This window comes from Paenibacillus sp. MAHUQ-63 (assembly GCF_028765165.1).
Classification (GTDB): domain Bacteria; phylum Bacillota; class Bacilli; order Paenibacillales; family NBRC-103111; genus Paenibacillus_E.
The window spans coordinates 173,014-214,432 of record NZ_JARADB010000008.1 but is presented as its reverse complement, the minus strand read 5'-3'; the positions used below and the strand labels follow the sequence as shown (position 1 = coordinate 214,432).

Genomic DNA, 41,419 nt, shown 5'->3' with positions numbered 1-41,419 from the left:
AAGCACCGAAGTGCTCCGCTCGACTTGCATGTATTAGGCACGCCGCCAGCGTTCGTCCTGAGCCAGGATCAAACTCTCCATAATAGTTGAACGATTGCTCGCTCATTTATTGAAAGCTGAATAGCTCTATTGACTTGCTAGCGAGATTATTAATCTCATGTTTGAACGATTGCTCGCTCAAGTTTACTCACTCGTTGTTCAGTTTTCAAAGATCAATGTCTTTCGCTCACTACCGCGTTTCCGAAGCAGCGAAATGTAATATACCATATCGTTTTTTACTTTGCAACTCTTTTTTTAAAATCTTTTTTCGAGCTGCTTCCAACCGACATGTCCTGCATGTCTTGCGGCCGGAATGACAATATAACATGTCCGATATCCCAAATGCAAATGTTTTATTTTCCCATTTATGCAACAAAAAACACCTGCTAATAACGCAGGCGCAATGGCACATCTAATCTTGAATTGTATAGCTGTTAACGATCGCAGCAGCGAACGTAACGCGATTGTTTCGGAAGAAGTGGAACAAGATCCGCGCTTCCGATCGTTCCTCATCATAGTTGGGAAAGTTAAAGAAATCGTCATCCGCCCACCCATCGCGCCGCAAGCTTTCGATCGACTCTGCAATAATTCCTGGAATCACCGGTTTCATTATGGTTGACATGATCCTCACTCCTCAGCTTTCTATGTATTGTATTCTCAAGTCCCAGCCCCGTTTAATACTCCATCGTTATAACGGGTGTACCTGCAGTCAACCGCCATTGACCTGTCGTCGATTCCTGATGCAGGGCAAGCTGTAGGTTGACCTTGTGGTTCCCGCTTTGGACGGAGGTCTGGAACTCATCCGTTGCCACTGACCTGCTGATCGTGGAGGAATCACTGTAACCTTCAACGATGCTGCCCTTGAAATCACGAGCGAGTTGCGAGACCAGTTCTTCCGCACCATTGTGCCTAGCCTGTTCCTGTTCTTGTTCATTCACATACCCCTGCACCATCACATTCCACTGGCCTTGAATGCCGAGCCTCTTCAACGCATCCCCGGCTTCCTCCTGCCACTTCAGCCACTCCGCTTGTTCGGCTTCCTCAGATGCATCGAGCCGCAAGACGACGTAGCAGCCGTGCTGACCTTCCGGACTTGCCACGGTTAACGATACCACAGCTCCACCGGTAACCCCGGCTTGTACTTTATAAACCGGATGCCCGTTAGACTCACCCAAAACGTTAACCTGCGCTATATCAAAGGCTCGAGAAAGTTTCAAGCCTGTTGGCAGCAACGACGAGACCTTACCGGAACATGCGCCATAGTACCCTGTGTATTTCAATGTGACTTGCTGCTCAGCTGCCATATAGGGTCTAACGGTGTTTAGAAGCTGAAGGGCTTCTTGCTCGCCGCGGGCATCCGCGTGACGAACCCAACCAAAGATAATCCCAAGAATCGATAAGGCGATAATGGCTTTAACCCAGTTCCTCTGCATATAAAAAGCACCCCGTCACTAGAATCTCCAACTCTAGTAAAAGGATGCCCAAATCTATCGAATACTAAACCCTGCGAGAGTTAAGTCTATTCCAGTTCTTTTTCCCGCCGCAAAATCTCCTCCATAGACGTATTAAGCGCGGCCTGCGGCCCTGGGAAGTGCTTTCGGTAATAAGCCAAATCCATCACGATCAGGAGAACGAGCATTCCCGCGACGGCATACCCAGCCATTTGATTCGGAGGAATGACCATGATTACACAGATGAAAATAATCCAGAGCAGCGCGATAACGGAGATCAAAGTGCTGTATTTTCCGAGATTCCAAGGCCCTAAATGCTTCTCTTGAAATCTTCCTTCGGCTTTGGCCCGCAGCTTAAGATAGATAGGAATGCCGTATGCGACATAGAGACCGACAACGCTAACCGCCGTCAGGAACGCAATCGTCGTGTAGGATGCATCCGGATTGACCGTTTTGATGATGTAATCGATGAACGCGAGGAGGAAGGAGAGGATGATGGCGAGCCAGATCGCATGGGCCGGCGTTCGATATTTCTTGGAGATCTGCGCCCATTTCGCGCTGAACGGCATCCCACGATCCCGGGAGAAAGCATACATCATGCGGGAGAAAGAGGTGATGGATGCGAGTCCGCAGAACCACATCGCCGCGGTGACCAGCCACAAGATGACGGAACCGAACGTGCCCCCAAGCGCTTCGGAGATGACGTAGATGAATGCGTTGCTCGAATTGGCGGCAGCACCGGCATCCTTGATGGACAGCGTAACGAAAGCCAGCATGATGAATCCGATGACGAACGAATAGGCGACGGATGTGAAAATGCCCCAAGGCGCGCGGACACGCGGATCGATCGTCTCTTCAATTGTATGCGCCGAAGCGTCGTAACCGGTGAATGTCCACTGGGCTTGCAATAGCCCGATCAGGAAGGCCAGCATATACGGTTTATCCGAAAACGTTTCGCCTACTTGGAACAAATAAGCGACCGGGTTCAGGCTGCCTTTGGTGAAGAAGGCAAGAGACAGGACGAGCACCGCCACCACCGCGATATGATACCAGGCGGAGAAATCGTTCAGCTTGGCAACGATCCGAATGCCGATGTGGTTCAGAATGCCATGCGTCAGCAAGATGATGGTGAAGCAGATCAGCACGGTCGTATCGCTCGACGTATAGCCGAATACGCTCGCGATCAACGGATCGGCGAACAGCGCGACGGAGTAATCGATCCCGGCGACAATGCCAATCTGGCCGATGAGGTTGATCCAGGCGGTGTACCAGCCCCAGCGTTTGTTCCGCAGGATCGCGGCCCAGTGGTACAAGGCGCCTGCCGTCGGAATCGCCGAAGCCAGCTCTGCCATCACAGCCGCGACGCACATGACGAAGAAGGCGACGATCGGCCAACCGAAGCCCATCATACCCGGTCCGCCGTACGTAAGCCCGTGGCCATATAAGGAAACGGCCCCGGTCAAGATGGAGATGATCGAGAACGAGATCGCAAAGTTGGAGAACCCGCCCATGCTGCGCAGCAGCTCTTGAGCATAGCCGAACTTGTTCAAATCGCTTTTGTCCCTGTCGTGATGATTGGAAGATACGCTCATCTTTACTCCTCCTCATCCGTAACTTAACGATGAATGCTCACAAGGTCATTTCCCTAAGAAGCTCTCATGCTTGCTTTCGTCGAATTCGCGAATGCTGCGGTTCGCGATGCGCACAATCCATCCTGCGAATAAGCATGTAATCGCGACAATCACGATTCCAATCGCCAGCCCCATATCGTCCACCTCCTTCATCAGAGTCGGAATCGCAAACGCGTGGACCAGGAACGATGTCAAATGTCCAGATGGACGCCGCTGGTTTGCTGCTCCAGCATCTTCTTCACGAGCGTGCCGATATGCGCGCCCGCTTCCAACGGCGAAGTCCCCCCGCGGTGTATGTTGGAGATAACGGAGCGGTCGCTCTCTACCGTGCCTCTGTGCGGCCTGTAACAAATGTAGGCGCTGAGCGATTTGGAGGAAACGAGCCCAGGCCGCTCGCCGATCAGCAGCACCAGCACCTCGGGCTGCAGCATGTCGCCGATATGATCCATGACCGCCACGCGGCCGCCACGAACAAAAAACGGAGTACCTGTGGATAACTCATAAGCGTGCAGCGAGTCGATCAGCGCCGGATATACATCGCTCAGATTGGCGTCCACTGCGTTCGCGCTCAATCCATCGGAGACGATGATTTGCACTTGCGGACGCATCAGACATCTCTGCCGAATGAGGGCCATACCCTCATCCGTGACGATACGCCCCATATCCGGGCGTTTCAAGTAGTTCTCCGTACTCCCGTAACGTGTTTCAACCGTGAACAAGCCGAATTGATCCAGAAGCGCCTGGCTGACTTGACCGTAGATGGAATCAACGGCAGCGGCATGGTCGCGGCGGAACTTCAGCACCTCGCGGGTGAGCGCCCTCGTCCCCGAGCGCCATACGCCAATGCGCGAAGGTGTGCTGGCGAGCAGCTCATGCATCCCCTCCTCCCATTTGGGACTCGGGATATGGGACTCAGGCTCTTCGGCGGCAGGGATCGGAACATCCTCCGCAGAAGTCGGCGGAAGGCGGGACGCGGACAGCTTCTTCTCGAGCTCCGCCATGACCTTATCCACCAGCGCATCGATGGGGAAAGCATCATTCATTGTGTGCGGCCTCCTTCACATAAAAAGGGTCGGGTCTCCAGCCAGCGGCGTTAGCCGGCCGTTCTCCATAAGGCCCATCTTCACCAGCCACTGTTCGAACGCCGGCGCCGGCCGCAGCCGCATCAGCTCGCGCAGAGTGGCGATATCGTGATAGCTGGTCGACTGGTAATTGAGCATGCAGTCATCCGCCATCGCCACGCCAATCAAATAATTCACGCCTGCAGCGGACAGCAGCACAGCCAAATTGTCCATATCGTTCTGGTCCGCCTTCATATGGTTGGTATAGCACACATCCACGCCCATGGGCAGCCCTTGCAGCTTCCCCATGAAGTGGTCCTCCAGACCGGCCCGAATGACCTGCTTGCTGTCATACAAGTACTCGGGTCCGATGAAGCCGACGACCGTGTTCACGATGAACGGCTTATAGCTGCGGGCCAAGCCGTAGCAGCGGGACTCCAGCGTGACCTGGTCGATGCCGTGATGCGCTTCGGCGGACAGTTCGGAGCCTTGGCCCGTCTCGAAATACCACAGGTTCGGCCCGGTGCCGGTGCCTTCCCGCGCGATTAGCTCATCGGCTTCGTCCAGCAAAGCGACATCGATGCCGAACGCCTTATTGCCATCTTCCGTTCCCGCCAAGCTCTGGAACACCAAATCCGCCGGAGCACCCTGGCGAATGGCGCGCATTTGCGTTTTGATATGAGCCAATACGCAGTTCTGCGTCGGGATCTGCCACTTCGCCATCACCTCTTTGGTCATCTGCAGGATGTTCTTCACGCTGTCCGCCGAATCGATGACCGGATTGACGCCAATCACGGCATCGCCGATGCCGTAGCTCAAAGCCTCGTACAAGGCCGCCCGGATGCCGGGAAGACTGTCCGTCGGATGGTTGGGCTGAGCGCGTCCGGCAAGCACGCCCCTCTGGCCGATAGCAATGTTGCAATGTGTCGTGACTTCCATCTTCGAGGCGGCCTGCACCAGATCCAGATTGGTCATCAGTTTGGCGGCTGCGGCAACCATCTCGCTCGTCAGACCTCGGGAAATCCGCCGAATCTCCGCGTCCCCCGTCTCCTGCCGCAGCAAATATTCGCGCAGCTCGGCCACTGACCAGCCCCTCACCTCGGCGTACATTTGCTCATTCAGGCTCATCTCGATCACCCGCGACACTTCATCGGTTTCCGGCGGCAGCAAGGGATGGTTACGGATGTCTGCGAGCGTCAACCCGGCGAGCACCTCCTTGGCGGCGATGCGCTCCTTCGCGTCCCGCGCGCCGATGCCGGCAAGCTGGTCGCCGGATTTCTCCTCATTCGCTTTGGCCAGCACTTCCTTCAAATCGCGGAATTGGAAGGTTGTGCCGAGCAGCGTTGTTTTCAAGTTCAAGGGCGTCCGCCCTCCCCTCCTCGCTGGAATGCCAGCGTTTTGACGACGACGGGGATCATAATGCCGGATAAAGGTTCGCCGAGATCGATGTAATCCCCGTGCTCCACACGGACTTGATCGATACAGATCACCTTCGGTCGCTGCCCGCACCGTCTCGCCAAGGATTGGCCGAACGCTTGGGCGATATCCGTTTCACAGATGACGACGATGGCATCACTCTCTGGAAAATGACGGCTGTAGCTGGCGTGAAGCAATTCCGCTGCCCGCTGGAGCGATGCGTACGTCAAATGACCCGTCCCCGACATCGCCAGAGCGAACGGGAGCGAGCGCTCCCCCGCGTACAAGCTTGCGCCGGTTACCAATAGCCGTTCCAGCGCCAGAGCAAGCCCGCCATCCGGCTCCAGCAGCCGCGCATCCAACTCCAGCTTGAGCACGGGCAGATTGCGGACCGGCAGCAGCGCTGCATCGGCATGAACGGTGGCGCCGCTGATCTCCGTGCTCTGCATCCCCGCGCCGATGACGGTCGCGCGGACAGTCTGCTCAGCCGCCGCATGGCGGATCGCATATCCGGCGGCGAGCTCCTTCCAGGCTTGCGCCAGCAGCAAGCCGATATCGCCATGCCGCGCCGCCTCCGCCATGCTCTCCGGCGGCATCGCCGCCAGCAGCTCGCCGATGCCTCCCGATACCGTCCATTCTTCTATAGAAGGAACGGACAATAACGGCTCGCCGAGCAGCAGGGCGCGCAGCGGCGCCTCCGGCTGGCTGCGCCCGCTTAAGTGATCCATCATGCACCGGCACATGGATCGCGCGAGCTCCTTCAGCCGCGGCAGGCCGGGCCTGTCGCCGGGCTGAAGCCGGATCCCGCTCGCCGCCAGCCACGGGCGGAGCGACGGCGAGACCTCGCGCACCGTGCCCTCGGCATCGATGCGGACCAGCCTGCCGCCGACGCGGAAGGTCACCGTGCCTGCGAGCTTGCCGCGCCGGAAAACCGCCGCGTTGGCCGTTCCCCCGCCGATGTCGATGTTGCAGGCAGCGCCGCGCAGCTGCATGGAGCGCCGCTCGGCGCCTGCGCCTTTCCCGGCGAGCAGCCCTTCCAGGTCGCTGCCCGCGGTCGCGACGACGAAATCGCCCGCCCGCTCGGCCAGTTGATGAAGAATATGCTCCGCATTCTTGAGGTTCGCGGTCTCGCCGGTAATGATAACGGCGCCGGACTTCACGGCATCCGGCCGAATGCCCGCCTCTTCGTACGCCGCCGTCACGATGCCCCAGATGCGCTCCGCATCGACTTCGTCACCGCTTATGAGCGGTGTGCTGTAAACGGGACTTGCGTAGAGCAGCTCCCGCTCCGCAATGTCGAAGCGCGGCAAGCTGAGCGCACCGGAGGCGCGGACGATTCGCAGCCGGGAGATGACCAGCTTCGTCGTACTCGTTCCAATGTCCAGACCGACACTCGTCATCCACTGTTCAGCCATGCGACCGTTCACCCGCTGCTCCGGACAAAAGGTTCACACCGTCCCGCAGGATGTCGGCCGCCAGCCTCGCAAGAGGAATTCGTGCCGCCATGCTTGCATCGCGCATACGGGCATAAGCCTCCTCCTCATGGACGCCAAGCTGTCGCATAACGAGGCCTTTCGCTTTCTCGATGACTTTGCGCTCCTCAATCGATTGCTGCAGCAGCTTGATATCGTGCTTCAGCGAGTCCATCTTCTCCTTCTGGCTCAAAGCGATCTCGACCGCCGGCAGCAGATCCTCCTCCGACACCGGCTTCACGAGGAAAGCGGCCACTCCCGCCTCACGGGCCTCCTTCACCAGCTCTCTCTGACTGTACGCCGTCAGAAGCAGTACCGAGGTGTCCGCTTGCAGCTTGCGGATGATGTTCGACGCCTTAATCCCGTTCATAACCGGCATTTTGATATCCATAATGGCCAGATCCGGCTTCACACGGGCAATCAATTCAATGGCTTCCTCGCCGTTCTTGGCTTCGCCTGCAACGAAATATCCGCCCTCCTCAAGCATTTCGCGAATATCCATACGGATGATCGGGTCGTCATCGACGACCACGATGGCGTTTCTCATGGCGCTTCCTCCTCCTTCTCCCGCTGGCGCGCTGCCGGAAACGTCAGCTGCACGTCGGTCCCTCGCTCATCCGTCATGATGTCAAGGACGCCGCCGAGATTTTCTGCGATGAGGGTTTCCGTGATTTTCAAACCGAGGTGGCCTTTGGCTTTGCCCGCTCCTCCCCCCATCTCCGGACGGAAGCCGACGCCGTCATCCGTCACCCGGACACGAATGAACGTATCCTGCCGCTGCAGCGAAACTTCGATATGTCCGGCGCGCCGCTCCCCGAAGGCATGCAGCACGCAGTTCTGGACCAGCTCGTTCACCACGAGCGCAAGCGTCGTCGCTACATCGGATTGCAGAACCAGTTCATCTCCGGTAATAACCGGGACGATCGTTTGCTCCGGTTTGGACGAGGAGGAAATGATGTTTTTGATAATCCGGTCGACCACCTCGCTGAACTGAATCGTTGCCAAGCCGTCGAAAGCCAGCATTTCATGAATGACGGCAATCGAATTAATCCGGTTGATGCTGTCGCGGTACACCCGCTCCACCTCTTCGTGCTTCGTTCTGCGCATCTGCAGCCGGAGCAGGCTGGAGACGGTTTGCAAATTATTTTTGACCCGATGATGAATTTCTTTGATGACCGCCGACTGGATGACGAGCTGCTTCTCCTTCTCCTTCAATTCCGAAATATCGCGGAGCAAAATAATCCCGCCGACCTCCCGCTGATCCCTATAAATGGACATGACCTTCAAATCAAAGGTCACCTGCCCGATCTGCAGCTCCTGATGAAGGAGACCCGAACGGCCGGACACCGCCAATTTGCCATAAAACAGCGGAACGACCGGAGAACCGGCAGCAGCGTCGGCGTGGCCGATATCCCTCAGCATGTCGAGCGCGCGAGGGTTCGTGTACGTGACCCGTTCCCTGTCGTCGAAGACGATAATCCCTTCATGCATCAGCGACTGCATGCTGCCTTGCGACATCGCTACGTTAAGCAGCGTTTCGCTGAGCCCCTCAGTCGTTGCCATGAGCCGGGTCACATTCTTCTCCTGCTCCAGCTTGTGAGAAATATCTTGCTCCATGATCAAAGCACCAATGACTTGACCCGTTCTGGAGCGGATCGGGACGACATTCTGCTGGATCGCAATCTGCTCCTGAGAGATGCCTCGCGAACCGATGACCGGTTGACCGGACAGCAAGCAGTACATGACGGCAGGTTCATTTTGCACAAACGCGTGCTGCCCGACGACGGAGGAGGTGTACAAGGAGGAACCTGTGCAAGGGTGCGCCTGGGCAACGACGAGCGCCGAGCCTGGGTCCGGAAGCGGACAATCAATGAAGACATCCGATTCGGAGACATCGGCAATCAGCGGCAGGTGAACCGCCATCTCCTGGATCGTTCGAGCATCCTCTTCGCTCAAACGCGTATACATTGCGCACATTTCCATAATGGAGGCCATGGGGAATCCCTCTTCATTCATTAAGTTCAGCGCCGGACGATTTGCATAAGTTTATGTTTCAACTCCGAAATGCCTTCATTCACAGCAGCGGAGGTCAGCACGATTTCGCCTTCCGGCAGCGACTGCCTCAAGAGAGCGATAGCCCGGTCGATATCGGCCAAGGGATGATCGATTTTGGTCACCGCCCCCAACGTTCGGATAGGAAAGCCCTGTTCGAATCCAGGCGGCAGAAAGCTCCTGTCCCGCGTGGCGTCCTGCACGAGCAGCACGACAGCCGCCTCATGCGAGGTGGCCATCAAGGACCGGTAATACAGCGGGTTCTCGCTGTACTCGCCGGGCGTATCGATGGTCCAATCGCGATATGTAAGGCTTTGCGTCTTGGAGGCCGGATCCCGCTCCCCGAATAAGGCTTTGATGAGGGTGGATTTGCCTGCACCGACACCGCCGATGATCATCACTTTCTTCATGGGCTAAGACCTCGTGACAGGTGCCGTAGCAAACTTCAGCTTCTCCAGCAAAAAAGCGTTCACGGCCGCAATCGCCATCTCCACGGCAGCCACTTCCCCCGTGAGCACGAGCGATCCGGTGAAGCGGTCCAAATAGCCGATGCCCACATCGGCCGCTTTGGTCGCCACATCGGCGGCGATGATTGCCGTTTCGGTCGGCGTCAGCGTGAGGATGCCGATAGCGCTGCGCCCCTCAAGACCAAGCTTCGCGTACAGAGACGGATCGGGGCTGGCGATCACATGAGCGAGCGTCAGCTGCTTGCCCGGCACATATTCTTGAATGACTCTCATCTTCTGCTCTTCCATGTTTCCTCCTCGGCTTCCTTCGCGACCTCGAAGCTGTCGACAATACCTACGATCATCGCGTCGATGGGCACCATTTTATCCGTGAACAACGTTCGGGCCGGACTGCCTCTGGATACGATCACACGTTCGCCAATCCCCGCCCCAATGCGATCTGCGGCAACAACAGGCGTACCGGCCCCGGTCCCGTTGAAATCCATCGGTTGAATGACGAGCAGCTTCAGGTTGTCCATACCGGCTTCCTTCTGCGTCGCCCATACGCTGCCGATGACTTTGCCATAGAACATGGACCTCACCCTTCCCCTATGAATTCAACTGCGATGTTCCGCTCTTTCAACATGTCTTGCGCCAGCGCAGAAATGATTGTCCGCTTGCCGACTCTTAACGTGCGAAACGGCCGTGCCGCGAGCTCCCGCGCGAGCCAATCCGCCGAGACCAATCTCCCTTCGCAGATGAGGGGGGCGGTTGCGGGGGCTGACGTTACATGGGGTTCGGATGCTTCCGGCGCATTGGGTCCAGAAGCTTCGGGTCCAGACATTTCGGATGCAGGCGCTTCGGGCGCCAGGGCCGGGGGTTTGCCGAGCTTGCTTGCCGCTCTTTCGGCGAGCAGCTTCACGGGCGCGAATTCGACGCCGTACATTTGCAGCTCCATCATGTAATAATCCAACAGATTGCGGTAAGGCTTAGGCAGCGTCAATGTTTGCAGCGTGCGCCGGTCAGCCCTCTTCAGCCCTGATATGTCCTCGCCGATGAGGACGAATTTCTGCTGGACAAGCGCGGAGAAAATAATCTCCGAAATCATCGTCCCTTTCAGTCCGAGCGCCGCTCTGGCCGCATTGTCCAGATCAATCTCCGGAATGACGATACCCTCATATTCCATCGGCACTTCGAGCGGGGATGGCGCGAACTCATCGGCGGCAATCGTTCGGCCCCGCCCGCCGCACTCGATCCGGTGCTTGCCCAGCCAGCAGGAGGCTTCGCCGTCCAGGAACAAGCGGTCATGGTCAATGCCGTGAATATTTAAGGTGATAAAATGATCCGTAAACGCCTCATGCGCCGTGCTGTCGTAAAAGAGGTAGAGCACCTTCGGCCTGGGCAGCTCCTGCTTCACAAGCTCGCGAACGATCGCTTCGACCATCTGTTTGATTTCCACCTAGCGCCGCCTCCTCTCGGCATGTGTGCCGGCATCGTTCTCGTCATCGTTTTCGTTATCGCTCCTGCGGATCAAACGAACCATATCGCCCGTGCCGAGCATGGCGGCATTCGCTTCATCCCGGTCGATGTGGAAATCCAACGAAAACTGCGGGCTCACCCGTACCGTCACATGCCCGAAAATAACCGGCCGCTCACCCGCAGCCTGCAGCATAATGGGCTCCCCATGCTGTAGTCCAAGGCGCTGTGCATCCTCCGGAGAGGCATGGACATGATTGCGGGCGACGATTAAGCCTTGGGGAACGACGACCGAGCCGCTCGGCCCTATGAGCGTAATCCCCGGCGTGCCCGCAAGATCGCCCGAAAGCCGCAACGGCGGGTGAACGCCGAGCTCGAAGCCGTCCGTGCGCGAAATTTCCACTTGCGTCGCACCGCGCGAAGGGCCCAGGATGCGTACGTTCGCGATGCAGCCCTTCGGCCCCTGAAGCGTCACCGTTTCGCTGGCGGCGAACTGCCCCTTCTGCGACAGCTCGCGCAGCGGCGTCAGTCTGCGGCCCTTGCCGAACAGCGCCTCGACGTCGCCGGGCGAGAGGTGGGCGTGCCGGTTGGAGACGCCGACCGGGATGAGCACAGGCTCCGCCGCTGAGCACGGATTGGCGGTCGGGCTTGAGGCCGCGCGCTGCAAGACGATTCCCCGCTCCTTCAAGAAATCGGCGGCTGCAGGGGTGAGCATATCCCGATCCGTGATGGGAAACGGATTCGGCAGCCCCCGGATCAACTGCGTTCGGAGGTACGTTTCCGTAATGAGCGCCATCGGCTGCTACCCTTCGAGCTTCGGAAGGATGAACTCGATGTCCGAATGCGGACGCGGAATCACGTGCACGGAAACGAGCTCGCCCACCTTCTCCGCTGCGGCAGCCCCGGCATCCGTAGCGGCTTTGACCGCACCGACGTCGCCTCTGACCATTACGGTTACTAGCCCGCCGCCGACATGAACTTTGCCGACCAGCCTCACATTCGCCGCCTTCACCATCGCGTCCGCCGCTTCGATCGAACCTACCAAGCCCTTCGTCTCCACCATACCTAAAGCGGCCAATTCACCTGCCATTGCGATCTCCTCCTTTGATAATTGCGATATTTTATTTCCGCTGCATCTCGGCAAGCACGTTCCTCACGATTTGCGCAACTTCCTCGCGTGTAATGCCAAGCGGATGGGCACTTGCCAAACTTTCCGCCATTTGCCGGGCGAATGGCTCGGCATCGGAGCCGGAACCGGATCCGGGACGGGGAATCGGAGTCTCTCGAACCGGTTCGGCGACGGGCATCTCCTTGATGCCGAAAGCCACACGTTTGATGTTCAGCAAATGCTGCGGCCCGATATTGTCCGAGGTGATGTTGTTGCCTGCGGTTCCGCAGCCCAGCGTCATCGAGGGAAAGATCCCCGTTGTCGCGCCTATGCCGCCGAACGTCGTTCCTGTGTTAACGACAATTCGAGATGCCGGCTTCTCAAGCCCGAACGCTTCGATCACGGACGCTTCTTCCGCGTGGATGCCGAGCGTATGGCCCAGACCGCCAAGGGTAAGCAGCTCGATGCACCTCTGGCACCCTTCCTGCCAGCCGCTGACTGTATATAAGGCAAGGACGGGGCTAAGTTTCTCCATGGAGAACGGATGTTCGGGACCGACGTGAGACTCCTCGGCAATCAACACCTGCGTCTCCTCCGGGATGGTGATGCCGGCCTCAGCTGCGATGACTTGCGGCGACCGGCCGACGATCCGCGGGTTCATGCCTTTCCCCACGGTGAGGATCGCCGCTACGTTGGCTTTCTCCTGTACGTTCAGGAAGTAAGCGCCTTGCCGCTGCAATTGTTCGATGAGCGCCGGTTTGACCGATTCATCGACAACCAAAGCCTGTTCGGAGGCACAGATCGTACCGTAGTCGAACGTTTTGCTCTGCAGAATGAGGCGTACCGCCCGCTCGATCTGCGCGCTCCGGTGAATATACACCGGTACATTGCCGGGGCCTACCCCATATGCGGGTTTGCCGGAGCTGTAGGCGGCCTTCACCATGGCCGTTCCGCCCGTAGCCAGGATGAGATCCGTCAGCTTGTGCCGCATCAGCTCCCCGCTCGCCTCCAGGGTCGGCTGCGAGAGGCAGTGAATGAGCCCCGGCGGAGCGCCCGCGCTCTCGGCCGCAGCCCGCATGACGGCCGCCGACTCCTGTGAGCAGCGAAGCGCCGACGGGTGCGGGGAGATGACGATCGCGTTGCGCGCCTTCAGCGCGATCATGCATTTGAATAGAACCGTCGAGGTCGGGTTCGTCGATGGGATGATCGCCGCTATGGTACCTACGGGCTGCGCGATGTCCCATACCTGTCTGGCTTCATCCTTGCGGATAATGCCGACCGTTTGCATGTCCTTCATCGCGGAGTAGACCTCCTTCGCGACGAACAAATTTTTCGCCTTCTTGTCGGCTGCCTTCCCGAAGCCCGTCTCCTGCACGGCCAGCGCGCCCAGCCGCTCCGCCTCTTGTTCAGCCGCATGGGCCATAGCCGCCACGATGGCGTCTATCTGCGGCTGGGACATGGTTTCCAGGAGCTTCTGCGCTGCTCTCGCCTCCTGCAAGCAATTGCGCACCTCCTGGATCGCCTGCAAATCGCTGTCCAGCTTCATGTCGCCGGCTCGCCTCCTTCACCCTCCAGCTCCGTGAAGAGCCGGATCAGCTCCGCTTTGCTGACCAGCTGGAGATCACGCCCCGTGAGCGGGAACTTCGGCGTGCTGTGAGCCAGCTCGCGAAGCTGGGCTACGCTCATTTTGCTCCAACGCGCTGCGGGCAGCTCCTGCTTCGCTGCGGTCGGCGCTGGTTTCGGTGCCGGCGCTTGGGAGACCGCCTCCGCTCCCTGCAGCATCGTATAGACGGAGGGGTCCGGGCGCGGGATGACCTGCGTACCGAGCAGCCTGCCTACCCTCGCCGCCTCCGCCGCTCCGGCATCGACAGCCGCCTTGACCGCAGCCACGTCGCCCCATATATAAACCGTGACAATGCCGGCGTCCGCCTTCTCGTATGCCGCCACCTTGACATCCGCCGTTTTCGCTGCGGCATCCGCCGCCGCAATCAGAGCCGGTAAGCCATGCGTTTCAATCATGCCTAAGGACATCCGCTGTTGATCCATTATGCCAAGCACCTGCCTTCTAATAGCCTATTCGCTTCGGGTCGCGCGCGATGCCCCGCACGGCATCCGCGAACGCCTCCGCCGCCGCCGTGCACGCCGACTGGCTGCCCGTCAGCAAGCCTCCCGCGAAATTCGTCTCTGTCGGCGGACCGAAGAATTTGCACATGCGCACATCCGCAGCTTTGAGTGCCGCATCGAGACCGTACACCGCCTCCAGTGGCGGCGCGATCAAGTAGGCCAGCGGCTCGCCCTCGGCAATGTCCGCTTCCTTGGAGAGGTACGCGCCTGTTCGGGAGACCACATGCGCATAGTACGCGTGCGAGCCCTCCTCATTAAGGGCGTAGAAGCAGGCGCCGGTCTCCATCACTTGGATGGCGGCGTCCAGCCCGCTGCGCACCTCGTCCGGCGATGCGCCGCCGATGATGCCGATGAACTCGCCGGACAGCGGACCGGACGCATGACCCGCTCCCGCGTAGAACGAGCGGGCATACACCACTTCGACGGCCGCCTTCTTCGTCGCTTCGTCGATTGCCGTGTAGCCGACATCGTCGATGGTTGAGGTTAGGAGACCGAGGCTGCGGATGCCCGGCCTTAACGACAGCTGCTGCGCCAGTCCGGCGTCGGCGTTCGGGATGATGCGGACGGCGAGCGGTACGGCGCGTATCGGTTTTTGATTGTGGTTCACATGGCTCACATCCCTCACCTCATCGCCTCGATGCTGATAGCAAAAAAGCGCCCCGGTACGGAGAACGGCTCGACGTTCTAAGACCTGAGGCACCTTTGCCTGTTGTATGCTTTTGTTAATGGATATGCTGTGCGAAGGGTGGATATGCCTCCTTATACGGCCGGCAGCAGCTTGTTCAAAGGGGGCGGTGCTCCTCAGACAAATCTAACGGACTCAGCGGCCGTTAATCTGGCAAAAAGCATCACGATGTGCCGCTAACGGACACCAGCGTCCTTATTTGCTGATTTCGTAGGGAAATCAGGTTCAACTAGAGCGATTAACTGCACGGGTGTCCGTTAGATAATCGATGAGCCCATTTTTCTTCGAATAGAGGCTTCTCTGTCCGTTAGCGAGGCTATAAGGCACGTCGCTGCATTCGCCAGAACGTATGCCGGCACGCAGCCCTACGGATCGATCCTTGATCGTTGCTCGGCCATGATCCGCCCCCAAAAAAATAAGGGGCAAGCCCGTTCGCTCGCCCATAACCCAGAGAGGCGCGCAGCCTCCCTCCCTTATGTAATTATTAAGCCCCTACGTCCGTCTGGCCTTTTCTTCGCACCGCACTGATGATCATCGTGCCTACGAACACTGCGATCAGCAGCGAGAAGAAGACCGCATGCGAGATGTGCACGCCAAATGCGCCAAGAATCATTTTGAGTCCAATAATAATGATCAAAACGAAAGCGGCCTTCTCCAGCTCCGGGAACTTCTCGATCAGCCGCAGGAATACTTGCGCCACTCCACGCATCATCAGTACGCCCAATATACCTCCTAGGAATAAGACCCATACCTTGTCGCTCACCCCGAACGCAGCCAGGACGCTGTCCACGCTGAAGGCAATATCCATCAACTCAACAGCCAGCACCGTTCTCCAGAACGAGAAAGCTTTGCCCTCGACCTGCTCATCTTCCTCTTCTTTCTTAAGAAAGAGGTTGCTGATAGCGATCCATAGCAAGTACAGGCCGCCGAGAACTTTGATCCACGTAATTTGGACCAGGAACGTCCCCACGCCAATCGCCAGAAAGCGGAACACATAAGCCCCAATCAGCCCATAAAAGAGAGCTTTCTTCTGCTGCTCTTTCGGCAGATGCCTCACCATCACCGCCAGCACGAGCGCGTTGTCCGCAGACAATAGTCCTTCCAGCACAACCAAGGTGCCGATGATCCCCCAGCTGACTGGGTCGGTAATGGTCGTTTTCAGAACATCCCAACTGAAGAAATTCGTAAAATTTTGAATAAAGCTAGCCAAAAAATCCAACATTGCTTTGCCGATCTCCTTTCATTCGTCCATCAATGATTTGCTGCCTGCCACCCAACGTAGTCCCCGGTTATAGGCTTATCGAGCTCCCGGTGCCCGGAATCATATTGTCACCGTTCCGAACATGGCGACCGCACACATCGGAAACCGGCTGCTATGCTCGTCCATTTTCATGATAATGGGATTGAGCGTTAGGTGGCGGCGACGGTGCTGATCCCCTCACCGCATCCACACCGGAATTGCCAAACAGTGCTCCGAGCCGCCGGAGAAACCTGCAGCTGCCACGTTAAACTTCCACTCGCCATTATATCTGTATAATTCTCTGACGACAATGGTGGTTTCGACCGAGAATTGCTTTCCGATTTTGTTGCCGGCAGCCGGTTAGTCAAGCCAGACTTGACGAGCCGACAGATTCTATTCGAAATTTCATATACATTTCCCGCTAAAATCAGTGAATCCATTATCAGGAGGGGAAGAAACCTGCCGGATACAAAAAAGGTGACCCTCCGGTCACCCTAACTCTTTTTAACGCTCTAATCCCTCCCTACAGTTCCACCCGGAACTCATCCCGCAGCCCCGCCTGTTGGTCGCAAACAAGCTCCCCTTGCACATACACCCGCAACCGTTTCCCCGTCCCCGTCCGGCTAACCTCCAGATCGAAGGCCGTTCCGAACGCCCTCACGTCCCGCAAAGCAGCCTCCTGCCAGCTCGAGGGCAGCTGCGGGTTGCACGTGAAGCTCCGGAAGCCTGTCGGCCTGATGCCGAACAGGCCCTCCGTAAAGACGCGGGCGAAGAGCCCGCTCTCCGCCGACAGCTGGCGCTGATTCCCCTCCGGGTACGCCTCTACGAAATAAGGCACATGCTCCCCGAGCAGCCGTTGGCGTGTGATAGCGGTCAAATGCTGCAAAGCCAAGTCCGGCTCTCCCGCAGCAAAAACACCGCGAAGCGCATACAGCGTCGCCCGGTCCCAGAACGTCGTATCGCCCGCTTGGGTACATAGCCCGTTCTCCGTCCACAACCTGGGCGAGAAGAGTGCCTGCAAGGTCCCCTCCTTCCGCTCGAACAAGCCCATCACCAAAGGCACGCAGATCCATGACCGCAGAATATCGTTGCCCTCATAATAGCGATAGGTTGCATAACCCTCGACATCCGCTGCAAAATACCTCTCAATCGCTCCCCGAAGCTCAGCCGCTTCCTCCAAGTAGTATTTCTCAACCGTCAACGTATGTTTCCCCATTGCCTTGGCGAGCATGGCCGTGCTGCGCAAAGCGTCATACACCAAGCAAGAGGTAAACAGGTTCGCCTCCCCGGAAGGAAAACGGTTCTCCAACTCATCCGAATCGCTGCGGATCACGCCGTGCTCGTTCTTCTGCCGTCTACAATATTCAAGCGACCAGACGATGCCCGGCCACAGCTTCTCTGCAACTTGCGGATCGCCATTCGCCATACAAAACCTGGCCGCCCCATAAGCATACATCGCCGCATCCCCGCGATCGCCTGCTCCGTTCCAATAATCGGTCCCTTCGGCGATGAGGCTGGAAACCAGCGGCTTGCTGAATAACGGGCCCATGTGGTTCATATACAAGGAGTAGCCGTTAATGCTTTGTTCGATCCCTGCCTCATACCCTAGAAAAGGAAAGAACGGATTGATATACTCGCACTGGTCATTGGTCCATAATGCCGCATAATAGTCACCACCGCCGGGTCCATGCATCAAGCCGTTACGGGTTAGGAAAATACTTTCGCTGCCGCGCAGTTTCGCGTAGTTGAATGCAGCGTTCAATGTACGATCCGGCGTTTCCAGCCGAAGGGCGCCGAACCATTGCTCCACCAAATCGAGCCGCTTCCGCTCTTCCGCATGCGCATTCACAACAAGAACCCGGTTCAGCGGGGCCGCACTAAATAGGCAGTAATACGTGTGGCTCTCTCCCGGTTCCATACTCCGATAATTATAGCAGGCGTTATTGGACACATACTCGCTGTCCGAGTTGGCCAAATTCGCTCTAAGCTCGTACGAGCCTGCCACGCCCGCCGCCGGATCTGTCACATGCAGGTACGCCGGCGCGTTCACTTCGACCTCCAAAATTTTGGCCGCACAGTTGCGTATCGTCACTTTCTCGATCACCGCCGCCTCGTCTACGGCCGGCATCAGTTTACGCACGATTTCGAGGCCCTGCTTGGTTATACTCGTAATTTCGAGAAATCCCCGAATTCTAATCAGACGCGGATACTCGCTCTCAACCGGCTGCCCGTCGACCTTTATGACGGCTGAAGCCTCCAAGCCGAAATTGTGCGATAAGCTCCCCCTCGTATCATTAGGAATGGTGCGCAAACCCGGAAAAACCGCATGCCGGTTCAGCTTCAGCTCACCACCGTCGCCCACACCATAACTGACGATGACCGAAACCTGAAACCCGCTCATCTCTATATGATCGTAATGAGGAAGACGCTTATCCTGCGAGATGTCCCACACGATGCCGCCATCCTCGTCCAACACATGCCGTAAGGCGTCCCCATCGCCCGTCTTGCCGCCCGTATCGCACCAGTCGGGGAAAACGCGCGGGCGCTGCTCTTTTGCACGCATAGTTGACCTCCTATCGCCATATCTTTTCATATGTCATGTCCTATTGTATTTAAGGTAACCTCACTTCATGATCGGAAAAATTGTCCGCGCCTCCCCGGTTAGTTAATAACCTCAACGTTAGCTAGTAACATTCGGCACACATACTAAAAGCATTTTCACTACTTACAATGGATTGGAAACTTCGATAAAATATAACTGTCATCACGAACTACTCTTCACAGCATTAGGTTCTACTAAATTTAAGAGGAATGTGGGAGGATGAACCATGAAATACTCATACTTAGGCAAATCGGGCTTGAAGGTCAGTCAGTTATGTTTGGGAACGATGAACTTCGGACCGGAAACTGAGGAGAAAGAAGCTTTTCGTATTATGGATGCCGCCCTGGATGCTGGAATTAATTTCTTCGATACGGCTAACGTGTATGGCGGTGTTGAGAGAAGAGGATGGACGGAAGAGATCATCGGACGCTGGTTCAAACAAGGCGGAGGCCGCAGAGAGAAAGTCATCCTGGCTACCAAAGCCTACGGGGACATGAACGATCCCCATGATGGACCTAATGCCGAGCGGGGATTATCCGCTTACAAAATCAGACGTCATCTGGAAGGCTCGCTCAGAAGATTGCAGACAGACCACATAGAGCTATATCAAATGCATCATATTGACCGCAATGTCACTTGGGAAGAGCTGTGGGGCGTCTTCGAATCCGCGGTCAACCAAGGGACCGTCGACTATATCGGCTCCTCCAACTTCGCCGGATGGCATATTGCGGTCGCGCAAGCAGAGGCCAAGGCCCGCCATTTCTTAGGCTTAGTATCGGAGCAGCATAAATACAGCCTGCTGGACAGACTTCCTGAGCTGGAGGTCCTCCCTGCTTCCGAGAAGCTGGGCCTCGGCGTTATCCCGTGGAGCCCTCTCGCGGGCGGATTGCTCGGCCGCAATGCCTTGACCGGTACAGGCGCACGCAGCGCACGCTCGGCCGAGCGGGTCGCGAAGCACCGCCCTCAACTCGAGCAGTTCTCGGCGCTGTGCAAAGAGATCGGCGAGCCGGAAGACGTCGTCGCCTTGGCTTGGGTCCTCTCGCATTCCGCGGTTACTGCGCCGATTATCGGACCGCGTACGTTCGAGCAGCTTCAGGATTCGCTGCGCGTACCGGAAGTAACCCTGAGCGAGGATGTGCTCAAGAAGCTGGACGAAATCTTCCCAGGCCCTGGCAAACCGGCGCCGGAAGCATACGCCTGGTAATGAAAAAGGCTGTCCCCAAGGTCCAGATAGGACCTGAGGGATGGCCTTTTCTTCTGGGAGAGTGTTCGCCCCGACAACCTAACGGACACAGCAGCCGTTATATGCGCAATGCACTCTGTGCTTCGATTCTAACGGACACAGCAGACCCTATTTAGCCCATTTCGGAGCAAAATCCACTCAAAATGAGCAAATAGATGCGCTGGTGTCCGTTATATATTTAAAAGGGCCCTTTTTCAACGAATAAGGGCTGCTGTGTCCGTTAGCGAGACCCGGCATTAGCCCCTTCCTCGGGCAGCAGTGACGAATCGCAGTAAAAAAGCGGCTCATCCCCTAAAGGATCAGCCGCCTTTTTTCATGCCTGCTCCATCAATTTATATTGAGGCTCCCAGCCCAGCAATCGTTTCGCCTTCGCATTGGAAATCAGCGACGTTCTTCCCTCCAGCGGGGAGCGAATATCTTGGACGCCGGGCAGGTATTTCTCCACGAGCTCTCGAGTCATCCGGTTCGACGAGCTGTCGTCCGCCGCAATAATGAGCGCCTCTGCGCCAAGCCCGTCCGCTTCAATCGCCTTGTGGCAAGCGGAGGCAACGTCCCTCGCATCAATGTAAGACCACAGAATGCGCAGACGAGCGTCCGTATCGTCGAAATTGGCCTTGATCTGTGCATAGCTCTCCGGCACAAGAATATTGCCCAGGCGGAAGCTCACCACCTGCATGCCGGTGCGCCGGTTGAATGCCTGTGCCGTCACTTCGTTCACAACTTTGGACAAGCCATAGCTGTCCTCCGGCAGCTGCGGATGATCCTCATCGATCGGAAGATACTGCGGCTCGAAAAACTCGCTGGCAAAACAAATCCCGTAAGACGACTCACTCGAAGCAATAACGACTTTCCCGATGCCCAAGTTCGCTGCAGCCTCCAGCACATTGTAGGTGCTCATCACATTATTGCGGAAGCACACATCGTTCGTATGCGTGTAGGCCTGAGGAATCGCGGCAAAATGCACAATCCCCGCCACCTCTTTCCGATTCCCTGTGCTATATGGCGACAGCGCGTTGATAACTTGTCCCAAATCGTTAAGATCCGTAATAATCGTCCGGCAGATCGGTTCCGCCGGTGCTTTCACGTCCAGATTAATGACATCGTAGCCATGATCCACAAAATGCTTCAGAATCCACTGACCCGCTTTCCCGCTGCCGCCAGTGATAATGATTCGCTTTTTATCCATTGATCTATAATCCTCCCTTAGCTGTCTCTGCCTCTAACCTCTATAGAAATCCCGAATCCAACGATGCGGCTTCAGCTTCTCCAGCTGTTCCTTAGTCAGCCCTTGCCCGTCGCCAACCCGCATATTCGCTTCCACATTGCGGACCGAGCGCATGCCCGGAATAACGGTCGACACAGCAGGATGGCTCAGCACATACCGCAGAGCGATTTCCGGCATTTGTTCCACGGATGCTTCCAGATCGGATGCGATCTGCTGTACGCGATCATAGACCTGCTGTTTGCGGTCACCCCGGAAATAACCGTTGCGGAAGTCACCTTCGCTGAAAGTCGTATCCGGTGTAATGCGTCCCGTTAAGCCGCCTTCATCCAGCGCAACCCTGACGATGACGCCGACATTGTGTGCCGTACAGGCAGGAAGCAGCTGATCCTCCGGACTTTGCTCGAAAATGTTATAGATCACCTGCACCGTATCGATCAGCCCCGTTTCAATCAGCTTCAGGGCATTGTTCGGTTGATGATCGTTGATCGAAATGCCGAAATGGCGGATTTTGCCTTGTTCCTTCAGCTTGCGGACACCTTCCAGCCAATCGCCCTGTCCCACCCATTCGTCGGACCAGACGTGGAACTGCTGCACATCGATCGTGTCCAGACCGAGGTTGCGCAGGCTTTGCTCCGTACTAGCTATGACATGCTCCGCTGTAAACGCCTCTTCCACCGGCACTCCGTCCCGGGCGGGCCATTGTCTGTTCTTCGGCGGGATTTTGGTCGCCACGTAGATCGGTTGACTGTGAGCTTTCACCACTTGTCCAACCAGCCTCTCGCTATGGCCGTCCCCGTAACCCAAAGCCGTATCAATGAAGTTCAGTCCCAACTCGATGGAACGGTTCAGTGCAGCGATCGACTCATCGTCGGACGCCCCGATCCAGGACGTTTTGCCAATCCCCCATGCTCCGTAACCGATTTCCGATATCTGTAACCCTGTTCTGCCAAGAGTTCTATAGTTCATTGTGAGCCCTCCATTCATGCACGGATTTGCTTTCATTGCTATTATACAAGCAAAGGAAAAACTACATAAGAACTGAAAAAGATGTCAGTTAGTTACGTTGCGGTAAGTAAGGAAATAAAAAAATCCCCCACTGTAGTGAGGGAGAAGATCCGATTCTAGTAATCCGGTTAATCTTCACTTATTGAGCTAAGCGCTTCACGAACGATTTCAAACTTATTGTCTTCAGAAAGTGTATACCCCTGGTGTGCAAATACATCCTGAATCGTCTTCTTTCCGACTGGATCATTCCCTAAAGAAACAAAAGCATCCTGAATTTTCTTCCGCCATTCTGAATCCATATCTGATCGCACAGCGATAGTGTCATTAGGGATCTTATCAGAGAACGCAAGAATACGGGTATCTTTCATTAAATCAGGAAAATCTCGCAGCATGAGTGAGCGAACGTCCTGAAATACTGCAGCAGCATCGACTTGGCCCTTGAGTAAGCCAACAATAGCTCTATCGTGACCTTGAAACATTTTCCCCTCAACATCTTTCACTGGATTTATTCCGCTATTCCTTAGCACCAAACCTGGGTAAACGTAGCCTGCAGCAGAAGTCACACCCTGCCATCCAATGGTCTTGCCCCTTAAATCCTCAATATTCCAAATTGGTGAGTCCGCTTTAACAACGATCATAGATTGGTAAAAGTCAACGAGCTTCTGAGTCGGCTTACCCGTGAACGGATCCACACCATAGCGCAATGCTTGCATAAGTACATCGGCCACCTTAAGATTATCATGCGCATAAACATATTGGGATGGCGGCAGAAAACTAATGTCTACTTTCTTGGTAGCCATTGCCTGAATAACATTGGGATAACTGTTGGAAACGGTCATTTTAACGGGAATCCCTAATCGATCACCAAGTAGTTTCTCGAGTGATTTTGCTTTGGCCTCCAAAGTTTCTGCGTTTTGGGACGGTACGAACTGAATCGTTAATCCGTCGGGCACAAATGTAGCTGATGCTGGTGTGTTATTCTGTGGCAGAGTGCCCATGGCGTGATGTCCTGTATTTACATTTGATGTCATCGTCTTAATCGTAACACTTTGGTCGGCCGAGCTCCAAGATACGCTTGCTCCGAGCGATTCACTTATGAACCTAATCGGAACCATCGTGCTGCCATTTGAAACATATGAACTGGAACTTAAGACAATTGCTCTCTCATTGATAAGTGCAAATGGTGAGCCGGGAATGAGTTGAACCACTACGCCTTCCTTCTCGGCGGTTACTTTGTGATCTTCATCACTCCAAGTCACACTCGCATGTAAGGCTTCGAAGATAGCTCGCATAGGTACCATAATAGTCCCCTGGTTATTAACGGGCGGTTCTTCAAAGCTCACATTCTGGTTATCAACGATAACGACAATATTGTCTCGGTCATTATCTGCCACTACCATCCCACCACTCAAACAAAAGAAAATTAAGATTACAATGGCGGTAATGCGTAACATCGCTTTTTTGGTTTTCATTTTTGTTCTCCTTGTTATTTGGATTAGCTAGACTTCCCTTTTCCCCTTATTTTACCATATAGATATGAAGCAAGTAGGCACAAAAATAAAATTTGAAAGCCCTTGAAATATCTGGTACTATCACACAGTTAAATACTACTAGATTTTAGGAGATGGAAGAATTGAAGTTTAGGCAAAATCCGTTTATGCGCATTCTGGCCGAACGGACGCTAACGGCGGACATAATTGTTCAGCAAGATTAATTTTGCAAACAACACTTTTTATATTTCTAAATAAAAAACAACTAACCCCATCCCTTCAGGATGGGGTTAGCTTATTAATTGACGGACAACTTACTTACGCAAACTGCTTCGGGTTCGGACCATATTTGTTCTCATTAGGCTCACTGTCCATGCAATTAAATACGATAAGAACAATGCTTCCAATAAAAGGGATTAGACCAATCAAGATCCACCAACCGCTTTTCCCCGTATCGTGGAGTCTCCGAAATGTAACGGCTAGTGACGGCAGCAAGACAGCCAAAGAATAGATACCGGTTAAAACGGATTTAATATCCAATATGCGTTCAATAATTGCAAGTCCAATAGAGATAATCAAGTTGAAAAGCACAAACATCCAATATTCCTTGCGCCGTGCTCTTCCTGAAAACCCTACGTAATTTTTCAACACCTTTAAATACCAATCCATCATTATTCCTCCTTCAACATTCATCAAAATCTTTATGTAAAACAGTTGTCAGATACATTTTACAAGAATATGCTCGAATGTCCATAAAGATTCACAAAACTCTTCCTAAAGATTTGATAAAATTCGACATTTACTCCCTCATTTACTCAATAAATGCCATCTCCTTTGTCATTAAGAATTAAGAATCTAATGATGTTCGCATGGGACACGGACATTTCCCCTTTCAACGAAAGATGTCATGCTTTTATATTTATGAAGGTGAGGGGTGTTTGATGATTGGAAAATGAATTCAGGCTGGTCATTTCTTGTTATTCACATACATTTCCACAATGGATGAGCTGATAGCGAATACGAGGGCCGCTCCTACGAAGAACGAATACAGCAGGATTGCATATTCCGATAATAAAAATTCCGGACTTGCTAAATACCCAAATCCACCGAACATATAGGGCACCATTGCCGCGATAACTAAGCTAATTCCTATTAAATATACTGTCTTAAGTAAGGTATTAATTACGAAGAAACGAGTCTTAAAAAGGCGAAAAAATAAAACGATTACAAAATATATGGGAAGTGCTGAAAATAAAAAAAAGATGTTTACCCAGGGATATAGTTGATCCATCTCGTTATTATCAGGTATGGCAAGTAGGTGGTGAGCCGTATTGTAGGACAGGACTCCCGAAAAGTAGCTTAAGACAACAATTAAGGTATAAATCAAGAATCCTTTCATTGTTTGTTGAACTCCTCCCTTCCTAATAGTAATTCCTTCTGGACAAATTCTTATTGTCAAAATACCAAACAGCCTGCTGACTCTGCTCCTTACGGAACAATGTACTACAGGCTTGACTCAAAGGTTTCAACACGTTAGTCATCTTTACTTTTCTTCGATCAGATCCACTTTATTGATCTTTAGATCCTTACCATATTCGGCAACTGCAGTAGCAACTATTTCGGGTGCTGGGCTAACCGCTCCTGGAAGATGGGCTGTGATCTTATTTTTGTCAATGATAAACTGTACGATATCTCCAAATGCCACATTCTCGTTCCACGTTCCTGCTGCCGACTTCTTGTATTCTTTCTTAAATTTCATCCCGTTAGCCTCTAGCTCAACTGTAACTGTTTTATCTCCCTTGGTTATCTTACTTTTAACATTCTTCTTAATAGCTATTATAGGGTTCTCGACTAGAATCTCAGATAAATCCTCCTTTTTTAAAACATGAAGTTCCTGTTGAAGAATGCCCGTTCCATAACCTTTGGTAAGAATTATGGCAATCTCATCTTTACCTCCCGTATAAAAATCTCCAACCGTTATTGTCGGATAATACGTCGGATTTATCGTTGTGCTCCATGAAAAAGTTTTGCTAGGTTCTTTCGTTTGGACCGTAATTCCTTTAAATACGTCACCCTCCGCCGGCTGATATGCGAAGATCATCATGCCACCTGTTTTTGCTAATTCTATCTTCTTATCCATTGAATCGGTTATAGCCATTGGCGTCGGGGATACCTCTTCTGTTTTCGTATCGACGGCTTTTACACAACCCGCGACCACCAGCGTAACCACCAGCGTAAGTCCTAACACGCATAACGTCCTTTTCAACTCCACTCCTTTAGAGACATAATCTATTGACGCCAAGATCAACATGTAATACCCCATGGTCTATATAATGTTAATATAATCTCTATAAAAATACAATTATTACTATATTTTACTTTTGTTTATCTATCTTTATTTAGTTTCTAAGCTTCTCACTGATCTAACTAGAAAAGCCTTATTAGCACGAACAAAGAAGCCAGGCAGTTACAGACTGCCTGGCTTCTACTGCTTCTAAAAAATATAATTCACCTAATATTCGGCGAATTCCATAGGTCATGACTCTTGCTCTTGGGACAGACTCTTGGGATTGCACTTCTAGAAGTACGTTGATCTTCCTTTTATAAATCACGTCTACCTAACACTTCCACAATGGATGTGCAGATTGAAAATAATAAGGCCGTTCCTATGAAAAACGAATAAAGTAAGAGTGCATATTCGGACAATAAAATTTCCGGTCTTGTTAAATACCCAAATCAACGAGTCTTAATAAGGCGAAAAAATAAGATGATTACAAAATATATGGGAAGTGCTAAAAATAAAAAAAAGACTTTTACCCAGGGATATAGTTGATCCATCTCGTTATTATCAGGGGTGAGCCGTACTGTAGGACAGGACTCCCGAAAAGTAGCTTAAGACAACAATTAAGGCGTAAATCAAGAACCTTTTCATTCATTGTTAAACTCCTTCCATTCTACGATCTAGCGTTATAACTTAACATGGAAATTCAATTCTATGAAATGCATTAATTGATCTACGGATCCAATATACACCCCCAACACGGGAGGAATCCGCCCACGTCTTCCGTCGGCAAAGTAAGTATCAACAGCTACATTTTTGTAAGGATGAAACATGCTCCTATCTAATTTAACTCTTTTCCCCTCCGAGTCGACATAGTAACATTCGATAATCCCTGTAATCTCCTCCTTATTCCTCTAGTAATAAATTAATAACATTAAAGAAGCATAAAGATTTTACAAATTTTCTCATATTCCATAGACATTTATTATTTTTTATCGTACGTATGTTGTAATAATTATATTTATTTTACTTAATAAGTAAGGGGTGAAAAATAAAGGATGCATTGATCCTGAATTAACGTATTTACTGTTGTATCAGGATCCGTGGTAGGCTATTGTTCCGGCACATGCCAAAAAGATCCAAGTTCCTATTAATTGATGAAGCGTATAGCCACTTCGTATATGTAAGGAGACTGTTATGAAAAGTAAATTAATAGTAGTTTCGGCTATGGTGTTAAACGTTATCTTCATGTTGTTTGTTTTGTATGGTCAGAGCTATGTAGAGTATGCTCCTACTATCGGATGGTTAGGTGCTTTTATTACATCTCTAGTCATTTTCGTTTCATACCTCATTCAAAATAAGTGAATTACTTGTCAAAGAACAGGGATTTAATATCAGTACATTAAGTCACTCTCTTGCGGGGTGGCTTTTTTCACTTATTGAATGTTGATTTTGAGATTGAGAGGTGTATTTCTATTCGTATAGGATTAAAGAATTATTTTGTCAGACTTTCTGTTATTATATTAATCAGCATTTCCTCTATCTTTTTTCTCCTCACTATGTTTTCAGAGAAGATGCATAATAATCAGGGCATATAACCCAAATTTCATCGTGCCTCGTATTCTCATTGGTATTACTTTTGCATCAAGTCTTTTCTAGAATTTCTTTTTTAGTTCTTGGATTTCTTCAAGTATTCTATTTAATTCTCTACTATTTTTTACGTTATAAACCATAACTATAACTACAACAACAAATAACAAAATAAAAGGTAAAATTGAAGAGAAGAGTCCCCAGTATACAGCCGATAAATTCCACTTTACATCTTCACCCACACAACCATCTCCATTCACTAAATTTGAATTGTTATATATCCCTTGATGGTTGGCTCCAGGGCTGATGCAGATTCCGAATGAGAGGGCTTGCTCGAGGGATAATTACTTTGACATGCATCGCAGAAAATTAAAATCAGTTCTAATAGAACTATTAGGGGCAAAAAGTGCGTTATGACTCGCTCCCGAATTTCAATTTTATAAGTTCCGATCCTCCTAGTTTTACTTTTACTCATTGTAGCTAGCTATAATGCTAATATAGTTTGTGGAAATATACAATTATTACTATATTTCACTCATGTTTACCTTTTGTTTCCTCTCACAAACCAGTTTGAAAACGCTGAAAACTAAAAAAGGAAACCACTCACGTGGCTTCCTCCAAAATCAAACATTATCAAGTCCCATGAAATTGAATCATCGCGTACATATCAAGAAACCCGTGAACCAGAATAATGGGAATAATGCGTCTCTTTTTCGCAAAATAAATGGAGAAAACAAAAAATAGTACCCCGTTTAATATCGCGGGAATTGCACCTTGATACAAATGATACGACGTTTGGATCAGTGTACTAGCCAGAACAGCGATCTCTTCTTTTTTGAAAAAGTGAAGAAACTCCGTTATTCCATAAGCCCGAACGATCAACTCTTCAAAGAAAGGATTCACAAGGATAAATATGAGATAAAATGGTGTCATATCGCTTTTTAAAAACCCAATGTTACGAACTTCAGCATTCATGTGTGGGACAAATAGAAACATTAGTATCTCGAGTATATAGAAGGAGAAATAGAGTAATATCGCATGACCAAGATCGGAGACTTTGAAGGTAATGCCAAGTTCCTTGAAGCTCCTTTGCTGACTCCGGAGTGAGGCGCCAAGTAAGATTAATGCAAGCAGTTCAAGGACCACGCTAAAACCGAAGTCCAAATGACTACCGCCTACCGCCCCACTACTTGGGTGAAATAGAAGATATGTTGAATTAATAATCGGCCATAAAAATGCAAAGCATAGTACGATAATTAACGAGATTAACCTTTTTCTTTCCTCAAAGTTTATCATGAATGTGCTCCTTAAGTTCATTGATCCAATCTGAAAAGATCTACAACCACACAATATTTTACATAATTAAATTCGAATGTCGATGAAGATTTACATAAGTCTGTATAAAGATTTGATAAAGTCCGAGTGGCTTAATCCATTATGCTGGCGCTTCTCCGCAACATAGTTAAGTGGTCCAAGGAAAAGACTTCATATATAAAAAAGACACCGTCCCTCCTGTTAAAGAAGATTACGATGCCTTTCTGCTGATTCATTTATGCATTATTCCCAGCTAAACAGTCTGCTCGCAGACATATGCAAATCTTTGAAAACGAAAGATTGAATTTCCTCCTGCTCCGTATACAGATTCCGTACCTGGTAAGCGCCCTCCTGCAGCGTGTATACATGAATCGTTCGATTCCCAGGATCAACAATCCAATACTCCTGTACGCCATACTTCTGATATAAATTAAACTTTTCATTAAAATCTTTCAACGCCGTGGATGGTGACAGAACCTCAATGATTAACTTGGGGGCACCATAACAACCGTTTTTGGATATTTGATCCTTCGAGCAAACAACCGAGAGATCCGGCTGTGTAACATGATCAGGTGTTTCGTACTCGCCGCTTTCACTGAAATAAACATCGAATGGAGCCACGAACACATAGTAACTCCGATCCTGAAAAAATGTCCGCAATTCAAAATGAAGCTCGCCTACAATAAATTGGTGCAATGAAGTTGGAGCCGGCGATATGTTATAAGCTTTTCCGTTTATTAACTCCCAATTTCCTTCCCAAGTCAACCAATCTTGATAGGTGTGGATTTTCTTCTCATCCGGATTTGACACGATGTTCGACCTCCTTATGTCTACTTCTTGAACCATTCATTAAGCTTACTCACGCTAGATCACTCTTTTTCGATAATGCCGGTTGAAAATAAAATCAATCCTTATACGGATCAAACTCATCCGCTCCAGCCATACAAACACCGATCGGCTTCAGTACATGCATAACCTCGATCGTTTCCGCATGCGCATCCAGCACTTCTTGCAGCTTCCGGTACACGAAAGGACTCTCGTCCGTACCCGCGCCGCGCAGCTCCACACCATAATCCCGAACAGCTTTCATCATTTGTTCCGCACTGATTTGACCGCCGTTTCGGGCGCGGGTTTTCCAGTTCATTTTCCCTGCCGCTTGAGTCCGGCTCATGACCCGCCCCGCTCCATGAACGGTGCTGTAGTAAGCATCCCGGTTCTCCAGGCTATCCTTCCCCTTCACGATAACGGAGATATCGCCCATACTGCCGCCGATGAAGCCAACCTGACCGGGTGCGGACGGAGTTGCTCCTTTGCGGACGACCACGACTTGCTTGCCGTTATGCTCCTCCTGCCAAGCGTAGTTATGATGGTTATGCACTTCCAGGTCCGCTTCCGCTCCCATAATCGACAATACCTGCTTCATCACATAATCCCGCCCGGCATAGGCATAACGCCCCGCCAGCTTCATCGCCCGGTAGTACATATCGCCAAGCTCGCTGCTCAGATCCAGCAGGACAGGCGGCTGATCCATCTTCTCACCGGGGGCGTTCGCGAGAAACTCTCTGCCGGCAGCCAAGTTGATGAAGCCGCTTGCCGTTTTGTGACCGAACCCGCGGCTCCCGAGATGATTCGCGATCCACACACGGCCGGTCCCCGCCTCTTCGAACAAATCTACGAAGTGGTTGCCGCTGCCGACGGTGCCGAGCTGACTTTGCGCCAAGGCTTTCAGCTTTTCGTGCTCCTGTTTGCCCACCGCCTTGAAGACGGCCCAATCCGGATCGTCATAAAGCTCGTGATCCACCTTCTCATTATTAACACGGCCCACGCCAAAAGAGATTTTGCGGGCGATCTCATCCATCTTCCTCGCTAATGCGGGCTTCATAGATTCGGCAAACAAATTGGTACGCACCGCTTTGTTGCCGCATGCAATGTCATACCCCACACCGGAAGGAGAGATTTGTCCGTCATAGACGACAACACCGCCGATCGGTTGGCTGTACCCTTTATGATGATCCGCCATAAGCAGCGTTTGGACGACATTACCAGTGTTCGCACATATCTTTGCTTGCGCTAACGCCCCGCTGTCGGGATTCCCCCAGACACGAACGCCTTCTATATGTTGATACGCCATATCCTATTTCAACTCCTACATCTTGTAATCATACCCGAGTTTAAAGCCCTTTGGCTTAGTAGTATTGTTTTCATTACCTTGTTCCCATACTTGTGTCAGCACGGATCGAAACAACTCGTCAAGCCTCTGATCCTGTCCCCCATCTGACGACTGCATACCCGCTGATATCCGCCCGTAAAACTCCATTCTTTCTTCCAAAAACGTGTTGATCGCGTTAATCCTCGGTTCGTAATCCATCTCATCGCCTGCTCTTTTACGTACAAGCAAACCACCGATAATCTCCTTAAGCTCGCTTTCCCTTGGCAGAATGGCATCAACCAGCCTACCAAATTCTATAGGCGGCATGGTATTGTGCTTTTCTATCCATTCGCATGCCAGAATCGGACGGAGAACATAAAAGTATTTCTTGATTTTCACCAGCTCACCCTGCAGGTACTCCCGATAGTTCCCCTTCGCCATGTGCAAATAGTGATGCATGCATGACCTTGGTGAAAACGTGAAAGGAGCAATACAACGAATTTGATCCGCTACTTCATGGTTCTCCCTATAGACGATCGGGGACTGAAGCCACTCGAGCAGCGGTGGATTGGACTTACGGAATAAGTTCAAAGCTTTGCGCAAATCCCATCCATTGATATCCAGCATGTCGCTAATCGGACGTTCGATCACATCCCGCTTCTCATAGATCGATAAGTACCACTCCACAGGCCGAACATAGAGAAATCTCACGTCGTAATCGCTATCCTTTGATGGGAATCCCCATGCACGGCTGCCCGATTCGCATGCATACAAGATCCGGACGTTCTCTTTCTTCTCGATTTGCCTTAATTCCTCTAATACATGTTCTCCGACATCATGCATGCGGCTATCCCCTCTCCGGTATTTTACGTTATTGTCTAGCCCCACCAAGAAGCGAATTCAACTGCTCCAACAGATTACCCCCGCCGGTCAGCGAAATCGTCCCGATTTTCTCACACATTTTCTCGAGAAATTCAATTTCCTTCAATCGGAAGAGAGTCTGATTCTCATCCATCAGCTTGGCTGTGTTAAGCAGGCTGCGAGTGGAAGCTGTCTCCTCACGACGGGTAATCAAGTTGGCTTGGGCCTTCTTCTCGGCTAGCAGAACCGTATTCAGTATCTCTTTAACGTCCCCAGGCAGAATGATATCTTTGACACCGGCGGAATAGAATTTAACCCCATAATCCTCGCTCATGCCGTTCAGACGGGAAAGTACAAATGCCGCAATCTCTTGCTTCATCCGCAACAGGTCATCGAGCTTCAAAGTCCCTACATATTCACGCAGAATTAACTGCAGAAGAATATAGACCTGATCTTCGAAAGCTTTGATCTCCAGTACCCGCAGCGGGTTGACAATCTTGTACTGGCAGACGAAGTTTAAACGAAGCGTTACCTTGTCTTCCGTCATCATTTCCTGACCCGTCATATCCAGCTGCTGCTGCCGCAAATCGACGGTTTTGATCGATGCCATCACCGGCCCCTTCCAAAAGTAATATTTCCCCGGGGCAAGCACCTTCTGCATGACATTGTTATAAAATAGCACCCCTGTCTCGTGGCTGGCCACTTCGGACGCATAGAGATACCCAGCAATTTTCGCAAATATCGCTTTATCTATATCTGAACCAACCTCTGGTTGGCGAATGTCGACTCGAGTAAAGTCGTGCTTTTTGAGCACAGTCCAGAAAGCATATTTACCGGCTGTCAGCAGCGACACGAACTTGCCATCCTCATAATGAAGCACGTACTCATGATCCTGAACATGGATAACGGTAAGTTCACCGAGCAGACGTTCATCTTGAAGAAACAAATTCAGATCTTTCCCCTGCACGGCAAACGGCTTCGTAACATTCAACAAGACGATCTCATCATCCGAAAATGGAGCGATCCGATAAGCGCCCGGCTGCAAGTGCTTCACATAACTGCCTTTTCTAAACAATAATCCTCTTTCGTCAGCTTTCACAATGATTTTCTTAAACATAATTTATCTCCTCATTTCACGGAACTTTGATGATTTGATGGTGGTTGGTGACCTCTCATAGGGAATCCCCCTGATTCAGGAGCGGAGCCAAGCTTGAGGTTGGGGAAATCGGTACTTGCACACGTAGCTTACGGATAGCGAATGCGATCTCCGTTTCAGTCCGCGCTCGCTCTTCTTGCCGCTACCTGGTCGTGCACCTTATTCCTATCCGGTATCCACTGGCTGCTAAGCTGCGTTCTCAGTGCCTGCTCGATGGCAAACTGAGGATTCCCGCTAATAGGTCTAATAAAATTGATCATCGCTCGAGTGGAAGTCGAGTGTTCTACCAGAATCGCTCATTATGCGATTGGGGAATCGAACCCCAAATAATGGTTTCTTACCGTCCGATCGTACAGGATACCGCAGCATACGATGCGCGGCACTGCGGGACATCTCGATATCCCTGCCTCGTTACGACCGTCCGAACAAGAAACATGTAGGATGGGAACGCCCTTTGGCTTTTATCGTCTACAGGTTCTATCTTCGCTCATTTTCGTAATAACGAACATGGCGAAAGTATTACGACGCCGCATAAACTTTTCCATTCCACCCAAATCCATCCCCTGTTACAATGGAAGAACATGTTACTTTTGAACGGAGGATCCCTCGTGGCCAAAGAGAGCTTTGATAAAGAAATTCAGTTCCTGCGGATGCTCGTGCTTACCAGCGGGGCGTTCAGCAGGCAGCAGTTCGCGGAGCGGCTCGGCATTTCCGTCCATACCTTCGATAAAACGATCCGCCGGCTCAAAGAAGTCGTGAGCTCCATGCACCAGCATTTGCCCAAGGAACAAAGCCGGGAATTAGCCCAAACGATTCGGTTCAGCTACTATGACTCCACCGATCCTCTGCTCTTGTTCCTGTTCCGCGCCAAATCCGTCAAGGAATCCGAAAGCCAGCGCATCTCGCTGCTCATGGCCGCGATGAACGATCAGCCTATGACCACGATGGAACTTTTGGATACGTGCTGCAGCAGCCTCCCCTCCGATCTTCCGATGCCCGACGAGAAAACCATACGCTCCGACCTCAAATACTTGGAGGAGGTTGGCGTCATTCGGAGAGAACCAGGCCCCCGCCCCTACCAATACCGGATTCAAAATGATCTGGTTCGAAGCTTATCGGATGAGGAGCTAATCGATCTTTACGATTTCGTGGATGTGATGGCGAACACGCAGGTCCCTTCGGTCCAGGGCTATCTGCTGCGCGACGGCCTCAAGAAGCATCTGCTGCGCAACCCAGCCCGGCAGGATACGCTCGAACCATTTCTATATAAGTATCATTATCACTCCCGAATCCTGGATGAGGCGCATCTGTTTACGCTCCTTCATGCCATCCGGCACCGGCGCAAGGTCCGTTTCCTATATTTCTCGCCGAAGTCTGAGAAAAGCTACGCTTCCAAGAACACCAATCCCCTCTTCGCACGGGACACGGAGGGCAAAGCCGAGAGGACGCTTCCGCTTAAGATTGTGTACGATCATCAATATGGCAGATGGTATCTGCTCGCTCACGGCAGAGAGGGCCTTCGCAAATACCGCATGGAAGGCATCACCCAAATCGAAGAGGATGAAACCGTGGATGAGGCTTGGCATGAGGACAAGAAGAACGAGCTTGCGGAGAAAATAAAATACAGCTGGCTCATCGATACCGGCTTACCCGTGACCGTGCGCGCCCGATTCTATCATCCGGAAGGCTCGGAGCCGAACTTCGTCAAAGAGCGCGTCCTGCTGCAGGGGCAATGGGGAGAGATTGTGGATGAAGATGAGGAATCATTCGTATATGAAATCCAAGTCAACGGCACGACCGAAATCAAGCCCTGGCTGCGCAGCTTCGGCTCTAGCTGCGAGATCTTGGAGCCCAGCCGGCTGCGGCGGGAAATGATTGCCGAATGGAAGGAGATTCAGTCTTACTATGAATCTGTTTGAGAAAATTTTTAACCACCAGATCATCTCCCGGTTGGAGGACTCCGGCACCTTCATGGTCACCTCGCACGAACGTGCTTGGCTGAAGACGATGCTCGAACAGCCGGCGGCAGCCGATGCCTTCACGGCGGGTACGCTGGATAAGCTGCGCTCCATCCTCGAGCCGGATCCCGTCATGGATACCTCCCGCCACTTGGTGGAGAAAGCCCGCATGTCGGAGAAGCAGGTCTACCACCCGCTCCTGCGAACCTTGCGCCGGCACATCATGAACAAGACAGGCATCCGCCTGACCTACGAAATTAAGGGTGGCCGCGTGAACACGGATCATTCCGGCGTTCCCTACAAGCTGGAGTACTCCATGGTCAAAAGAGAATGGTATCTGCTCTGGTATCACACGCGGCATCACGCCTTCATGAGCACCCGACTGAACAAAATCCAAGCGCTCACGGAAGAGTCCATCGAACCGTCGTCAGTAGAGCGTATACGGAACCAAATCGGGAGAACACTCGATTCCCGCAAAAGCGAAGTGCTTATCGAGATCGTCCGCCTCTATAATCCGGAGCTGTCCCGCATCCTGTACGCCTTCTCCAGCTTCGAGAAAGACGTAGAGTACGATGCGGCGAACGACACCTATCGGGTCAGAATCACGCTGCTTGGGGATGAAATGGAGTATTTGCTCTCCAAAATTCGCTTCCTGGGGAAACGCGTCCGGGTGGCGGAGGGCGATTATTTGAAAAGGCGGATGCTGGAGTCATCGGGGAAGGCTTTGGAGCGATATGGGGTTGTTGCGGGGGAGGATGAGGAAGAACTGCTGGGGTAAGGAGAAATGAACATCAAAAAACTCTACATCAACGATGTAGAGTTTTTTGGCATTAAGCTTATTTCATGTCGTTAATTTGCTTCAGCATACGTACGACAACGGTGACCACTTGAGCTCTTGTGCTATTTTGAGACGGTGCAAAATGGGTATTGTCCACACCATTCAGCAAGCCAAGTGATGTAGCCGCTGCAACGTATTGTTTAGCCCACTCACTTATGCTGCTTGCATCTGCATAATCATTCGGTAGATCTGAAACAATATCGCTCAGTTTTTTACCGGTAACGTTCAAATACGCATTGACCATCATAACCGCCAGCTGCTCTCGCGTTACATAAGCCTCTGGAGAGAAGGTGCTGTCGCTTGTCCCTCCTACGATATTCGCAGCATAAGCGGCGTTCACAGCATCCACATACCATGAATCAACAGCTACGTCTTCAAAAGCTTTTGATTCTGCTTGAGAGGACAGGTGAAGTGCCTTCTGCAGGATGGTAACAAACTGCGCTCTCGTCATGTTGCTGTCCGGTTGAAAGGATTGCTCGTCCATACCATCGATAATCTTTTTGCCGACAAGCTGATCAATGTCTTTTTGAGCCCAGTGCCCTTGGGTATCCGCAAATGTTTTCTCGGCTGCTGCCGTCTTCTCCAAAACGGCATACTTCGAAAAGTGTGATAATGACGCGGTAATTGTTCCGTCGCCATTTATCCGTCCCCCGATATAGGTCCAGGTGCTCGTTGTCTCATCCAACCAATACACACCCAAATTCTTATCGTTCGTTACTTTTGACGGATCGTAGCGGAAAGTTGCCTCAATAGGCGTCTCAAACGTTGTTAGGACCTTATCTTTTTCAGCTAATGAAAGCTCCAGGATCGGGGATGCCGTTGCGAAGTCTCCAAGGATCTGAACGTCTTCAGAAGCAATTGTAAGCTTCACAGTTTCAAATTCGTATGCCCCACTTAAGGAATTAACGGGGAATATGAACTGCACGTCGTTTGCTTTAATGATGATAGGCTTGCCCTTATTCGCCGCAATCTTAGCGATATCTCCCTCGAAGCTAACGGTAGTAATATCAAGATGCTGTTTAGCCGTAGCATCAAGGATAAGCTCCTTCTTGGCTTCTTTGGCGAGATCGATCAACATATCTATATGAGCCGGTTGGAAGGAATAAGTCATTCTGCCGTTGGCGTCACGCGTCGGCAAGCTTACGCCTCCGCCTCCTCCGCCACCACCACCGCCTCCGCCTGCTCCACCGACCCCAGGGGCGGCAGGTTCAGCTGTATAGGTTTTTGCAATCTTCATACTTGGATAGCCGCCGCCATGCTGCACGGAGAAATACAAACTCCCCTCCCCGGACCCTAGCTGAGGAACGGTAAAGCTCAAAGAAGCAGCATCCGGGGCAACTTCTTGACGTAAGTATGAGTTGGCTGACGTGGAATCGCGATACACCCTTACGATATCTCCGTAATTCAGACCCGATACAGTAATCGTATCAGAGGATCCGGTTTTATTATTAGTAATTTGAATTTGATCGGGATTCAAGGATAATCCGTACGTCCGATCAATTATGTTAGTGGTAACAGGAGTGCTCATTCCCGTCGAAGACACGGCATAAACTGCAATCTTCGTTGCTCCTAATGGAATCTGGGTATTCATAGGGATACTAGCCTGATATATGCCAAATCCGCCTCCTGGAATGCTAACCATTGCTTTAAGTTTTTGCAGTTGATCGTTGACGTAATAAATATCGTAACGAGTTGTAGAATAGAAGCTATTACCAGAATAAAAGAGTAGAGTCCCTCCTATTTCCCCTGCATCTCCATCATAATCCAGTTGGTTCACACTAATGGCAGGGGATTGGCTATCCGTCGGCAAGGTAGAAACAGATTCACTCGATATATTATCAACCAGATTATAATACCCCAATAAAACCTCCTCATTTGTCGGATTCACCGCTTTTACCATCAAGCCCCAAGCACCCGCTGGAATTTGCATATCCTGAATAGTGAGGTTATACCGCTGCTGCCCTTTGTTCACCTCAGCGATAGGCTGCCCGATAGTCATTAGATTTAAATCCACAAAGCTGACCACATATTTGCTTACCATATTTTCATTGAAGACAGGAATCCAGTGCAATACGCCATCAATTTCCGAAGCGCGAGCATCTAAGTCCTCAAAGTAATCATTACCTGGATCAGCGTCGATACTGTCCCATAATCCGAAGTAGAGTCCGTCCTTGCCCTCACCTTGACTATTTTTGCCGAAAATCCCGATCCTTTGAGTACCTGCTGGAATTGCAGTCCCGTGCGGCAGTGTAATTTCATAAGACGGATAACCCACCCATTGATTGGGGCGATTAAGGTTATTTCTAGTTATTTCGGCAATGGATTGCAGTTTAACATTGTTCCCGTCGACGAAATAAAGTACATAGCTTGTTGCCGCTCCTTCCGAGGAGGCTTCTCTCCAACTGAACGAACCGCCAATGCTTCCTTGAGATACATCTCTATCCAAGTTTGGACCCATGAAAAGATCCGGGGCGGGAATCGCTGTATTCGTTCCTTCAATAACCGGACTACTTATCGTATTATCAAAAATCTGCATCCGGTACAATTCAGTTCCAACATTCCCAACCAGATCTTTCGGCCTTAAGTCGAGATAAACGGCCCCCTGTGGCACAATATTCTCGGCAACATCAACACGATAAGTTATACCAGGCAATGTATGCTTGGAAACACTGTAATTACCACCGAGCTGTGCTCCAGAAGCATCAGCAAATGATATTTGATAACCGGTATAGTTCATTTCAATTGGCGTGTACCATGAGACCAACGGATGGATGTTTCCACGAACGGTATTCTGATCTTCAAGTGTATAGTTAAAGTAGGAGGGTGAATTCCCTCCGCCTCCGCTACCTGGCGTATTGACATAATCCGAAAGCTCAACCGTCGCAGCGGAAGAACTTTCTCCGTTAGCGTTCTTTGTATAAACGCCTATATACTTCGTTCCCGGCATAATGCTTGTTTGGGGAATTGAATAGTTATAATACCACCGAGATGATTCATACGGAGCATCTCCAATCAGAGGTCCTAGTTTATTCAAGTTTTCATCCAGAAAATAAATCGTATAGCCGGTTATGATGGAGGTGCCTGGCGGCATACTGTACCAAGAAACCGTACCTCCTATTACTCCTTTAGTCGACTCAGTATCGTAAAAGCTTACATCTGTTACTCTAAGCTCCGGAGGATTGAATTCCGGTGCATGATCGCGAAGCGCCTGCATATTAGTGAACATCTGTAGGGTTTTTCCGTCTTCAGATACCACTACAATTTCACCGTTTGGCAAAGGTAATACAATCTTCGCGACGGATGATAGATGGTATTGAATAGCATACGAATCCCGATTCCAGACCGCATCTTTGGCAAAAACGTTGACTCCGTTAGCGGCAATAATAGCTGCTCCGGAATAGCCGTTCCATGAACGGAGCAGCGTATTTTTATCCAAAAGAAAGCCTGCGTAATAGAGGTCGTTTCCACTCAGCGTGAGACTGCCTTTAGGAAAGTCAGGGTAACCGAATAATGGTGAAGCAACCTGCTGTGACATGTCGGTTAGATTAAATTTAAAAACCTGACCTGCTGCGTACTCATTCGCTTTCCCGAAATATAAGGCATTATCAGCTGCACTGAGAATCATTCGTCCTGGAGTATCAATACTCGCAGCATAGGTAGCCTTAGTTCCAGTAGCCGTATCCAGAACCCGAATCCCGGAAAAAGTTCTATCGCTTGCGGTGTAGTACAGCTTTTGATTGCCATAAACAACTTGACTGACAAAACTGCCGATGTCCCAAGAATAGACAGATCCGCTGACACTGGTTCCAGAAAGTGTATCCACTCTAGCAATTTTATTAGCCGATGCGAAGCTAATATATAGTTGGTTATGATCCATGTAGATGGAATTCGGTTGAGAGCCTATCGTTCTGGTTTCTTGAACGGTCATATCGCTTGTTCGTATTCGCATTAATTGATTGTTTTCGGCCGAAATGGCAAACAAATTCGCACCATCGCTGCTATATACGACATCCGTCACTGTTTTATCAAGCACAACCTTCTGACCATCCGATATCGGAGGTTTCGGAGTCGTTGGATCTGCGTGGATGATTTGAATAACATTCGGGATATTCGAGTTCCAAACGTCAGACCCCGTATAGGAATAAATGCGATTCTGACTATCCACTACAACATTTCTGGCTGCAACAGGAAGCTCGGCAATTTGAGAAAATCCGTCCCGCTCATACAAGTAGCTATGGGATGGCGCAGCTGCCCCAGAGTTTCCTGAGTCACTAGTAAACACTTTGTCGCCTGCAATATGCATGACATTATGCTTATAGCTCCCTTCAATGGATGCTAGGTCTGTGGTTTTGAATCGATAGCGCGCATAGAAAACTTGCCCCCCATCGACAAGCACCTTTCTGGCTGGATAACTGAAGCCGTAGCCGTTATCATAACTAGTTTTCGCAATGGGCTGCAGGGTCGTCGTGCTGTACGAAAAAAGATTGGAGCCGCTCATGCTCGACTCGCCAATAAATAGAATATGGTTCATCGCATCGACAGCAAGATCGGGGTTGTAAAAAGTTTTCGCAATTCCTGGACCCAGCATAGACTCTAATTGTGTTGCTATATCGTAGGCCGCCACTCTACACCACTGGTCATATTCTGCATAAAACAACTTGCTGCCATCCATGGCTATTTCGTATGGCTTGATAGAGGTTGTAATCGATCCCACAACTGCCTTTTGCGCAAGATCCACGATAGCAATGGTATTGGAACCAGACAGTGCAACGTAAAGCTTGTCACCAGCCTGTACTAAATCTGAAGGTCCCGAACCGACAGTTAAATACTTTTCAATCTTAAGGTCACTCATTCGGATAAATAGCAGCGTATTGGCTTTAGGGGAAACAGCGTAAATATACCCTCTCGCTTCATCCAAAACCCATTCCCTGATTGGATTTTCAAGTGTAAGGGAAGGAGGGGTTTCACTTCCTGCATATGCTTTGTTTTCATTAATTCCTGGGAAAATGAAAGATGAGAGAAACATAAATATAGCCAGCAAAACTATAGATATTCTCTTATTTAATAACTTCCTGTATGTTCTGGTGTGCATGGAAGACACAATCCTCCTAATTGATCTAAAGTCATTTTTGTCAGTAATATACTACAAATTAATTTCTGTATATGAAGCTGCTGAGAAAACATCCCCCTCTTCATTCAAATTCAGTCCCTGTGTGATCCACAGGGATATGCAAATATTAACTGCTCTTCCAATCCTAATGATTTCGTTTTAAGAAGCGAATCCCCTCTAACTTTGTCAAAACTTAATAATTTGTTCCCCATTATCAGACAAAAAAATATCCCTACATCAAGGATGTAGGGATACTTTCCTGCAAGATCTATTCCGTTGTGCCAGAAACTCTCTACTAATTGATTAAATGCCTTACAACCCGCTTCACAATATCATTCGCAGCTTCTTCAATGGACCCCTTGCTGGAATCAACATCGATAAACGCGCTGCCAATGA

The 41,419-nt window shown here is 51.2% G+C and carries 38 protein-coding genes, 1 rRNA gene and 1 pseudogene (1 of these 40 cut by a window edge); 4 read left to right on the top strand and 36 right to left on the bottom strand.

Features of this window, described 5'->3' with window-relative positions; all coding sequences use genetic code 11:
* The 22 genes from PUT07_RS31175 to PUT07_RS31070 form a co-directional block, all read right to left on the bottom strand.
* Positions 1-84, bottom strand: a 16S ribosomal RNA gene (locus PUT07_RS31175); the annotation flags it as partial.
* A 367-nt stretch (positions 85-451) separates the two neighbouring features.
* The gene (locus tag PUT07_RS31170) at positions 452-661 is read right to left on the bottom strand and encodes a hypothetical protein (RefSeq protein ID WP_274472677.1); all 210 of its coding nucleotides are present in this window, start codon (positions 659-661) and stop codon (positions 452-454) included.
* Between the two features lie 52 nt (positions 662-713).
* Complete coding sequence (locus PUT07_RS31165; protein ID WP_274472676.1) at positions 714-1,472, bottom strand: YwmB family TATA-box binding protein; 759 nt, start codon at positions 1,470-1,472, stop codon at positions 714-716.
* Between the two features lie 86 nt (positions 1,473-1,558).
* Positions 1,559-3,082, bottom strand: coding sequence for an amino acid permease (locus PUT07_RS31160; protein WP_274472675.1), 1,524 nt, complete (start codon positions 3,080-3,082; stop codon positions 1,559-1,561).
* 45 nt (positions 3,083-3,127) lie between these two features.
* The gene (locus tag PUT07_RS31155; RefSeq protein WP_274472674.1) at positions 3,128-3,256 is read right to left on the bottom strand and encodes a hypothetical protein; all 129 of its coding nucleotides are present in this window, start codon (positions 3,254-3,256) and stop codon (positions 3,128-3,130) included.
* Positions 3,257-3,312: 56 nt separating this feature from the next.
* Positions 3,313-4,164 (bottom strand): ethanolamine ammonia-lyase subunit EutC, encoded by an 852-nt coding sequence (gene eutC, locus PUT07_RS31150; protein WP_274472673.1) that lies wholly within the window; start codon positions 4,162-4,164, stop codon positions 3,313-3,315.
* 15 nt (positions 4,165-4,179) lie between these two features.
* A complete protein-coding gene (locus PUT07_RS31145; RefSeq protein ID WP_274472672.1) occupies positions 4,180-5,541 on the bottom strand; it encodes an ethanolamine ammonia-lyase subunit EutB in 1,362 nt (453 codons plus the stop codon).
* Positions 5,538-7,013: an ethanolamine ammonia-lyase reactivating factor EutA gene (locus PUT07_RS31140; RefSeq protein ID WP_274472671.1), complete on the bottom strand. Its 1,476-nt coding sequence runs from the start codon at positions 7,011-7,013 to the stop codon at positions 5,538-5,540. The genes PUT07_RS31145 and PUT07_RS31140 overlap by 4 nt, the downstream gene beginning before the upstream one ends.
* Positions 7,006-7,617 (bottom strand): ANTAR domain-containing response regulator, encoded by a 612-nt coding sequence (locus PUT07_RS31135; RefSeq protein ID WP_274472670.1) that lies wholly within the window; start codon positions 7,615-7,617, stop codon positions 7,006-7,008. The genes PUT07_RS31140 and PUT07_RS31135 overlap by 8 nt, the downstream gene beginning before the upstream one ends.
* Positions 7,614-9,065, bottom strand: a complete 1,452-nt coding sequence (locus tag PUT07_RS31130) for a sensor histidine kinase (RefSeq protein WP_274472669.1) — start codon at positions 9,063-9,065, stop codon at positions 7,614-7,616. The genes PUT07_RS31135 and PUT07_RS31130 overlap by 4 nt, the downstream gene beginning before the upstream one ends.
* A 26-nt stretch (positions 9,066-9,091) precedes the next feature.
* Positions 9,092-9,532, bottom strand: a complete 441-nt coding sequence (locus PUT07_RS31125; RefSeq protein WP_274472668.1) for a EutP/PduV family microcompartment system protein — start codon at positions 9,530-9,532, stop codon at positions 9,092-9,094.
* A 3-nt stretch (positions 9,533-9,535) separates the two neighbouring features.
* The gene (locus PUT07_RS31120) at positions 9,536-9,877 is read right to left on the bottom strand and encodes a BMC domain-containing protein (RefSeq protein ID WP_274472667.1); all 342 of its coding nucleotides are present in this window, start codon (positions 9,875-9,877) and stop codon (positions 9,536-9,538) included.
* Positions 9,859-10,161, bottom strand: coding sequence for a EutN/CcmL family microcompartment protein (locus PUT07_RS31115; RefSeq protein ID WP_274472666.1), 303 nt, complete (start codon positions 10,159-10,161; stop codon positions 9,859-9,861). The genes PUT07_RS31120 and PUT07_RS31115 overlap by 19 nt, the downstream gene beginning before the upstream one ends.
* Positions 10,162-10,166: 5 nt before the next feature.
* A complete protein-coding gene (locus PUT07_RS31110; protein ID WP_274472665.1) occupies positions 10,167-11,027 on the bottom strand; it encodes a hypothetical protein in 861 nt (286 codons plus the stop codon).
* Positions 11,028-11,840 (bottom strand): phosphate propanoyltransferase, encoded by an 813-nt coding sequence (gene pduL, locus PUT07_RS31105; protein WP_274472664.1) that lies wholly within the window; start codon positions 11,838-11,840, stop codon positions 11,028-11,030. It abuts the gene before it with no gap.
* A gap of 6 nt (positions 11,841-11,846) precedes the next feature.
* The gene (locus tag PUT07_RS31100) at positions 11,847-12,134 is read right to left on the bottom strand and encodes a BMC domain-containing protein (protein WP_274472663.1); all 288 of its coding nucleotides are present in this window, start codon (positions 12,132-12,134) and stop codon (positions 11,847-11,849) included.
* 31 nt (positions 12,135-12,165) lie between these two features.
* Complete coding sequence (locus tag PUT07_RS31095) at positions 12,166-13,698, bottom strand: acetaldehyde dehydrogenase (acetylating) (protein WP_274472662.1); 1,533 nt, start codon at positions 13,696-13,698, stop codon at positions 12,166-12,168.
* Entirely contained in the window at positions 13,695-14,198 is a 504-nt protein-coding gene (locus PUT07_RS31090) for a BMC domain-containing protein (protein WP_274472661.1), read from the bottom strand. The genes PUT07_RS31095 and PUT07_RS31090 overlap by 4 nt, the downstream gene beginning before the upstream one ends.
* Before the next feature lie 19 nt (positions 14,199-14,217).
* Positions 14,218-14,892: an ethanolamine utilization microcompartment protein EutL gene (gene eutL / locus PUT07_RS31085; protein ID WP_274472660.1), complete on the bottom strand. Its 675-nt coding sequence runs from the start codon at positions 14,890-14,892 to the stop codon at positions 14,218-14,220.
* Positions 14,893-15,445: 553 nt separating this feature from the next.
* Entirely contained in the window at positions 15,446-16,183 is a 738-nt protein-coding gene (locus PUT07_RS31080) for a TerC family protein (protein ID WP_274472659.1), read from the bottom strand.
* 216 nt (positions 16,184-16,399) lie between these two features.
* A complete protein-coding gene (locus PUT07_RS31075) occupies positions 16,400-16,543 on the bottom strand; it encodes a TerD family protein (RefSeq protein ID WP_379241058.1) in 144 nt (47 codons plus the stop codon).
* A gap of 181 nt (positions 16,544-16,724) precedes the next feature.
* Positions 16,725-18,764 carry a hypothetical protein gene (locus tag PUT07_RS31070; RefSeq protein ID WP_274472658.1) on the bottom strand — a complete coding sequence of 680 codons (2,040 nt, stop codon included), beginning with the start codon at positions 18,762-18,764 and terminating at the stop codon, positions 16,725-16,727.
* A 265-nt stretch (positions 18,765-19,029) separates the two neighbouring features.
* On the opposite strand from PUT07_RS31070, the gene PUT07_RS31065 reads away from it, so the two are divergent.
* Positions 19,030-20,007: an aldo/keto reductase gene (locus PUT07_RS31065; RefSeq protein WP_274472657.1), complete on the top strand. Its 978-nt coding sequence runs from the start codon at positions 19,030-19,032 to the stop codon at positions 20,005-20,007.
* A 352-nt stretch (positions 20,008-20,359) separates the two neighbouring features.
* On the opposite strand, the gene PUT07_RS31060 is transcribed toward PUT07_RS31065, so the two are convergent.
* The 3 genes from PUT07_RS31060 to phnD all read right to left on the bottom strand — a co-directional run bounded on the left by PUT07_RS31060 (position 20,360) and on the right by phnD (position 23,748).
* On the bottom strand, positions 20,360-21,232 hold the full coding sequence (locus tag PUT07_RS31060; RefSeq protein ID WP_274472656.1) for an NAD-dependent epimerase/dehydratase family protein: 873 nt from the start codon (positions 21,230-21,232) through the stop codon (positions 20,360-20,362).
* A 33-nt stretch (positions 21,233-21,265) separates the two neighbouring features.
* Positions 21,266-22,237 (bottom strand): aldo/keto reductase, encoded by a 972-nt coding sequence (locus PUT07_RS31055; protein WP_274472655.1) that lies wholly within the window; start codon positions 22,235-22,237, stop codon positions 21,266-21,268.
* Between the two features lie 167 nt (positions 22,238-22,404).
* Positions 22,405-23,748 (bottom strand): phosphate/phosphite/phosphonate ABC transporter substrate-binding protein, encoded by a 1,344-nt coding sequence (gene phnD / locus PUT07_RS31050; protein ID WP_274472654.1) that lies wholly within the window; start codon positions 23,746-23,748, stop codon positions 22,405-22,407.
* A gap of 181 nt (positions 23,749-23,929) precedes the next feature.
* Here phnD and PUT07_RS35700 point away from each other — a divergent pair.
* Positions 23,930-23,974: pseudogene (locus PUT07_RS35700) on the top strand (YHYH domain-containing protein); the annotation flags it as partial.
* Between the two features lie 110 nt (positions 23,975-24,084).
* Here the strand turns inward: PUT07_RS35700 and PUT07_RS31045 are convergent.
* From PUT07_RS31045 to PUT07_RS31005, 9 genes are all read right to left on the bottom strand, one after another.
* Complete coding sequence (locus tag PUT07_RS31045) at positions 24,085-24,435, bottom strand: DUF805 domain-containing protein (protein ID WP_274472689.1); 351 nt, start codon at positions 24,433-24,435, stop codon at positions 24,085-24,087.
* 298 nt (positions 24,436-24,733) lie between these two features.
* Entirely contained in the window at positions 24,734-25,165 is a 432-nt protein-coding gene (locus PUT07_RS31040) for a hypothetical protein (RefSeq protein ID WP_274472653.1), read from the bottom strand.
* A gap of 144 nt (positions 25,166-25,309) precedes the next feature.
* Positions 25,310-26,077, bottom strand: a complete 768-nt coding sequence (locus tag PUT07_RS31035) for a hypothetical protein (RefSeq protein ID WP_274472652.1) — start codon at positions 26,075-26,077, stop codon at positions 25,310-25,312.
* Between the two features lie 1,625 nt (positions 26,078-27,702).
* Entirely contained in the window at positions 27,703-27,879 is a 177-nt protein-coding gene (locus PUT07_RS31030; protein WP_274472651.1) for a hypothetical protein, read from the bottom strand.
* 391 nt (positions 27,880-28,270) lie between these two features.
* Positions 28,271-28,933 carry a CPBP family intramembrane glutamic endopeptidase gene (locus tag PUT07_RS31025; RefSeq protein WP_274472650.1) on the bottom strand — a complete coding sequence of 221 codons (663 nt, stop codon included), beginning with the start codon at positions 28,931-28,933 and terminating at the stop codon, positions 28,271-28,273.
* A 261-nt stretch (positions 28,934-29,194) separates the two neighbouring features.
* Positions 29,195-29,761 carry a Uma2 family endonuclease gene (locus PUT07_RS31020; RefSeq protein ID WP_379241040.1) on the bottom strand — a complete coding sequence of 189 codons (567 nt, stop codon included), beginning with the start codon at positions 29,759-29,761 and terminating at the stop codon, positions 29,195-29,197.
* 94 nt (positions 29,762-29,855) lie between these two features.
* A complete protein-coding gene (locus tag PUT07_RS31015) occupies positions 29,856-31,082 on the bottom strand; it encodes an RtcB family protein (RefSeq protein WP_274472648.1) in 1,227 nt (408 codons plus the stop codon).
* Between the two features lie 15 nt (positions 31,083-31,097).
* Positions 31,098-31,943 carry a nucleotidyltransferase domain-containing protein gene (locus PUT07_RS31010; RefSeq protein ID WP_274472647.1) on the bottom strand — a complete coding sequence of 282 codons (846 nt, stop codon included), beginning with the start codon at positions 31,941-31,943 and terminating at the stop codon, positions 31,098-31,100.
* Positions 31,944-31,971: 28 nt separating this feature from the next.
* Positions 31,972-33,078, bottom strand: coding sequence for a slipin family protein (locus PUT07_RS31005; protein WP_274472646.1), 1,107 nt, complete (start codon positions 33,076-33,078; stop codon positions 31,972-31,974).
* Between the two features lie 647 nt (positions 33,079-33,725).
* On the opposite strand from PUT07_RS31005, the gene PUT07_RS31000 reads away from it, so the two are divergent.
* Both PUT07_RS31000 and PUT07_RS30995 read left to right on the top strand, forming a co-directional pair.
* On the top strand, positions 33,726-35,036 hold the full coding sequence (locus tag PUT07_RS31000) for a helix-turn-helix transcriptional regulator (protein WP_274472645.1): 1,311 nt from the start codon (positions 33,726-33,728) through the stop codon (positions 35,034-35,036).
* Positions 35,023-35,853, top strand: a complete 831-nt coding sequence (locus PUT07_RS30995) for a WYL domain-containing protein (protein ID WP_274472644.1) — start codon at positions 35,023-35,025, stop codon at positions 35,851-35,853. Before PUT07_RS31000 ends, PUT07_RS30995 begins: the two co-directional genes overlap by 14 nt.
* Positions 35,854-35,911: 58 nt before the next feature.
* On the opposite strand, the gene PUT07_RS30990 is transcribed toward PUT07_RS30995, so the two are convergent.
* Together PUT07_RS30990 and PUT07_RS30985 are read right to left on the bottom strand one after the other, a co-directional pair.
* The gene (locus PUT07_RS30990; RefSeq protein WP_274472643.1) at positions 35,912-41,005 is read right to left on the bottom strand and encodes an S-layer homology domain-containing protein; all 5,094 of its coding nucleotides are present in this window, start codon (positions 41,003-41,005) and stop codon (positions 35,912-35,914) included.
* A gap of 313 nt (positions 41,006-41,318) precedes the next feature.
* Positions 41,319-41,419 carry the 3' portion of a hypothetical protein gene (locus PUT07_RS30985; RefSeq protein ID WP_274472642.1) on the bottom strand. The gene runs 73 nt beyond the window's last position, so only the last 101 of its 174 coding nucleotides appear in the window; its start codon lies off the right edge, out of view; the stop codon is at positions 41,319-41,321.

Bases quoted from the DNA above. Each gene is read 5' to 3' on its own strand.
- PUT07_RS31170 (WP_274472677.1), bottom strand. From the start codon at position 661: ATGTCAACCATAATGAAACCGGTGATTCCAGGAATTATTGCAGAGTCG.
- PUT07_RS31165 (WP_274472676.1), bottom strand. From the start codon at position 1,472: ATGCAGAGGAACTGGGTTAAAGCCATTATCGCCTTATCGATTCTTGGG.
- PUT07_RS31160 (WP_274472675.1), bottom strand. From the start codon at position 3,082: ATGAGCGTATCTTCCAATCATCACGACAGGGACAAAAGCGATTTGAAC.
- PUT07_RS31155 (WP_274472674.1), bottom strand. From the start codon at position 3,256: ATGGGGCTGGCGATTGGAATCGTGATTGTCGCGATTACATGCTTATTC.
- eutC (WP_274472673.1), bottom strand. From the start codon at position 4,164: ATGAATGATGCTTTCCCCATCGATGCGCTGGTGGATAAGGTCATGGCG.
- PUT07_RS31140 (WP_274472671.1), bottom strand. From the start codon at position 7,013: ATGGCTGAACAGTGGATGACGAGTGTCGGTCTGGACATTGGAACGAGT.
- PUT07_RS31135 (WP_274472670.1), bottom strand. From the start codon at position 7,617: ATGAGAAACGCCATCGTGGTCGTCGATGACGACCCGATCATCCGTATG.
- PUT07_RS31130 (WP_274472669.1), bottom strand. From the start codon at position 9,065: ATGGCCTCCATTATGGAAATGTGCGCAATGTATACGCGTTTGAGCGAA.
- PUT07_RS31125 (WP_274472668.1), bottom strand. From the start codon at position 9,532: ATGAAGAAAGTGATGATCATCGGCGGTGTCGGTGCAGGCAAATCCACC.
- PUT07_RS31120 (WP_274472667.1), bottom strand. From the start codon at position 9,877: ATGGAAGAGCAGAAGATGAGAGTCATTCAAGAATATGTGCCGGGCAAG.
- PUT07_RS31115 (WP_274472666.1), bottom strand. From the start codon at position 10,161: ATGTTCTATGGCAAAGTCATCGGCAGCGTATGGGCGACGCAGAAGGAA.
- pduL (WP_274472664.1), bottom strand. From the start codon at position 11,840: ATGGCGCTCATTACGGAAACGTACCTCCGAACGCAGTTGATCCGGGGG.
- PUT07_RS31100 (WP_274472663.1), bottom strand. From the start codon at position 12,134: ATGGCAGGTGAATTGGCCGCTTTAGGTATGGTGGAGACGAAGGGCTTG.
- PUT07_RS31095 (WP_274472662.1), bottom strand. From the start codon at position 13,698: ATGAAGCTGGACAGCGATTTGCAGGCGATCCAGGAGGTGCGCAATTGC.
- PUT07_RS31090 (WP_274472661.1), bottom strand. From the start codon at position 14,198: ATGGATCAACAGCGGATGTCCTTAGGCATGATTGAAACGCATGGCTTA.
- PUT07_RS31080 (WP_274472659.1), bottom strand. From the start codon at position 16,183: ATGTTGGATTTTTTGGCTAGCTTTATTCAAAATTTTACGAATTTCTTC.
- PUT07_RS31070 (WP_274472658.1), bottom strand. From the start codon at position 18,764: ATGCGTGCAAAAGAGCAGCGCCCGCGCGTTTTCCCCGACTGGTGCGAT.
- PUT07_RS31065 (WP_274472657.1), top strand. From the start codon at position 19,030: ATGAAATACTCATACTTAGGCAAATCGGGCTTGAAGGTCAGTCAGTTA.
- PUT07_RS31060 (WP_274472656.1), bottom strand. From the start codon at position 21,232: ATGGATAAAAAGCGAATCATTATCACTGGCGGCAGCGGGAAAGCGGGT.
- PUT07_RS31055 (WP_274472655.1), bottom strand. From the start codon at position 22,237: ATGAACTATAGAACTCTTGGCAGAACAGGGTTACAGATATCGGAAATC.
- phnD (WP_274472654.1), bottom strand. From the start codon at position 23,748: ATGAAAACCAAAAAAGCGATGTTACGCATTACCGCCATTGTAATCTTA.
- PUT07_RS31045 (WP_274472689.1), bottom strand. From the start codon at position 24,435: ATGGATTGGTATTTAAAGGTGTTGAAAAATTACGTAGGGTTTTCAGGA.
- PUT07_RS31040 (WP_274472653.1), bottom strand. From the start codon at position 25,165: ATGAAAGGATTCTTGATTTATACCTTAATTGTTGTCTTAAGCTACTTT.
- PUT07_RS31035 (WP_274472652.1), bottom strand. From the start codon at position 26,077: ATGTTGATCTTGGCGTCAATAGATTATGTCTCTAAAGGAGTGGAGTTG.
- PUT07_RS31025 (WP_274472650.1), bottom strand. From the start codon at position 28,933: ATGATAAACTTTGAGGAAAGAAAAAGGTTAATCTCGTTAATTATCGTA.
- PUT07_RS31015 (WP_274472648.1), bottom strand. From the start codon at position 31,082: ATGGCGTATCAACATATAGAAGGCGTTCGTGTCTGGGGGAATCCCGAC.
- PUT07_RS31010 (WP_274472647.1), bottom strand. From the start codon at position 31,943: ATGCATGATGTCGGAGAACATGTATTAGAGGAATTAAGGCAAATCGAG.
- PUT07_RS31005 (WP_274472646.1), bottom strand. From the start codon at position 33,078: ATGTTTAAGAAAATCATTGTGAAAGCTGACGAAAGAGGATTATTGTTT.
- PUT07_RS30995 (WP_274472644.1), top strand. From the start codon at position 35,023: ATGAATCTGTTTGAGAAAATTTTTAACCACCAGATCATCTCCCGGTTG.
- PUT07_RS30990 (WP_274472643.1), bottom strand. From the start codon at position 41,005: ATGCACACCAGAACATACAGGAAGTTATTAAATAAGAGAATATCTATA.